The organism is Streptococcus mitis (genome assembly GCF_002860865.1).
GTDB classification, from domain to species: domain Bacteria; phylum Bacillota; class Bacilli; order Lactobacillales; family Streptococcaceae; genus Streptococcus; species Streptococcus mitis_AT.
In genome coordinates this window covers 57,015-104,197 of the sequence record NZ_PKIE01000005.1, presented here as the reverse complement: position 1 = coordinate 104,197, position 47,183 = coordinate 57,015, and the positions used below count along the sequence as shown (strand labels likewise).

Genomic DNA, 47,183 nt, shown 5'->3' with positions numbered 1-47,183 from the left:
AGCCAACCTTTTTCTTGAAAATGAGCCATAAGATTGTAACTTTCATAGCCTCTATCCATGATAACAAGAGCTTTCTCGAAAGGGAGAATCCTCCATCATCTGAATCAGAGCTAAGCGCTCATGTTGTGCATGTTTGTCTTGAATAAAAACATCTCGATACACTCCAGTCGTCAAGTCGTATAGGGCATTTATATGCATGAGATTATAGGATTTAACATCCGTTTGGGTTTGGATAGAGGTTTCTGTATCCATGGGATTTCGAGGAATACAGATATCACTCCCATCTGCAGCGAATATTGGAAAATCAGTATTAAGTGGAATAGGTGCTGTAAATTCTTTAAATAGGGCATAGAACGCTTCAGGTTTTATCTGATAGCGTCTTTGAACAAAGGCTGAATTTGAAACTGTCAGTTTGGCATCTAGTAATTCTTTTGACAAGGATTTTCCTCCCATTCCCAGAATGGTACGAATCATAGTTTCTAGTGATAAACTTCTTTTACGAGTAAAGGCCTGTTCATCTTGTTTGACGAACTCAACTTTTTGACCAATGATACTCTGAATACTATTATTCAAGTGGGCTTTTATTTGTTTTATCATGGAAAATCCCTCCTTAACTATAAGTTTATCACATAAAAAAGAAACCCAAATACAGAATTGTATTTGAATTTCTTAACTTAATGACATTGGCTCATTTCTAAGCTTTCTTTGCAATCATTTTCTCTGCTTCTTGTTCTAAAAATAGTTCCAAGATTTTCTTGGTCAACATAATCGCCGCTGACAAGGCCAGAGAAACGATTAAATAATTGGCTACTAAGCCGTGGTCTCCAACCAATGGCGGTTTTGTCAAAAATCCATAATCTCCACCTGTTACCAAATTGACCACAAAAATCAAGGCATTTAGTGCAAAGGTCATGAGAAAAATTCTTTTCACATCTAGCATTCTCGCATCGTACTGTCTCAAGAGATAAACCAGTGAGTTCCCCAAGAGAGCTAAGTGCCCAAAGATAAAGGACAAAATGGCAATATGTGGGAAAGGATAGGGATCTGGCACTGGATAAACAAAGGCAGCTAATGTCCCAAATGTTCCTAGTAATGCAAAATACTGCCTATATTTAGACTGACCAGGAAGCAAGAGCACCACAAACATAGCCATACGGCAATGGTAAAAGGGTAAACTTTCTGACAGTGGCATATGATTGACCCCATACCAACCATAAAGAAGGATTAACTGAACGGCCTGCAAGATTTGGAAAAATCGTTGGTAAACCTTCTTTTCACGATAACGATAGGCTGTATAGAAGGTCAAGGCCAAGAGTGTAAATATACTGACATACCAATAAAGATCAAACTTGGGTGGCTCTGTTGCTTGGGTCGTAAAGAAAATATCCCATAAATTCATCTAGTCTTCCTCATGATTCAAAATTTTCCTGCATTTTATTATACCATGCTATTTGTCAAAAATGAATTTAGAAATACGATAATCATCTTCTTAATCAAGATATTGCTCCCTCTGACCTTGATAAACCTGCCAAAGAATCTCTATTTGCTCCTTGGTAATGCGTTTTTCAGATAAGGCTGGCAGTTGGTCAATGGCAAAAAATTGAAGGTCAGCAATTTCTTGATTTTTTTGGAATTGTCCATCAAGAAGCTTACATTCAAAAATAAACTTTGCATATTGCTTGCTCTGTAGTTGGAAACGATTTGTATCAAAAACAGCTAGTAGTCTTTCTACTTTAGCTTCAAAACCGGTTTCTTCTTCAATTTCCTTGAGAATATTTTCTGTTGGAGAATAGCCGACTTCACCAAAGCCACCTGGCAAAGCCCAATCATTCTCTCCTTGTCCCCTAACCAGACAAATATTTTCGTCCTCAACAATCCAAGCACGGACGTCCATTAACGGAGTCGCATAAGCAGAAGTTGGCTTCAAGACTTCTGCCACTTCTTCGGAATCAAGGTTTGATGCCTGATTCAACATTTCAGATAAAAGGCCTCGCAAGTCTTCGTAGCGCTCACGGTCGAAAGGATCTTTTGTAAAGGTTAATCCAGTATCTGTAAGGGCAATCATTCTTTGAAGATACTTGGCAAAATCACTAGCATTCATTTTCTAAACTTTCTACCAGCTTAGCTAGATTCATGGAGTTAGAGCCCTTGAGCAAGATTTGATCATTAGCTCCTAGACTTTCCTTGACCTGCTTGACTAGGTCTTCAAATTGGTCTTGGTCTTCTGTTTTCTTGAAGTAGTAAACGTGGCCAATTGGGAACATTTGACTGGCCAATTGGGCCAATTCAGCAATGTCTTCTCCATAGAAAATAACGGTATCCAGCACATCTGGCGAAAGACTCAAAATCATCTGGTTATGAAGTTGAACAGACTGGTCACCAAGTTCCTTCATATCCGCCAAGACAGCGATTTTTTTGCCACCTTCATTGGCTGGAATGGCAGAGAAAGTCTCTAAAATCAGCTTCATAGCAGTTGGATTGGCATTGTAAACATCTGATAAGATATCTGCTCCATTGGCTGCTTTCTTCCATTCGGTACGGTTACGCGTCAATTCAAGATTTTGGAAAGCCTTATGAATTTGCTCCTCTGAAACCCCTTCTTGTAGGGCAACATAAGACGCAATCATAGCATTGGTGGCATTGTACTTACCAGTCACTGGCAAATCAAGGGCTTGCTCCAAGAAATTGGCCTTAAAGGTCAAGCTATCCTTACGCTCAACCAAGTCGGTAATTTCCAACTCTGCTCCTTGGCCAAAACGAACTACCTTTTTATAAGTTGGCAAGTAGTCCTCTACAATTGGGTCAGCTGGCGTCAAGAGCAAGGAATTCGAAGCCATGCCATCTGCAATTTGCATTTTCCCTTTAGCAATTTCAGAACGGTCTTTGAAAAATGCCAAATGGGCCTCTCCAACCAAGGTCACGATGCCTGTTTTTGGATGAGCCAATTTAGACAAGAGATGAATATCTCCCAAGTGATCCTGCCCCATCTCCAAGACCAACTTTTCTGTTCCTTCAGGCATATGGAGAACTGTGTAAGGAAGACCAATCTCATTATTGTAGTTTCCTTGTGTTTTGTAGGTCTTGTAGGTTGTTGATAGCAAGTGCGCTAACATATCCTTGGTCGTTGTCTTGCCATTTGAACCTGTGACAGCAAAGACATCAACATCCATTTTCTCAAGATAGTAGGATGCTAGGGATTGAAAGGCAGCCAAAACGTCATCTACTAGAATGTAGGGATGATTTGCGACCTCTTTCTCAGACAGGGTTGCAGCAGCGCCATTTTCAAAAGCTGTTTCGATAAAGTCATGACCATCACGCGCACCTTTTAGGGGCACAAACAAGTCCCCTGTAGTAATCAAACGACTATCAAACTCTGCCTTTTCTAACTGGGTGTCCTCAAAAATGCTGATATCATTTTTAGCTCCTACAACTTGAGCCACTTCATGAATTGTTAATTTCATTTCTACTCCTTTAAAAAGGGTTGAAATCCGAGAACTAAAATCACCTTGCAGTGATGGTTCTGGCTTCTACCCTCTCTTTCATTTTTATAGCAAATGCGCTTCGCGCTTGTCAAAACTTTCCTTGGCAAGGTCAACCAAACGCTCGATTAGTTCTGGGTAGCTGATTCCCATATTGTCCCAAAGTAGTGGATACATAGACCACTGGGTGAAACCTGGCATGGTGTTGAGCTCGTTTAGGAAAATCTCTCCCTTATCTGTATAGAAGAAATCGCAACGAGATAGACCCAGGCCACCAATGGCACGGAAGGCCGTTTCTGCATTTTGACGCATGACAGCTACCACATCATCACTGATTTTAGCTGGGATATCCATGGTAATCTTGTTGTCAATATACTTGGCATCGTAGTCATAAAAGGCAACATCCTTGACTACTTCTCCTGGTAGCGTACTCTTGACATCGTAGTTGCCCAAGAGACCAACCTCGATTTCACGAGCATTTACCCCTTGCTCTACCAAGACACGGCTGTCATATTGGAAGGCAAGTTTCAAAGCTTGACGGAGTTCCTCTTGATTTTCAGACTTAGAAATACCGACACTTGAACCCATGTTTGATGGTTTTGTGAAGACTGGATAAGTCAATTTTTCTTCAACTTCAGCGATTTTAGCAGTCACATCATCGCCTTCGACAATGGCCACATAAGGAACTTGGGCAATCCCGACAGATTCTAACACACGTTTGGTCGTGATTTTATCCATGGCAAGACTGGATGACAAGATATTACAGCCGACATAAGGCATTTTCAAAACTTCCAAGAATCCTTGAACAGAGCCATCTTCTCCCATCGGCCCGTGAAGAACTGGAAAGACAACTGCCCCTTCTTCGTAGATGGCACTTGGTGCAACTTTCTTATCCCAATCAATGGTTTCATTGGTCATGAGACGGTCTTCTTGCCCTGGAGTCTGGCTAAATTCCTGCGTTTTGATAAAGTCACCTGACTGGCTGATGAAGAAAGTCTTGACTGTGAAACGGTCATAATTGACCGCACGCATGACACTTTCAGCTGAAAGGACAGAGACTTCGCGTTCTGCACTCCGTCCACCGTATAAAAGAATAATCGTTTGTTTCATATTATTTGTCCTAATTCTACTAGAATACTCGCTCTTTAGTATATCATATTTGCTTGGTTTTTTAAAACTTGAACCTGACACTACTCATCACACTATACAAAAAGAGGCCGATAGGAACGATTTTCAGCCTCCTTGATTTTTTATAAATGAATGGAGTTCGTAAATTTGTCTACACTTACAACTCTGTTCGATTTTCAATCGCCCGTAAGAGGGTCACTTCGTCCGCATACTCGATATCTGCTCCCACAGCAAGGCCTCGTGCCAGACGCGTAACCTTGATCCCAGCTGGCTTGAGTAAGCGGGAAAGATACATGGAAGTCGCTTCCCCATCTGCTGTGGCATTAGTTGCTACGATTACTTCTGAAACCTCACTATCCATCAGACGAGTCATGAGACTCTTGAGATTGATATCGTCTGGACTGATACCATTCATGGGGGAAATGAGGCCATGCAGGACATGATAGAGTCCATGGTATTCTTGGATATTTTCCATGGCCGCCACATCCCGACTATCCTCTAGCACCAAAATCGTTGTCTGGTCACGAGTCGGATCGGTACAGATAGAACAAGGATCATCGTCTGTCAAACGTCCACAAATAGAACAGTAGGTCAATTCTCTCTTAGCAGAAAGGAGATTTTTTGCAAATTCATTGACATCATCATCAGACATCCCAATCGTATAAAAGGCCAGACGCGTAGCCGTCTTAATCCCGATACCTGGTAACTTGGAATAACTGTCAATCAGCTTAGCAATAGGTGTTGGATACAGCATAAATTCCTTTCTAATTCATTGGATGGTATTTTTGATACAGATTGATAATGTCACGCGCAATGGAAGGCCCTACACCATTTGTTAGATTGGTATTATGAGGAAAGACCACTGCAACAGCGATTTGGGGATTATCAGATGGGGCATAGGCCACCGCATTGGTATTGGTTGCTTGCTGACCATCTGCCACATAGCTTTCGGCTGTACCCGTTTTTCCGCTAATGGATACCAAGGCACCATTTGAAAAGGCACGTCCAGTTGTCAATCCGCTAGTCCCATGAGCAACCTGATAAAAACCTTGGTGCAAGACACTCATATCGGAGTCGGATATATTGACCTTATTCATCTCTGTCGGTTGCAGTTGCTGAATCAAGTCGCCCAGTCCTCCCTTATCATTATTACCATAAATGCCTTCAACAATACGAGGAGCCACACGAACACCATCATTTGCAATAGTTGCTACATACTGAGCCAACTGCATCGGCGTATAGTTATCAAACTGCCCAAAGGCATTGGTAATGAAATTGGCAAAGTTATACTCTTTGGGAATAAATCCAGTAGATTCATCTGGTAGGTCAATCCCAGTCGCAGACCCCAAGCCATATTCGCCAAAGGTTGAACGCAATTTACCCATAGCAGACTCTAGATTGCTGGTGCCGACAAACATATTTGGTTGATAGGTTTGCCCCATAAGACCTAAGGCTGTTTGGACCATATAAGCATTGGATGAATACTCCAGAGCTTGAACCGCCGTAATCGGCATTGGCACAGAAAAGGCAGTATACCAAGAATTAATTGGAGCTGAACCTTGGAAGACAATCGGTTGGTCTGTCAAGGTCTGGTTCCCTGACAAGACTCCATTTTCCCAACCAGAACTAATAGTTGCCGCTTTTACAACCGAACCTGGGACAAAGACATTGGTTATCGTTCCCAAGGAATCCGATGTTAACTCGTCTGTTTTCAAGTCATGTTTGATCCCTGACATGGATAAAACAGCACCTGTTTTGGGATTAAGGGCGACTGCATACACGCCTTCAGAATACTTGGCCCCACCATTTCCCAACTCTGAATTGAAATAACTTTTCAGCAAGTCATCCACGCTATCTTGGAAAGCTAAATCAATGGTCAGTTTAATATTATTCCCTTTGGTACCATCTTCGATATTTTCGACACTTTCCATGTTTCCGTACTTATCTAGATGAATTTCCTTCACCGAGCGTTTACCTTGCAAGGTTTCCTCGTATTGCTTTTCTAGGTAAGAGGTCCCAACACGGTCATTTAGAGAGTAACCTTTTTTAAGATAAGCATCTGCTTCTTCCGCTGGGAGACCAGCTTTTTCACTCGATACACTACCTACTATAGAAGAAAGGGAAGTCTCTAAAACTTTTCGATCCCACGAAGTTGAGATACTGATGCCGGGTAATTGTTTCGAAGCAGAGGCAATCAGAGCAATCTGGGTATCCGTCAGAGCATCTGTCACAATGGTTCCTGTCGCAAAGTTTCCAACGGCATTTAGCTGACTAAAAAGATAGATTTCTTTCTTTTCATCCTCTGTATAGTTTAGTTGACTCGTTTGGACACTATCGACCGCATTGTTATACAGTTCTGATTCGGATAGGCGATTGCCATCTGAATCCAAGCGTTTCTCACTTGGGAGAGCCTCCACTGTTTTTTTATAGATTTCAGGATCAGCCAAATAGTAATCAGCCAGCTGGCGTTCTGTCAAATTTGGCGAACTGATGCTCACATATCCCAGCAACTGACTAGCGATTTCTTTCAGGTCTTTAGCCGTCATTTTATTACTACGCGTAAAGGAAACAACCTGCTTTAACGTATTTTCTACCAAAGGTTTTCCACTAGCATCATAGATTTCCCCACGGGCAGAACTGGTTGTGACCTTGGTCTGACTAGCTGAGGCTAGCTTTTTTTCGTAAAAATCCTTGTTCAAAACCTGCATATAAAGCAGGCGACCAATAATGGTCATAAAGAGTAAAATGACAATTGAAAACAATAAATTAAGCCGAATCGGAATCGAATGGCTGTTAAATTTTCTCATACAAATCAGTCTCATTTCTAACTTAAAATCTTACTCTTCATTGTACCATAATTTGAGCAGAAAATTATGGAAAAGCAAGAAGCTTTTTTTCGTTTTTACAGTAAGATACGTTTTTATTTATTCATCCCTATATTATATGTTATAATGAATGTAAAAGTTCAATAATCTAGTCTTTTTCCAATACGACTCATTTAAAGGAGCCTTCCCTATGGACAAACCAGATATCGCAACTGTCATTGATTCACATTTTGAAGAAATGACAGACCTAGAGCAAGAAATCGCTCGCTATTTTTTACAAGCAGAAACCATTCAAGATGACCTTTCCTCCCAACAGGTCACTCAAAAATTACATATCTCTCAGGCTGCACTAACTCGCTTTGCTAAAAAGTGTGGCTTTACTGGCTACCGAGAATTCATTTTCCAATACCAACATCAGGCAGAAAATCAAGCCAACCAAGTCTCCAAGCACAGTCCACTGACCAAACGAGTCCTCAGAAGCTATAGCAATATGAGAGAACAAACGCAAGACTTGATTGACGAAGTCCAACTAGAACGAATTGCCCAGTTAATCGAAGATGCTGAGCGTGTCTACTTCTTCGGAACAGGGAGTTCTGGCCTCGTAGCTCGTGAAATGAAATTGCGGTTCATGCGTCTGGGTGTGGTCTGCGAGGCCTTGACTGACCAAGACGGTTTTGCCTGGACAACCAGTATTATGGATGAGAATTGTCTAGTACTCGGTTTCTCACTTTCTGGCACAACTCCCTCTATTTTAGACAGTTTATTAGACGCTAAGGAGATGGGGGCAAAGACTGTACTCTTTTCAAGTGTTCCCAATAAAGATAGTCAGGCCTACACAGAGACTGTTCTTGTAGCCACCCATAGCCAATCCTCCTACATCCAACGAATATCCGCTCAACTTCCTATGCTCTTCTTTATCGATTTGATTTATGCCTATTTTTTGGAAATCAATCGTGAAAGCAAGGAGAAAATCTTTAACAGCTATTGGGAAAATAAAAAACTCAATGGCTATCGTAGACAAAAACGTGTAAGAAAATCCTAGTTTGGCTGAGTCAAACTAGGATTTTTATTCATCACTAAACATACCTCTTCAAGATTATGAATCAGTCGTATCTTGACTTAGTCTTAAATAATTTCATGTAATCACTTTTTGAAGGGAGTAAATAAGCAAGTCTGACGGTATCCTCAACAATTGTATATAATACGATGTAATCCTTACTCAAGGTCAATCCTCGCGTTTGGTAGCGAGGGTCTAATTTCTTACCAAATTTTTCATCGGCATCAAATCCAGCTTGAGGGAAAATTTCTAGACGATTAATATCTTTTCTGATACTCGCCACTTTTCGTCTCGCAGCCTCTACAGAACCGATTTCCTCTGCTATATACTGATATATTTTATCCAGACTATCAATCACTCTAGGAGAATACAAAATCCTATATTTTTTATAATCCATAGCGTGTCACGACATCCTCATCTGTCAAGTAATTTCCAGCCTCAATCTTGGCATAACTTTCTTGAACTTCTGCTTGTAATTGTCTAAACAAATACTCCTTCTCTAATTCCTCTTCATTAAGTAAATCTACTTCATTTGTTACAGCAACATTCTTTAAAAATAATCTAAGTGCCGATGAAAGAGAGAGATTTTTTTCTTTTAACACTTCCATGGCATCATTTACTAATTCTCTATTAGCTTGGAAGGTCACAATTTTACTTGAATTCGCTATAGACATTTTATATAACTCCTTTATATATTTTCTTTATTATCTCACAATTATAAAGAAAGTCAAGGGAACTTGATTAGAAAATCCTAGTTTGGTTAAACCAAACTAGGATTGTTTTGTATTGATACTCTTCGAAAATCTCTTCAAACCACGTCAGATTCGCCTTGCCGTAGATATATGATTACTGACTTCGTCAGTCTTATCTACAACCTCAAAACAATGTTTTGAGCAACCTACGGATAGCTTCCTAGTTTGCTCTTTGATTTTCATTGAGTATAAAATGATAATAAGCACCCAACATACCTGCTGTATTTTGATGATGAGCAAATTCTAATCGTGTTTTTTCAGCTAGACTTGGTACCAAGGCCGCCTTCAAGGCTGTGCGGATCTTTGGTTTGAGGATTGCCTCTTGTCCCATAATACCACCACCGAGAATAACCACTTCTGGATTGGCAACATAGCAAATATTTGCCAGACCTTTCCCAAGATAATCTACCATGCGGTCAATGCCAGCCATACAGATCTTGTTTCCTTCAGTAGCTTCCTTGAAAATGCGTCGGCCATTCCACTGATCAACTGAGTCACTATGAGCTGCTGCCACATATTCTACCAAGGCTGTCGTAGAAGCCAAATCTTGGAAAGCTCCATCCTGCATGTGCATGTAACCGACTTCGCAGGCTGAATTGCTAAATCCATGGAAGACTTTCCCATCCATAATCAAGCAACCACCGATACCTGTTCCAATGGTCAAACAAAGTGTCACACTCGCTCCCTTGCCTGAACCAGATACTGCCTCAGCAAGACCTGCGCAGTTGACATCATTTTCAATTTCGCAAGGAATCGCAAAGCTAGTCTCGATTTCCTTTTTGAACTGGGTTCCTGCGTAGTTAGGAATTTGAGGACCAGCATAGAAGATTTCACCCTTGTCAGGATCCACCATTCCTGCAGAAGAAATAGCAACACCTGCTACTGGACCCTTTTCTAAATAGCTGGCAACGATATCTTTTGTCTTTTGTAAGATATGGGGGCCACCCTTATATGCCTCAGTTGGCATTTCATGCGATTCAACAAGTTGGCCTTCTTGGTCAATCAAACCATATTTGATGTTGGTTCCGCCAATATCAATTGCAACGTAGTGTGTCATAAATACCTCCTTATGGATTAGAGGAAGCGCTCCTTGGTTTCACGAATCAAGGCTGCAGCTGCTTCTACAACTGGGCGATCTTCTTCGGTTACTGGTGTCAATGGTGAACGAACTGAACCAATGTTCAAGCCTTCATTGATCTTCAAGACTTCCTTAATCACACCGTACATATTTCCATGTGCAGCAGTGAGTTTACCAATGATAGCGTTGATAGCATACTGTAATTCACGCGCTGTTTCCAAGTCTTTGTCAGCAATCAACTGATTGAGTTTCAAGAAGAGTTCTGGCATAGCACCATAAGTACCACCGATACCTGCTTTTGCACCCATGAGACGACCACCTAGGAACTGTTCATCTGGACCGTTAAAGACGATGTGGTCTTCGCCACCAAGACTGACAAAGGTTTGGATATCTTGAACTGGCATAGAAGAGTTCTTCACACCGATGACACGTGGATTTTTCAACATTTCTGTGTAAAGGCTTGGAGTCAAAGCAACCCCTGCCAATTGAGGAATATTATAAATTACGTAGTCTGTTTTTGGAGCTGCAGAACTGATATCGTTCCAGTATTTAGCAACTGAGTATTCTGGCAAGCGGAAGTAAATCGGCGGAATCGTTGCAATAGCATCTACACCCAAGCTTTCTGCGTGGCGAGCAAGTTCCATACTGTCTTTGGTATTGTTGCAAGCAACATGGGCAATAATAGTCAACTTACCTTTGGCAACTGCCATGACTTCTTCCAAAATCAACTTACGGTCTTCAACGCTTTGGTAGATACATTCACCAGAAGAACCATTGACATAAAGACCTTGAACACCTTTATCAATGAAATATTGAACCAAAGCACGCGTACGCTCTGGACTTACTTCTCCTTGATCATCATAACATGCGTAGAAGGCTGGAATGACACCTTCATATTTTTTAAAATCTGACATAGATTTTCTCCTAACTTATTTCCGAAACGAGGGGAGAAAATAAATTTTTCATCCCCTTTACATTATGTTTATTTTACAATTTCTGACAATTTTACTTTGCGATCTTCAAACATAGACTGGGTACAAGCATCTGCAGTAGCAATTGCTTCTAGAGCAGCTTCACCTGTCAATAGTTTTGCAAATTCTTCTGATACTGGAGCTCCTTGCATAATCTCATGCAGATAGCGCATTTCTTTATCAATGACAGATGATAGCCATAATGGAGTACGTTTACCTGGTTTACCATAAGCAATTGCTCCGTCCATCTCTGTACTATGATAGATACGAGTACGATCATCATCTTCTTCTTGAGATTCGTGAATCAAGAAATAGCTTTCTTGTCCATCTAGCTTAAGAGTTCCTTTACAGTTGAATAAGTCTAAGCGGATAGCACCTTTCGTTCCTTGAATCAAAACATAATGTTCACCCCAACGATAAGCTGAACCCCATTCTAACAAGGCAAAACGCTTATTAGAAAATTCCATATTGACAAAAATCATATCATCTTCATCACCGAAATTTTCACCTTCATGGGCTACATTTCCACCTGTCATGGTTACAGTTTCAGGCATGCCACCCATAAGGAATTGAACACAATCCAACTCATGGATGTGGTGATACAAGTGACCACCTGATTTTTCACGAATTTTTTTCCATGATACTGACGGTTGTTGTTCTTCCCAACCATTACGAGCTGTGTGACAATATAGAACGTCTCCGATGACTCCTTGATTAATGAGTTCTTTTGCATGATGGACACCATTGAAGAAGTTCATAATATGTCCTGCCATAAAGGTTACATTGTTTTCTTTACATGCATCTACCATCTCGCGACAATCTTGATAAGAAAGCGCAATTGGTTTTTCACAGAAAACATTTTTACCATGTTGTGCGGCCTTGATAACTGGTTCTTTATGAAGATTATTTGGAGTTGCGACAATAACACAATCTACTTCATCGCTAGAAACCAACTCATCTAGGGAACTTGCTACTTTTGCTCCCAACTCTTCTGCAATCGCCTCTGCATTATCTGGGTCATAGAGAAGAGTAATCTCTGCTCCATCATTCTTTTGCATATAACGAGCCAACTCAGCTCCAAAATATCCTGTTCCAACAACACCGTATTTAACCATGTTTTTTCTCCTTTATTTTGTTAAATCATTAATTTCCAAATCTATGTACTGAACTACATTACTTAAATGCAATTCATTTCTCGACCATGAATCATATTTTTCAAATAATACACCTATGTGATGATTTGGCAATTCTGTAATCGCAGAATATGCATAACCATACGAAGGCAAATCAATGTCATAGTGGTACTTCCAATCAATACTATCATCTTCTTTATTGACTAAACCGACAACTAATTGGCCTCCCTTACGGCCATTTTTAGAATTTGGTGTACTCAAAATGACTGCTTCTTTTCCATCAATTAATTGAGAGTATTTAATTGCAGATACTTGTGTACCATATGAAGTTTGTTGAATTCCATCGATATACGAAACTTCTGACCATGTTTCTCCAGAATCTCTACTAGTCATATAGGCAATCTTACCTGTAGTAGTTCTAAAGAATGTTCTAATCACACCATCTCTCATTTCAACCATTTGCGCTTCTGCTGTCGCATTCTTAAACGGAATTGAAGCTGAGGATTTCTTCCATGTTTGACCACTATCATCAGAAATGAGATAAGTTAGTTCGCCACTAGTATATGTTGCAAAAATTAATCTATTACTTGATTTTAATGCTAAACCTTGTCCGGGACATAAGTAAGTTCCATTATGTTTTTCTCCTAAGAACGGAGGCAATAACTTAAATTGTTCCCAACTCTCTCCTCTATTCTGACTAGTTGTCATTGCTATATAATTAGTAGGAGTCACTTTAAATAACGAATCTTTATAGAAAACATTCATAGGAACCTGTTTTCCATTATGCCTTTCTCTTAGAGAGCCACTATCAAAATCAACCGAATATTGTTCGACTGTTAAAGACTTTCCTCCCTCCAAAACTTCATACTTATCATTTATAGTATAATTTGTAGGTTTATTAGTTGTTTCATCATAAACGACACCATTTTCTCTAACTGTATAACGGAAATCGTTATCTCCATTCTTCTTTAGTTTTAAATAATAATGACCATTTATTTCTTTAAAACCTGAGTCGGCTTTATTTGCATTATTATTTCCAATACCCGCAGGCATAACATCAGCTAGTAATATCGTTTTCCCAGATTTTTTATCTTCAACAATGGATGAATCTATGAATGAAGCACTTCCACTAATTTGACTATTCTTTAATTTATTGTCTCGTGGCCAGTAAACTAACTGCTCCTCATAGTCATTAAACTTCATAGCAAAAGTTGGCTCACTCCACGTTTTCCCATTATCATCACTATAAGCAGTGGCGATATTAATCTTACTTTTAGAATCATGAGTCCCACCATAACGTGCATCAATACTTGATAGAACTCTTCCACTACTTAATGTATATAATGTCGGTATTCTAAAGTAGTTAGCTTGAGTAGAATCTCCTGATTGGAAAATTAACTGAAATGGATTTGACAAGGGAATAGTTGAAACTTCCTGATCACTAATTGCTTTATTAAATAGACTGATTTCATCAATACTTCCTTTTGCGAGGTAATGATCCTTGCCTTCACGATTAACAGAACCTAGTGTTGCCTTATCTATACCATTTATATTTGAAATTGGCAAAAATGTATCAACTGTTTCAGAAAACACTTCTATCCCATTAACATACATTGTGTATGTCTTATCTTTAGAATCAGATACAAATACTAGTGTATTTTCAACTGCCTGTCCTTTATGCTTTCCCCATAATGAAGCTGGTCTAGAAAATAAATAATTTATTCCTTTTTGGGCGTCTCTTATTTCTACACCTATCTCACCAGAATCTCTCATGAAAATTGAAAAGTAATTATTTTTAAAGCCTGCTTTACTATTAGATAGGCCAAACAAAGCTTGAAGCGAGTTTGGTTTATCTGCTTTAAATTTCATTACTACTGTCTGACTCTCTCCAGACAATTTATCTAATAACAAAGGGCTGATATCTATACTCTTATTGTTCAGTTGATATGAACTTCCTTGAAAAATAGGAGATATAGACAGTTGACCATAGTTTAATTCATTCGCATGAATCAAAGTGGGTACTCCCATTAAAAGACTAATTCCTACAACAGAAATTCCTAGTTTTGAATAAAGACCTCTCTTATTCATTTTTTCCTTCTTTCGTTTACTTCACAGATCCTTCTGATAATCCACTTGCAATCTTATTTTGGATAATAGAGAAGAAAATAATTGATGGAAGAACCACAATAACAGATGCTGCCATCATATCTCCCCAGTCTAAAATTTCTGAACCGTTAAGAGATCGAAGAGCTACTGCTACTGTCATCTTTCCTGTATTGTTAATCAAAATTAAAGCATACAAGAATTCATTCCAAGCATTGATAAATGTATAAATAGCTGTTGCTACAATACCTGGTGCTACAATCGGTAGCACAACTTTATAAAATGTAACAAATTTATTTGCACCATCAATTCTAGCTGCTTCTTCAATTCCAATTGGAACTGTTTGGAAAAATCCAACTAAGAGCCAAACTGCATATGGAACACTAAAAGATAGATAAACCATCATCAAGCCAAATAAACTATTTGTTAATCCAACTTTAGCAATGGCAATTGAATAGGGAATTGCTAACAAAATTGGTGGGAAAATGTAGGTAATGACAAGTAATCTCGACATGATTGCTCCCAATTTAGGGAAGAATCGAACAATACCATAGGCTGCCATAGCAGAAATAATAATCGCAATAACGGTTGTAGCTAAGGCAATGATTAAACTGTTTCGAATGTTATCAATAAAGTGCAAATCGTTGATAACATGAGTGAAATAATCTAATGTAAATTGTTCAGGCCAAAATCGTGTTGGATACTGAGTTAATTCCCCTTTACCCTTGACAGAAGATATGATAATCCATACCAATGGGAAAATTGCAACGATGGTCGCACCAATCAAGAGTACATGTGAGAGAATATCTAAATAAATACCGGATTTCTTCTTCATTATTTTCTACCCTCCTTTTCCCACTTACTGATGATAGCAAAGTAGATAAAGCAAATTGCCACCAAGAAGATAAAGAGCAATACTGTAACTGCTGAAGCACGACCCAACAATTTAGTTCCCCAACCTAGGTTGTAGGCAAAAATTGGAAGCGTCGTTGTAGCATTGGCTGGTCCACCACCTGTAATTAGGTAGATAATGTCAAAGTTATTAAAGATCCATACAGTTCTCAAAACAACTAGAAGCCCTACAACCACTTTAATATGTGGAAAAACGATAAATTTGAACACTTGCCAACTTGAAGCACCATCTATCTTAGCAGCCTCAAATTGTTCTTCTGGTACTGTTTGCAAAGCTGAAAGCACATTAACCATAATCATCGGCGCTCCAAACCAAATGTTGATAAACACCAAACATAGGAATGCCCATGTACTATCTGTCAAAAATGCAGGCGTATGTTCCATTAAACCTAATTTTACGATTAGATTAGGTAAGTAGCCATAAACCCCGTTTAGAATCCACTGCCAAGAAAAGGCAATAACGATTGTAGGAAATGCCCAAGGAACAATCAATAAGGTCCTATATAATTTCTTGAAGTGGCGTACTCTGTGAAGAGCTAAAGCCAATACAAACCCTACTAAAACTTGACCAACTAATGAGAAAACGGTCCACTTAATTGAATTAAAGAACGCATTAAAGAAGTTGGGATCTGATAGCACAGCTTTATAGTTAGCTAAACCAACAAATTTATAATTAGGCATAATCAAATGCTTATTGGTAAAGCTATAAAAAATACTCGAGAAAAACGGATAAACAAAGAGTAATCCTACGATAATCATAGCTGGCAAAACAAATATCCAGCGAGTTAAATTACGTTCTTTAACCATTCTCCTTCTCCCTTCTTTTACAAGATTGGGCTAGGGCTTTTCAGCTCACTAGCCCACCTATTTTCTAGTCTTTTACATCTACTGAGCAGCCTCAAATAAATCGTTTAATTGTTTTTCTGCTTCTTTTGCTGCTTTCATAGGATCTGTTCCATTTGAAATGATATCTTGGAACATTTGTTCAATAATGTGTTGGTTAGTCAACATACCAGCTTGTACACTTGGTCCATTTTCATAACCAATAGCAGTACCTTTTTTAACAGCTTCAGTAATTACTTCTTCAGCATGTTTAAATTTCTTACGAGTTTCATTTTCTTTATAGGCTGCAGAATCGCTAATCCCCTTAATAGTTGGCAACATACCTACTGGAGTTGAATCAAGGAATTTAACGTAGTCTTCTTCATTATAAAGTGATTCTAAGAATGCTTTAGCAACTTCTGGGTGTTTTGAATTTTTCCAAACAACCATTGGAATGTTTGAGGTTTCAATTCCTTGGTCCTTATCAGATTCTTTGATTTTTGGAATAGGATAAGCATCAATTGAATCAATCAGTTGAGGACTGTTGGCATTAATCCCTCCAATATGGAAGCCAGAGTTAAAGTCAAATGCTGTTTTTCCTTGATAGAACAAGGTAGCTTGTTGAAGGACATTAAAGTTCAAAGAATCTTGAGGTGAAATTTCTTTATACATTTTAACCCAGTATTTAATACCATCTTGAGCAAGTTGACTTGTCAAATCTGCTTTAAGATCTTTTGTTAAGAGACTTCCACCACCACTACGTACGTAGAAGTTCAAGAAACGTGTTGCCATTAAGTCATTTGTTCCAAACGGAACAGACAAGCCATAAACTCCAGCTTCTTTCAATTTTTTAGAAGCTTCATAGAGTTGATCCCAAGTTTTAGGAACCTCAATATTATGTTCTTTTAACAAATCTGTCCTAACCCACATGACTTGTGCATGTGAATAAAGAGGAACAGAGTAGTAATCATCTCCGATTTTTGCCTCATTTAAGGCAGTTTCGTTAAATTTATCCTGTCCAATACGCTTGATAGAATCGTTTAGCGGAACCAAAGCATCTGAGTTTACCATTTCCATTACTTGGTTAGGAAGAGCTGTACTGATATCTGGCACATTCCCATTTGCTAAACCTGTAGTCCATTTAGTATAGAAGTCATTCCAAGAGAATGTTTCAATCTTGATTTTCGTTTTTGGATGCTTTTGCATGAAAGCATCTGCTGATTTTTGAATACTTTCTAAACGTGGTCCTTGAGTAAAGGAGTGCCACATTGTAATCTCACCAGATAATTCTGTCGGTGGTTCAGTACTAGTTGTAGCTTCTTTTTTTCCTGAACAAGCTACCAAGGCAACGGCTGCTAGCGCAACTCCAGCTAGACATAAAAACTTTCTCATTTTTTTCATTGTTCTTCCCTTTCTACATTAAGAAATCGCAACTTTAAAGACAACTTTTTTCACAGGTTCATCATTTATACGAACCTTGGGTTGATGTAAATCTTCTGGAAAAGTGATGAGGCATTCGCCAGCTCTCAAATGAACTAACTGTTCCACTTCCCCTGTGTATAATTCAATATCTTTCTCTTTATCATATTTTTGGGTAACGCTTACATTTTCCGGTGACGTAACAGCCATGGCTTCTTCGTTTTCCAAAACTAAATGAATATCCAAATATTTTTGGTGGGTTTCAAAGAAGGCCCCTGCTTGACCGTCCGCTAGATAAGTAAAGCAATTTCCAAACAATCGATCACAATCGATATCAATCGGACCTTCTGTTAAATTTTCTAGTCCTGTTTTTTCTAGAAAATCTATTAATGTTGCAAAATGTGGATTTACTCCCACATAAGTTTCTAAACGACTAATTTTTGTAATAATCATACTCAATCCCCCTTTCTTTATTTTTTTATTTAAGACCAGCAACGAAGCGTTCTGTAATCTCTTTTGGTCTAGTAATAGCGCCACCGACAACGATGCCTCGCACTCCATATCCCAGGATTTGTTTGGCTTGTTCTGGTGTATGGATTTTCCCTTCTGCAATGACATCTACACCAGCATCACAGAGTTTTTTGATTAATTCAAAATCAGGACCATCCACTTTTGGACTGTAAGATGTGTATCCTGATAAAGTTGTTCCGACAAAGTCAATTCCTGCTTCAACAGCTGCCAATCCTTCCTCAAAAGTACTTGTATCAGCCATCAAGAGCTGGTTAGGATATTTCTCCTTAACCTGACGAATAAAGTCTTGAATCTCCAAACCATCATAGCGTTCACGCTTGGTACAATCCAGAGCAATTACCTCTATATCAAGTTCTGCCAATTCATCAACTTCTTTCATAGTGGCAGTGATAAAAGGTTCTTGAGGTGGATAATCTCGTTTAATTATCCCAATGATTGGAAGGTTGGTAACCTCCTTGATTTCCTTGATATCACGAACACTGTTTGCTCTAATACCAACTGCTCCACCTTGCTCAGCCGCTTTGACCAGCAAGGGAATGACTCCTCCCGCTTCTGTATAAAGCGGTTCGTGAGGAAGGGCCTGACAAGAAACGATGATTCCATCTTTGATTTGTGCAATCAAGGCTTCTTTAGTAATCTGTGGCATCCTCTTTCCTCCTTTTCTTTGTTCTTATGAGGTCATTATATATCATTTATGAAGCGCTTTCAATACTTTGTAGTAGGATAGATTCCAGTTTCAAAAGTATTTTATAGAACAGCTGTTTCTGAAAGTAGTTTCAGAGAATTACGATTCCAATATTCTATAGAAATTTATTGTATCTATTAATCTGTTGAGTAGACCTATCTTTTTAAAAAGTGTATAATAAAAAACAAATATAATGATTGGATGCGACTGCTAATGGACGAACTAAAAAAGGTTATTACAGATTTAATTGGCAAAGATACTCTAAGTTCTTTCCTTCAACAATTTCCTAACTATTTTCCAATTATACAAAATAATCCCTATTTTTCAAATATAACTACAGGATTAATTATCAATACTATTTGGCAAGCTTTTCAATATAAAAATAATGATTTTAAGATTAATGATGTTATTTTAGAGGAAAAACACGTTCAGAAAAAAGACATAAAAGCTTCAATACCTCTAAGAAATTATTCATCACTTTCGAAGGGGAATCATACTTTTCCATATTTCGCTTTCTCAGAAATAGGTAATCTTCAATTTACTATAAATCAAAACACAAAATTGAAAAGTGTGAAATTAATTTATTCAATAGATGACCAACTTGAAAAGATTGATAATATTGAAAATTTGACTAATGTACTTAAATTTGAAAAATTAAAGCAAAAAAGTAGAAAAAATGAAAAAATTTTTCGTTCTGATTGCCCATTAGTATTCTCTTCTGAAAATAAATTTCGATTTAAAAATTTTCTTGTTTGCGTAGACGCAGGAAAAAAAGGTTATGATTGCTTTATCATCCAAACATTCCAAGCTGCACTATTTGAGTATTTCGTATTATGTGAAATCAATTCCAATTTAGAATTTGAAAATTTCAAAATTATTTTTCCTACGTATTCATTAAAAAATAGATTTAAAATGCAACATAGAATTATACGGTTAGATAATTTGGATTCACTAGTAGATGATTTTATCATTGATGGTAATTCATATAAAACTGGTGTACATACGCTTCATTTTAAAAATTTTGTAAAATTTTTTTACGATGCATATAACTTTCAACAATGTGACTAATTTAAAAAGAGGTAAGGTTATTTTATTTCCATTACCTCTTTCTATTTTTACAAAGCCAAATGATTAAAATTATTCTCTCTTTTTCCCCATTGCAAACAATCCAAGGAAGAAACCTATTAGTCCTAGGGAGGTAAGGACTACATTCTCCTTCTCCCCTGTACCAGGAAGTATCTGCTGAGCAAGAGTTACAGGAGAATCTGCTCCCTTATATTCTGCAAATTCATGTACAGCTACATCGGCTACATTCGTACCACCTTTGTACCTAGGGATTTCATGAACTGCTGTCTCCGCACCATTCACGCCACCTCTAAAATCTGGCTTAGCTACTGTAGGGGCTGGAGAATCTCCTAATGTGGATAGAACACCGCTGTACTCTGGAACTTCTGTAACAAGTGAGTCGTCTCCGTTCACTCCGCCTGTAAAGGCATACTGTTCAACTGTTGGAGCCGATTCTTCTCCTGAGCTTGATAATGTATCACCCATATACTCTGGCTTAGCTACGGTAGGAGCTGGAGAATCACCTAATGTAGATATAACACCACTATACTCTGGAACTTCTGTAACAAGTGAGTCGCCTCCATTCACTCCGCCTGTAAAGTCTGAAAGATGATGAATCTCAGCAACCGAACTATTGACCCCGCCTCTAAACTCTGGCTTAGCTACATTAGGAGCTGGAGAATCTCCTAATGTAGATAGAACACCACTATACTCTGGAACTTCTGTAACAAGTGAGTCGCCTCCATTCACTCCGCCTGTGAAGTCTGAAATGTGATGAACCTCAGCATCTGCACCATTGACCCCGCCTCTAAACTCTGGCTTATCTACTGTAGGAGCTGCAAAGTCACCAGATGTACCTAAAATACCAGAATCTTCTTTTCCACTATCTTTTTTTGGATCTAATTTCCCAGCTAAATCCTTATCCGAATCCTTCTTAGAAGGTTCCACTTCTTTATCTTCCACATAGACAGGATCTTTTGGTTGACCCTCAATATAAGAACGAACCCAATCCAGCTGCTCTTTTGATAAAACCAAACCACCACTACGGCTTCCTACAACACCATTTTGGTGAACTCCAATTAAAGCACCTTTATCATTATAAAGACCTCCACCAGACGCTCCAGGTTTCGTACCTCCGTAGCTAATTCCCTCTATTCCAGAACCGAAGTCTGTAGTTCCTACTACTTTGCTATATAAAACTGGACTTAGCTTGTTATCTGGAAAACCATAGACCGAAACTGAATCCCCCTCTGCAACTTTCGAAGATTGTTTTACAACCTCTACAGGAGTTACTCCTTTTACTGCTTCTTTTAACCGAACCAAAGCTAAGTCATTTTTAAATCCAAATACAGAGTCTTTCTTATTCCAATAAACAATATCATCATCTGAAAAATTCACAGACAACCCATTCGGTAAAGTTGCTTTATACACTGTATTGGTGCGACCAGATTTAGTAACTACCTCAGAACCTTTAACTGTTAAGAAATTATGAGCAACTGTTAACACCAAATTGGGTGCAATTAAAGTACCTGACCCCGACCCATCTGGCGTTTGAATGTGCGTTGTAGCATAGAAATTTTCTGAGCCATTCGGAGCTTGTAACACCTCTTTACTAGGTACAGGTAAGTTCGATTTACCACTCAAATCGACTTTACCAACTTCCGTTCTTGCAAAATCCGAAGAAGAGGTAGATGGAGTAGTTACCAAATCTACTACCGCTCTTATAATTGTATCTCCTAAAGCTAACTTACTGACATAGTCATCAGACCAAGTAGTATCACTTGCTAGTTTGTTAATTGGCACTCCGTTATAGGATACAACTTTAGCTGTTGGGGAAGTTGCTATTAACTGTTTGAAATCTGGATTTTGTCTTAAATAAAAATTCAAGCCACTTCCAACAGGACCTTCCTGAACAACCTTATCTGAAATCAAAGGAGTTCCTTTAGTATCTTCCACTCGAAGTAGAACACGACCTTTTTCTTCACCTTTTACTAAAGTAGCTCGACCTTTTTCATCAAAACTATACAAAGCACCGTCAATCTCAGACTCTACATCTTTTAAAGCTATATGATTTTCATCATAGTAGTAACGGCTTGAACCGTCTATATACCAACCCTTTATACCATATTTATCAATCATAGAACGAATCCAAGCTCTGTGCTTGGCCGTAAAAATCGTACCACCCCCAATACGCTCACTCTCAGGGGCGCTTGAAGTATTGGTTCCATGCTGGTGGATACCAACTACCTCTCCCTTATCATTAAACAAAGGAGCGCCTGAAAAACCTCCTAAAGCTGAGGAATGATAAGTGACTGCACCACTCTCTTTATTGATACTGCTCACAGTTGTGGAGACTGAATAAGCCTTACCATCTTTCAATCGAGCTTTATTTTCTTTACTTAAATTAGGAGTAGAAAAATCATTGGGATATCCTACCATAGTGATTTTATCACCAGTAGAAACCTCTTTATCACTCAACTCTCTTGGAGAGTCCTCACCACCTGTCATAGCTTCGACAGGTTTTTTAGTGATAACTACTGCTAAATCGTTGCTATAGTCTTTCCCAAAATTCTTCTCATCATACAAATGAATAGAGTCTTTTTCAAGAGACTCGGATACCCCTGATGTGGGTACTTTGTTACTCTTCTCTGTTTCTGAGTTCATCACAACATAACTACGAGCAGACTCTCCACCACGTAAGACCGCAGACTTATCCTCTTGGTTTTTATCATAGTAGTTATGAGCTACTGTTACCATCACATTCGGCGCTACAAAGACACCGCTACCTGATGCGGTTTGTTTTCCACTCGTTCCACTGTCATAAGTTGTGTAAGTCATAGCAACACCTTCTGCAGATTTACTATGAACGTCCACATCGTGAATATCGCTACCGCCTTGAATGACATCAGCAGAAACAACCCCACCACCAATAACTGGTAACTCTGGTGCAGCTAAGCCAATCACTGCGGATAGTGTCAAACAACCAACCAAACCATAAGCTTTGGATTTACGAAATTTTCCTAAACCTTTTAAACACACAAACATACATTACCTCACTTTAACTTTCAAAGTTAATTTATCCAAGTATATTCTAAAAAATAAAATATTACAGTTTCCATTAGCATAACATTCTCTACTTTGATTCTTACAATAAAAATAGCTATAGATTATTTTGTTCCTTTACAAATGCTATTTAAGTACTGTATCTACAGGAATATCGTTTTTACAAGATATTATCCTAATGAGAAAACCATCTTATACATAAACGTATATATAAATGTTCATTTGTAGCGAAACTGTATATTTTCTTATAAATTATAACATATTTCACAGACACTTTCCAATGTATTGAAATAGCTTATACCCAACTAGATAGAAAATGAATTGTTTGACACCACAGCCCAGAAAAAAACTCATACTCAATAAAAATCAAAGAGCAAACTAGGAAGCTAGCCGCAGGCTATTCAAGACACTGCTTTGAGGTTGCAGATAAAGCTGCCGTGGTTTGAAGAGATTTTCGAAGAGAATGAATTTCAAAGAATATATGAACTAGAATATTTGCTGACTAGACTCTGTACAAAAAGAGAGCTACTAGACTCTCTCATTCCTCACTTCACATACTTAAAAGGGATATCACTACCACAAAGCCAGTTGTAGACTTGGTCGTTGACAAAAACATTCATGGCTTCATGAGCATACTCTGGCATGATACGATAGGCCTTATCGCAGGTCAAACGATTGTAAATCGCAAACTGGGTAATAGGATAGCAAACATCGTCATCCAAGCCAGTAATCATCTTAACTTCACCCTTGATACGATGAGCGAGATTTTTCACATCGATATAGGCAAGGGTAGCCATGATTTCCTCCTCAGTTTCATGGAAGGGATCATGGAACTTGAAATAACGGAACAGTTCGTCGTAAGCCTCGCTAGTATTCCCAATCTCAAGCACTCGTCTAAAGTCTGACAAGAAGGGATAGATGGCAACTGTTTTCTGAATTCGAGGATTGAGCGCTGCTGCAACTAGAGCTAGAGCCCCTCCTTGCGAGGCACCATAACTAGAAAGTCTCTTCTCATCTACCTGTGGCAGACTGGCAATAATCTCAACCAACTGGTAAATATCCAGATAAACATCCTTATAAAAGAGATGATCCCGACCTTCCACAGCACCACGGATGATATGCCCCTTAACGGTATTCCCTAAAGGAGAACGCAAGCCGTCTTGCGAGTAGCCTGACTGGCCCCGCACATCCATGGAGACAACACCGTAACCAGATACGGTATAGGCCAACATGTCGGCCCAGTCCCAGCCACGTCCCATATAACCATGGAAATGGAAGATTAGAGGAACTTTTTCCTCACTCTTTGGAAGAACGACGCGCGCATAGACCTTACCTTCATGGGTTCCTTCAAATGTTAACTCATAGCACTTGACTTGAGGAATGCAGAAATTTCTTTCCTCCAAGTGGTAGGCTGGAAGAGTTGAAACTTTTTTCACTTCCCCATCCCAGAAAGCATCAAAGTCTTCTGGAACCTCATCTCGCCCTCTATAAGTCTTGATTTCTTTTAACAAAGCTGGATTTTTCATAACATGCTCCTTTTTGTAATCGATACCATAACTGTAGCATATCTAAGAAAGCAATGCAAGAAAGAAGGGTAAATAGAAAGTGAATTTAGCTTTTTCCTTCAAGCCTATCGACTGAAAGTCTAATAAATTGAATCTAGAATAGTACCAATCAACTTCTAAAGTATTTTTAGAAATTAATGTGAATGCCACAGTTGATTTGTCTACAGTTTATCTCGATATACTATAGTTTCAATGGAGATTGAATAGAGAATCACACACCAGAAAGCGAGGTAACATCATGAAAGCAATAGGTACGCAAATATTACAGACAAACCGTTTAATCTTGAGAAGATTTGTGGAGAGTGATGCGGAAGCCATGTTTCAAAATCGGGCTTCGTCTGCTGAGAATCTGACCTATGTTACTTGGAATCCCCATCCTGATGTTGAGGTCACTCGAAACTCAATTCGTAATTGGGTTGCTTCCTATGCCAATCCCAACTATTACAAATGAGCCATTTACCTCAAAGAAAACCCAGAGCAAGTGATAGGAGATATCAGCATCATTGAGATGAATGAGGATGATTCCAGTTGTGAAATTGGCTATGTTTTAGGAAAAAACTATTGGAGTCGTGGTCTTATGACAGAGGCCTTAAAAGCTATCTTAGACTTCTGTTTTACTCAAGCAGGTTTTCAAAAAGTCAAAGTACGATATGCCAGTCTCAACCCAGCTTCAGGTCATGTTATGGATAAGACTGGAATGTCCTATCTAAAGACTGTTGCAAATGGGGTAGAGAGAAAAGGCTATATTGCGAACCTTATTTATTATCAGATAAACTGGGAGGACAGATAATCTTAAAATTTATTGCTTGTCCGCTGTTCTTATTTTTTATTTACTATTTCATTTATCCTCTTTTTTCCGAATAAATAGATAGAACCATCGAATCTAGCAAAATTAGATTTTAAAATATGGTATAATAGAAGGAGGGAATGGATGATTCTCAGACATCCGGGCATCAGCCCAACCAATGACTTGGTTGCTAAGAAAATCTTCAGCAATCCAGAAATCACTTGTCAATTTATTCGCGATATGCTGGACTTGCCAGCCAAAAATGTAACCATTTTGGAAGGGAGCAATATTCACGTCTTGCCTTCCCTGCCCTACTCGGCCCAGGATTTCTATACTAGCATAGATGTCTTGGCGGAGTTGGACAACGGCACACAAGTTATCATCGAAATACAAGTCCATCATCAGAATTTTTTCATCAATCGCCTGTGGGCTTACTTATGTAGTCAGATCAATCAGAATCTTGAAAAAATTCGCCAACGTGAAGGTGACACTCACCAGAGTTACAAACATATCGCTCCTGTTTACGCCATTGCAATTGTGGACAGCAACTACTTCCAAGATGACTTGGCTTTTCACAGCTTTAGTATGCGCGAGGACACGACAGGTGAGATCTTAACTATCACAAACAATGGACAGGAACACCATCTAGTCAAGATGGCATTCTTGGAACTCAAAAAATACAGAGAAACCAGCAAAGACGAGGTTCGTAAACCGTGGTTGGAGTTTTTCGGGAATAAACCCTTTACCCAGGAACCCGAGCGAGCCATCAGTCAGGCAGATCAACTGCTAGACTACAAGAGCTGGTCCGAGGAGGACAGGAAAATGTTTAGTCAACTACGTATGCGCGAAGAACAAGCGTTATTGGCGCAGGACTATGCCTTGGAACAAGCTAGGGCGGAAGGTATCGAACAGGGACTGGAGCGTGGGAAAGTTGAAGGGAGTTTGTCGACGCTATTAAATCTAGTCCGTCAAGGTCTTTTGCCTTCTGAAGTTGCCAGTCAACAGTTGAGTATGACTGTCTCTGAGTTTGAAGAACTATTGAAAGAGCATCATAAATAAGAACTAAAAAATATAGAGAAACCAGAAAAGACAAGGTTCGCAAGCCGTGGTTGGAGTTTTTGTAAATCATTTAATCAATGACAGATTTTTCCGTAATAGATGGGAGAATCTGTTTTTTTAGTTATGCTAGATGTGGGCTCTGAAATAGTAAGATATAGTGTATTGAAATAAGATATGAACAAAGAAATTAGGAAAGTCAAATTATAGTTAAATGAAATAAAAACTGAACAAATTGATTGCGGAATTCAAGCTAATTTCTAGCAATGTTTTAGAAAACTCGGTGGACTATTTCGGATTCAATCTACTATAATTTCTAGAAATTTTTTAGAATCCGCAGTGTGCTATTTTAGATTCAATAAATTGTGCTTTTAGAAACAAAAAAAGAGCATTTCCGCCCTTTTCTCCTGTTCAATCTTATTTTGTTGCTTCTTTCTTTTGGAAAGTGGTTTGGTAATTTACTTTAATCGTTACTGTCATGTGAGAGTCCTCGTTTCTTTTTGATGACTCTAGTATAAGGGGCAAACCTGAAAGCTAGCTTAAGTTTTCCTTAGAGAAAGCTTAATCTAAATGTTCTTTCTTCTCCAGATGAAGAGCTATCATGCGCCATTCTGGATCCTCTTGCCAGCCTTCAATAGAACTAATGTAGCTAGCAACCTTTCTGGCTTCTTCTAAAATCGGAAAATCTTCGATAATATCAGCCACTTGGAACTCTGGAAGACCTGACTGTCTGGTTCCAAAAATCTCACCTGAACCACGCATTTTCAAATCTTCCTCAGCAAGAACAAATCCATTGGTCGTTTCTGTCATGATGCGCATGCGGTCTTTCCCAGAATCAGTCTTGGGATTGGCAACGAGAACTGCATAAGACTGCTTATCTCCCCGACCCACACGACCTCTGAGCTGGTGAAGCTGGCTGAGCCCGAAGCGGTCAGCATCCATGATAATCATGACAGTCGCATTGGGAACATTAACCCCGACCTCGATAACTGTCGTCGAAACCAGAATATCCGTTTTTCTCTCTTTGAACTCCTGCATAATCTGGTCTTTTTCGTCACTCTTCATCTTACCATGTAGAAGAGCCACCTCTGCCTTGCCTGCAAAATGAGCCGTCAACTCTTCTGATAAGGCAATGGCATTTTTCAAATCCAGAGCTTCTGATTCTTCAATCAAGGGAGAGATGACATAGGCTTGTGAGCCTTTTTGAATTTCCCCCTCTAACCAAGTCAAGACCTGAGGTAGTTGCTCATGCTTGATCCAGCGTGTCACAATAGACTTCCGTCCTGCTGGCATCTGGTCAATAATGGAAACATCCATATCGCCAAAGGCTGTGATCGCCAAGGTTCTTGGTATGGGAGTCGCTGTCATCATGAGAACATCTGGATTGTCACCTTTTTCTCGTAGGATTCTTCTTTGTCCCACACCAAAACGGTGCTGCTCATCGATGATAATCAAGCCAAGACGAGCATAATCTACCCCATCCTGAATCAGAGCATGGGTTCCAATAATCAAATCAGCCTCACCCTTGGCAATAGTCTCCAAGACTTCTCTCTTTTCTGCAGCTTTCAAGGAACCTGTCAAAAGAGCCAGTTTCAAGTCTGGAAAAAGGTTCTGTAAACTCTCAAAGTGTTGCTCTGCAAGGATTTCTGTTGGCACCATGAGAGCAGCCTGATAACCAGCTGTCACCGCCGCAAACATAGCCAAACCAGCGACTACCGTTTTCCCGCTCCCCACATCTCCTTGCAAGAGACGATTCATGTGGTGATCCGACTTCATGTCAGTTAAAATTTCCTGCAAACTCTTTTCCTGAGCTGGAGTCAGGGCAAAAGGTAGGCTTTCCTTGACTGTTGTCACTTTTTCCTTAGACCAATTCAGAACCAGACCACTTCCCTGAACTCTATTTTCAGACTTGAGCGTCTGCAACTGCATTTGGAAATAAAAGAGCTCCTCAAACTTGATACGGCGAAGAGCCTGCTTATATTCTGCCAAATCCTTTGGAAAATGCATAGCTCGGACTGCCTGACAACGGGACATGAGTTTGTATTTGTCCAGCAAAGACTGGGGAAGATTTTCTTCTATCAAGAGGTCCAGTCCCTGATCAAAAGCCGTTTTGATGACCTTAACCAAACTGGCCTGACTGATTCCCTGAGCCAAGCGATAAACAGGTTGGAGGTCATCTTCCACCTGAGCTAGGACCTTCATCCCAGTCAGACTAGCCTTGGCGCGGTCCCATTTTCCAAAGACAGCAAGGGTTGCTCCCAACTCTATCTTATCAGCTAGATAGGGCTGGTTAAAGAAATTCACCGCAAAAACGACTTCTCCCTGCTTGAGGCTAAAACGCAGGCGATTACGCTTGAAACCATAATACTGGACACTAGCAGGAGTCACGACTTGACCAGATAGGACTGCCTTCTCCCCGTCCTCTAGTTCCAATACTTGCTTGGTTTTGAAGTCTTCATAACGGAAAGGAAAGTAGAGCAAGAGGTCTTGCAAGTTTTCAATTCCTAGTTTGGCGTACTTCTCTGCTGACTTTGGTCCCACACCAGGTAAGACATGCAAGGGTTGATGTAGATTCATGCTCCACTCCTTTCTTTTCTAATAATATTCTCTCGGAATACGGTCGCTGAGAAGACAAACCACCTCATAGTTAATAGTCCCACGGTAGGCAGCTACCTGAGTTGCTGTGATTTCCTTGTCACCGTTGGAGCCAATCAAGGTTACTTTTGTTCCTAGCGGATAAATCTTAGGCAAGCGAATGGTGATTTGGTCCATAGAAACCCGTCCGACGATTGGGCAAGCTTGGCCATCTACCAAGACAGTGAAATTCTGCATATCTCGTGTCCAACCATCCGCATAGCCGATTGGTACCGTCGCGATGACTTGCTCGCTATCCGCTTGATAAGTTGCTCCATAGCCCATGCAAGCTCCAGTTGAAACTGTCTTGACATGAACCAGAGCAGATTCCAAGGTCAAGGCTGGTTTCAAGTCATAGGGTAAATCCAAGACCTCTCCGCTAGGATTCAGGCCATACATGGCATCTCCCATACGAACCGCATTGAAAATAGTCTCTGCATGCCAAAGAGTCGTTGCCGAATTACTGGCATGAACCAAGTCTGGAAGACCTTTCATACTGGCCAAAATAGTTTTAAACCGTTCTAACTGTTCATTAAAGTAGGCATTTGATTCCTCGTCTGCAGTAGCAAAGTGGGTAAAAATCCCTTCAACACGAGCACCGTGTTGTTGGAGCAAGTCGTGAGCCTGATCAGCCTCACAACCCTCTCGAAAACCAATCCGTCCCATTCCTGAATCAATCTTGAGGTGAACTGTCAATCCAGTTAGGTCCGCTTCCTTATCTAAGAGTGCTTTAATCCACTCCAGTCCAGCCACTGTCAAGGTGATGTCGTATTCTTTAGCAAGAGAAACAGCTTCGATTTCAGAAACTCCTAAAATGAGGATTCGCTTGCTGAGTCCAGCCTGTCTGAGTTCAAGAGCCTCATCAATATTGGAAACGCAAAAACCATCAACATCATCTTGAATCGCCGTCGCAACAGCAACAGCCCCATGCCCATAGGCATTAGCCTTGACTACTGCAAATTTGAGCGTTCCTTCAGGGATATGAGCCCCCATTTGCTGAATATTTTGTCGAATAGCTCCCAGATGAATCAGAGCCTTAGTTGGTCTATGCGGACTAGCTTTCATGATTTTCCTCCAAAATGACACTGGCTGTCACAAACTGATCTGTGTGGCTGATAGACAGCCAAATCTTTCCTGAAAATGGTGACTGACTAAAATAAGGAGCCCCGCGTTCATTATTCAAGACTTCCAAATCCTGAAAACCGAGCTTGCCAATACCAGTTCCCATGGCCTTGGAAAAGGCTTCTTTAGCCGACCAGCGACCAGCCAAATATTCTATTTGCCTGCGCCCTTTAAGACTGTTAAACCTTTCCATTTCCTTAGCGGTCAGCACGCGCTTAGCAAAACCTTCATGTCGTGTAACTGCGCTTTCTATCGAAGCCAATTCTTCAATGTCAATTCCGTGTCCAACTATCATTCTCATCAAAAGGAGTTGAGATTCCCCAACTCCATCCTTTTTACTTATTTTGTCAAGGTAGCATAGATTTCTTCTACCAAAGCCTCTGTATTTTCCAAACCTAAGCAAGGGTCGGTAATAGAGCAACCAAAGACCTCTGGTTGGTTTTGACGACCATCTGCTAGGTAAGATTCAATCATAAAGCCTCGAACCGTCTTTTTGATTTTCTCGTTCCAATCACGATTTTGCAAGGTCTGGCGAACAATTCGAATCTGTTCCATATATTGCTTGCCTGAGTTATCATGGTTGGTATCGATGAGGATAAAGGGATTTTCAAGCCCCATTGTCTCATAACGTTCAATGGCATTTAGCAAAGTTTCATAGTAAAAGTTAGGCTCATTTTTCCCATATTCATTAACTGCGCCACGAAGGATGACGTGGGCCAAGGGATTTCCTGAAGTCTCAACTTCTTGACCATGGAAGAGGAAGGTCTGTTTGTTCTGAGCGGCATAGATGCCATTAAACATGACACCCAGATTTCCAGAGGTTGGATTTTTCATACCGACTGGGGCATCAATCCCTGAAGCCACAAAGCGGTGCTCTTGGTCTTCCACAGAACGAGCTCCTACAGCATGGTAGCTGACCAAATCATCCACCAAGACCAGATTTGACGGATAAAGCATCTCATCTGCCGTTGTCAAACCAGTCTCTGTAATCACGCGGTAGTGCAACTGGCGCACAGCCTGCAAGCCGTTAATCAGGCTTGGAGCCTTAGAGGTATCTGGTTGGTGAACCAAGCCTTTATAGCCGTCTCCGTTGGTGCGAGGTTTAGCTGTATAAACACGCATAACCATGAAAATCTTGTCCGCCACCTTCTTCTGCAAGGCAGATAAACGGCGGGCATATTCCAAGACAGCCTCTTCATTATCAGAAGAGCAAGGACCAATTACCAAAAGGATACGGTCATCTTCTCCTGAAATAATGTCTGCCAATTCTCTATCACGACGATCCTTTAATCGCAAGGCTTCCACAGACAATTGAGTTTCTGCCTTGATTGCTTCAATATCGATTTCTTGACCTTTTTCAATAAATGCCATCTTATTCTCCTAACGTTTGGTAGATTTCTCTGACGAGGACTTCCGTATTCTCCCAGCCTAGGCAAGGGTCCGTGATAGACTTGCCAAATACTTCTGGTTCATTTTGACGGCCGTCTTCTAGATAAGACTCAATCATAAAGCCACGAACGTACTGCTTGATTTTTTCATTCCAATCACGATTAATCAAGGTCTGACGGACAATTCGAATCTGGTCCATATATTGCTTACCAGAGTTGTCATGATTGGTATCTACAATGATAAAAGGATTTTCCAAGCCCATTTTCTCATATTGGGCAATGGTATCCATCAAATTATCATAGTAGTAGTTAGGAATATTCTTACCATACTCATTAATTGCTCCACGAAGAATGGCATGCGAAAGCGGGTTCCCAGTTGTTTCCACTTCTTTTCCTAGGAAAAGGAAACTTTGTTTGTTTTGAGCAGCATAAATCCCATTAAACATAACATTGAGATTTCCAGAAGTTGGATTTTTAAAACCAGTCGCAAAATCTGCCCCGCTTGCCACAAAGCGGTGTTGCTGGTCTTCAACTGAACGAGCACCAACTGCCATGTAAGAAATCAAATCATCCACAAGCGGAAGATTTTCAGGATAAAGCATTTCATCAGCAGTCGTCATACCTGTTTCCGTGATGACACGATAGTGAAGATGGCGAACTGCTTTGATTCCGTTGATAAGACTAGGGGCTTCTGCTGTGTTAGGCTGGTGAATCAAGCCCTTATAGCCATCTCCGTTGGTACGGGGTTTGGCAGTGTAAACACGCATAACCATAAAGATACGGTTTGCCACTTCTTCTTGCAAAGCTGCCAAACGCTTAGCGTATTCAAGAACAGCTTCTTCATTGTCAGATGAGCATGGCCCTATTACCAAGAGAATCCGCTGGTCTTCTCCACGTATAATGGCTTCTAGCTCTTGATCGCGCTGAGATTTTCTCTCTAAAGCTTGGCCTTCTAATTTTGATAAAGCACGAACTTCTTCAATATTAATTTTAGGACTTTTTGCTGTAAATACCATAACTCATCTCCTTATAAATCAAACGGATACCAAGTAAAAATTTACTTTTCACAAGGTATCCGCCTCTAAACTATCTCATTTTATTGTCTTTTACCGTGACAGTTTTTAAACTTCTTACCAGAACCACATGGGCAAAGTTCATTCCGTCCAATCTGACTCAAATCCAAATCTTCTGGTATATTTGCTTGGTGTGCAGCGATATTGCGGGTCGCTGTTGTACTGATATGGTGTTCTGCTTGTGGTCTTTCTTGTTCATGAATTTGTGCTTTCATCATCAAGCGTGTCACATCAAACTCAATCGAACCAATCATATCATTAAACATACGGAAACCTTCCGCCTGATACTCAACAACAGGGTTGTTCTGAGCATAGCCACGAAGTCCAACCGCGTTACGCAATTGATCGAGGGCATCGATATGATCTGTCCACTTGTTATCCACCACTCGTAGAATCAAGACTTTTTGGAATTCTTTAACTGCTTCTTCATCGCGTAGTTTTGAAACCTGACTATCGTAAACCTGCAAGGCACGTTGGAAGAGTTCTTCCTTAATGGCCTTATCAGACAAGCCTGACAAATCTTCCATCGTAATAGAATCTTCTGGAAGCAAGTTGTACTTAGCAAAGTTCAAAATTGCCTCTAGTTTTTCATCTTGTTTGGCACGCGCATGACCATCAACGACACGACCAATCGTGCGTTTAATCATAGACTGAATTTCAGGTGCCAAGTCACGATCTGCAGTGATAACGTCGTAACGTTGAGCGTAGATAATCTCACGTTGTTCACGCATGACGTCATCGTATTGAAGGACTTGTTTACGGGTATCGTAGTTATTTCCTTCGACACGTTTTTGAGCTGCTTCAACCTGACGCGTCAACATACGAGATTCAATGGCCTCTTCAGACATGTTCAAGCGTTCAAAGATTCCCTTCAAGCGTTCAGAACCAAAACGTTTCATCAAGTCATCTTCAAGAGATAGGTAGAATTGTGACTCACCTGGGTCTCCTTGACGACCTGAACGTCCACGAAGCTGGTTATCGATACGACGGCTTTCATGACGTTCTGTACCAATAACACAAAGTCCACCCAATTCGCGAACCCCTTCACCAAGCTTGATGTCAGTACCACGACCGGCCATGTTGGTTGCGATAGTAACGGCACCACGTTGACCAGCATTCATGATAATTTGAGCTTCTTTATAGTGGTTCTTAGCATTCAAAACTTCGTGAGGAACGCCAGCTGCGACCAATTTCTTAGATATGTAATCACTGGTTTCAACCGCTACTGTACCAACCAAGACAGGCTGACCTTTTTGGTAACGAGCCTTAACATCTTCGACAACCGCCTTAAACTTAGCCTCGATACTTGCATAAAGAAGGTCTGAGTGGTCAATACGTTGAACAGGACGGTTGGTTGGGATTGGAATAACACGAATGTTGTAAATTTCACGGAATTCTTCTTCCTCAGTCTTACCTGTACCCGTCATACCAGACAATTTCTTGTACATACGGAAAAGGTTTTGGTAAGTGATTGAGGCAGATGTCTTGGTCTCATCCTGGATTGGCACACCTTCTTTAGCTTCAATAGCTTGGTGCAATCCATCAGAATAACGACGACCTTCCATGGTACGACCTGTAAATTGATCGACAATCAAGATTTCTTGCTCTTCGCTCACCACATAGTCAATATCGAGAAGCATGATGTAGTTGGCACGAAGGGCGTTATCAATAAAGTGAGTCAGAGCTACGTTTTCGATGTCATAGAGGTTTTCAAGTTTGAAGTAGCTTTCAGCCTTATCAATCCCTGAATCAGACAAACCAATAGTCTTAGACTGCACATCGATGATGTAGTCGTCTTTGTCCAAAGATTTCACATAGTGGTCTGCCATGTGGTAGAGCTGACTAGTTTCAACCGCATTAGCACCTGATACGATCAAAGGTGTACGCGCCTCATCAATCAAGATTGAGTCAACCTCATCGACCAAGGCATAGTTAAGCGGACGTTGTACCATGTTTTCAGCGCGAACGACCATGTTATCACGAAGGTAGTCAAATCCGATTTCTGAGTTGGTTGAGTAAGTAATATCACACTCATAGGCTTCTTTTTTCTCCATTGGAGATTTGGCAGCCAAGTTAATCCCTACTGACAAGCCAAGCCAAGAATACAATTCACCCATCTCAGTCGCGTCACGTTCTGATAGGTATTCATTGACCGTAACTACGTGAACCCCTTTACCTGAAAGGGCATTGAGGTATACCGGCATGGTCGCAGTCAAGGTTTTTCCTTCCCCTGTACGCATCTCTGGCACGTCACCATGGTGAAGAACGATTCCCCCCATGACCTGAACCTTATATGGGAAGAGACCTAGGACACGTTTAGCACCTTCACGGACAACCGCAAATGCTTCATAAAGCAACGAATCCAGTGATTCTCCATTTTGATAACGTTCTTTAAATTCAACTGTTTTTGCTTTTAGTTGGTCATCTGTCAAAGCAGCCATTTGATCTTCGTATTTGAAAACCTTGTCGGCCATCTTTTCCAGACGACGGATTTCTCCTTTATCATTTTCGATAATTGTTTTTAAAATATTAGCCATGTTTTTCCTTACTTTAAATTCCGAATATTTTAGAATGTTCTTTTAATTTTAGCACAATTACTGATTATTTTCAAGGAAGAATCCCCATTTTGAAAAGGAAAAAGAGGCTAGTTTCCAAGCTAACCTCTCTGACTTTTATGATGCTTTAATTGCCAACAAAAATCGGCAAAATCGCAAATAGGATAAATAGATTTATCCAAAGAGAAAAACAGCAGATCAATCCAAAAACAAAGAGACTGACTTTCTTGGACAGCAAGGCCATCAAAATCGACAGAATTCCAAAAACTAGTAAAACTTTCTGCATGATTAAGAGATTGATAGATATTCCCAGAACTGGTTTATCCCAAGGAACAAAGAAGAAAGCAATCCAGATCAACAGAACTAAACCAATATAGACCTTAGAATAGCGTGTAATAAATGATTTTAGACGTGCCATAAGCTACCTCCTATAAATAAAAACCGATATAAATCAATGCCTTTCGCCTTTAGATTGTCCAAGTTCCCGTCTCAAGCGAAACATGTTTTTGAAAAAGATATAGTCTAACCAGTCACTGCCTAGAGATAAGACTATCAGAAGCAACCAAACACCCCAATCACTAGCATCTGATACATAATCTAGAACAAAAGGGAAAAATAAGAATGAAAAAATTGTCATATCCATGCTAAACAGAGCTAAAAGGGAAATATAAATCCAGTAAAAATAGTATAAGATGGGGAAAATTTTACTGTTTCTGTCAGCATTGTCTATCCAATAGAAAAAACATAAACAAGGAAATAAGAGTATTAAATGAAACCAATTAAACGACAGTTTCATCATCGACACCTCCTCTTTAAAATTGTTTTCTTTAGTTTCGTTCTATTAAATGTTATTACCAATATAAATCAATGCCTTCCACCTTTAGACTTTCCTAGTTCTCGTCTCAAGCGAAGCATTTTTTTGAAAAAGATATAGGTTAACCAAGAACTGGAAAAAGCAATGAGTAGTAATAATAGCCAAATCCCCCAAGACTTGATGTCTGCCACATTTCTCAATAGGATATTGAAAAACAGGACTGAAAAAACTGTCCAAGCAAGGCTAAAAAGAGCATAGAGGGTGATGTAAATCCAGTAAAAATAGTAAAAAATTGGGAAAAATTTACTATCTCTATTGGCCTTTTCAATCCAGCTGAAAAAGTAAAACCAGGGTAATAAGATTAACAATTTAAACAAATGTTTCATCACCAGCCCCTCTTTTTGATAGCGTTTTCTCCAACTTCATTCTATCAAAAAAATCTGGAAATGTCATTCCAGATTCTACTTTTTTATTTACGTTTTCTTGCGATGAGATGGATTGGTGTTCCTTCAAATACAAAGGCCTTGCGGATTTGATTTTCCAAGAAACGCAGGTAAGAAAAGTGCATCAGTTCTTCTTCGTTGACAAAGATAACAAAGGTTGGTGGTTTGGTTGCCACTTGGGTAGCATAGAAAATCTTGAGACGTTTTCCTTTGTCTGTCGGTGTTGGGTTGATGGCAATAGCATCCATAATCACATCGTTCAAGACAGCTGATGGAATACGTGTGTTTTGACTTTCACTGATTTGCTTAATCATCTCAGGAAGTTTGTGGAGACGTTGCTTGGTCAAAGCGGATACAAAGATAATTGGTGCGTAAGGCAGGTATTGGAACTGCTCACGGATATCTTCTTCCCAGTTTTTCATAGTGTGGTTGTCTTTTTCAAGTGTATCCCACTTGTTGACCACGATAATCATCCCTTTACCAGCTTCATGAGCAAATCCTGCGATACGCTTATCGTATTCACGAATACCCTCTTCCGCATTGATGACCATCAAGACCACATCTGAACGATCAATAGCTCGCATAGCGCGCATGACAGAGTATTTCTCGGTATTTTCATAAACCTTACCAGACTTACGCATACCAGCTGTATCAATCATGGTAAACTCTTGACCATCTGTATCTGTAAAGTGGGTATCAATGGCGTCACGAGTTGTTCCAGCAACTGGACTGGCAATGACACGGTCTTCTCCCAAAATAGCGTTAATCAAGCTTGATTTTCCGACGTTAGGACGACCAATCAGGCTAAACTTAATGACATCCGGATTTTCTTCTTCATATTCATTTGGAAGATTTTCTACAATAGCGTCTAGCACATCCCCTGTACCAATCCCATGGACAGATGAGATAGGCAGTGGTTCACCCAAACCGAGGGCATAGAAATCATAGATATCATTTCGCATCTCAGGGTTGTCCACCTTGTTCACTGCGAGGATAACTGGTTTGTGGGTCTTATAAAGCTTACGGGCTACGTATTCGTCCGCATCGGTAATTCCTTCCTTACCAGACACGACAAAGACGATAACATCTGCTTCGTCCATGGCAATTTCTGCCTGGTGCTTGATTTGTTCCATGAAAGGAGCATCGACATCATCGATTCCTCCTGTATCAATCATGCTAAACGAACGATTGAGCCACTCACCCGTTGCATAGATACGGTCACGTGTCACTCCTTCGACATCTTCTACAATGGAGATTCGCTCACCAGCGATCCGATTAAATAGGGTTGATTTCCCAACATTGGGACGTCCTACAATGGCAATAGTTGGTAGGGCCATAATTTCTCACTTTCTACAATAACTTCTTCTGTTCAAGATTTTTTCTAGTTGAGCTTGGTTCAGCTTGTCCAAACTGTTCTGCTAGGCGCTGACTCCAGCTTGTTGTCGCACGCGCCCCAGCATAGTCTGCCTGTACACGGTCATAAGCCTCAATCACATCAACTGTTTGCTCCTCATATTCTTCCTCAAATACCACTTGATGCAATGGCAAGCGAGGTTTGACTTCATGTTCCTCATTTGGCACACCTAGTGCCATCCCAAAGACAGGATAGGTGTAGTCAGGCAGGTTAAAAAGCTCTGCCACTTCTTCTGACTTGTAACGCACCAATCCAATGATGACACCACCGTAGCCCAAACTTTCAGCAGCCAGCAGGGCATTTTGACCAGCAAGAGCTGCATCGACCGAACTAATCAAGAGACCTTCCACACCTTGGGGTTGGAATGTATCGGTATGGAGTCGTGCTCCCTTTTCTGCTCGGTTCAAGTCCCCGACAAAGAGAAGAAAAACAGCTGACTGGCGAATGGCTTCTTGAGGCACCAATTCATACAAGGCATCTTTCTTCTCTTGACTTCGTACCACAATCACAGAGTAGGATTGGAAATTCTTCCAAGACGAGGCCATTTGGGCTGCTGTCAGGATTTCAGTCAAGTCTTCCTGAGGGAGGGCTTGCTCTTTAAATCTTCGAACAGACTTATGAGCTTTCATCAGTTTAATCGTTTCTGTCATCGACGGTTTACTCCTTCTAAACGAGTCTCCTCAGCCAAATAACGGATGCGTTCCATGACGCGTCTGGCTTCCCAGGTTTCGTCATTTCCATGTTTCCCTTTAGCGAAATGCTGCTCCAATTCTTCAAAGTTGAAGTTGGAGGTGAAAAAGGTCGGTAAATTTTCCTGCATCCGATATTGGAGAATGACTTGTAGGATTTCATCCCGCACCCAAGCTGTTGATTGCTCGGCACCAATATCATCTAAAATCAGGACTTCAGAAAGCTTAATCTCATCCACCAAGGTCTTGACATTGCCATCACCGATAGCATTTTTGACATCTATGACAAAGCTAGGATAGTGGAGGAGAGTTGATGAAACACCACGTTTTTCTGATAAATCATGGGCTAAGGCAGCCACCATGAAACTTTTACCCACACCAAAGTCTCCATATAAGTAAAGACCTTTTCGAATAGTTGGATATTGTTCCACGAAGGCTAATAGCTTTTCAAAAACTGGCAAGCGACCCAAATCATCCAAGTCTACTTGAGCCAAACTAGCTTGCTTGAGACTGGCTGGCAGATTGATTAACTTGAGACGGTTCTTAATAGCCGCTTCTTTTTCCGCCGCGATTAGTTCAGGAGTTTCTTCGTAAGAAACATCCGCATAACCATGATTCATAACCAAAATCGGCTTGTAGCCTTTGGCAATATAATCCGTATCACCACGGAGAAATTTGTCACGCTCGGTGATATATTGATTAAACTTGGAGATACTGCGATTTAATTCCTCTGGAGTCAAGGATTCTTGCTGGATAAAGGCCGCAACATCAGGGTCCTTCATGATTTTCTGGACCAAATCTTGATAATGAAAACGGCTAGGCTGACGTTTGAGTACGTCTCCGACACTTTCCATCTAATCTCCTCCTTTTTCTAATCGAGCTAATAGTTCTTGTTTCTTACGTTCTAGTTCCAGACGAGTTTCCTCGCTGGTTTCATTCTTATAATCTGGATTGCTCCACTTGGGTACATTGGACTTGGCAGGACTGGGTTTACTAGCCTTTTGAGCCTGATTCTTCTGCCCTCGCTCACGGATTCGTAAGACTGCCTCTTCTGCCGAATGAATCTTTTGATAGGCATAGTCATTGGCTACCTTCATGGCATATTTCTCGTTGATGTTTGCCGAATCCACCTTATTAAAGGTCAATAAGAGAATGATATTGATGACTTCGTCCAGCAAGCCCAAGCCAGCCATCTGTTGCAAGAGCTCTCTTTCTGTTTGGGTAATGGTCCCCTTGCGTGTTTGCTTGATTTCTGACAAGAACTGCAAGGCCGTTTTACTTTTGGCTTCTTTGATAATGGTTGCTTCCTTAGGACTAAAGTCAGAGGAAATCGGTTTTTGAGCTATTTTTTCCCGCATGCGTTTGGTTGAAATAACCTGGGAAACAGCTGTTGACTTGGCCAATTGATAAGTTTCAAACCAAGTCCATTTCTTCTCCTCGGCGATGGCAAAGAGGTTTAAGACATCGGACTGCTCATCCGCAAAGCGAAGCCCATCTCGAGCCATAAGCTGACGAAAATGGTCCAAGTCAAAATCGTTGGCCACTTTCTTCTTGAGACCAAGGTCTTCTTGACTTCCCAGTTCTGCCAAATCTGGAAAGACTTGATTGAGTGAGACAGTTATTTCTTCACCATCAGCACTCTCAACTTTCAAATCCTCCACAGCTGCATCGCCAATCTTTTTCTCCAAAAGTCTGCGATAAACAGAATGTTCCAAGAAGTCCTGACTAGACAGAGGAGCATGGAGGGCTAGCTGATAAACCTCCCCCTTTTGATAGAGGGTCAAGAGATTGAAAGCAGATAGGATTTTCAAGGATTTTATCAGTCTATCCATCCCAAAGTTGAGATGATTGAGAATACTTGAAAAAAGGTATTCTTTTCTGCCATTGTCCCAAAAACTGATTGTATAAAGATAAAGGCTCAGTGCCTCCTGACCGATAATCGGGAGGTAGCACTGTACCAGAGATGAGGTATCTTGCGACACCCGATTATTCTTTAGATAAGAAAAACGGTCAATTGGCTTCATTTATCTTTCCTTTTTCTTTTTAGAGGACTGGGTGATTTGTTGGAGCAAGCTCTCTAACTCACTGACATCCTTAAAACTACGATAGACACTGGCAAAACGTACATAGGTAATCTCATCTAACTCAGCCAACTCCTCCATGACGAGTGAACCAATGTCCTCACTTTGAATTTCATTTTCATTTCGACCACGGAGTTTCTGTTCGATACGATTGACTACCATGTTGATTTCATCACTTGACACAGGACGTTTCTGGGCTGAGCGGATAATCCCATTAAAGATTTTATCTCTGGAGAATTGTTCCCGTGTGCCATCTTTTTTAACAACCACTAAGGTTCTTTCTTCTACTCGTTCGTAGGTTGTAAAACGGTGCTGGCATTCATCGCACTCACGTCTTCTACGAATAGTGTTCCCTTCTTCTGCTTGGCGACTATCGATAACACTTGACTTGGTAGCCCCACATTTTGGACAACGCATCCTTTCCCTCCTTATCGTTTTCTTTTCATTATACCATTTTTTAAACGATTCCCAAAACAATTCTTCTTTTTGCTTGACAAGTTTTTTGTTTTGTTGTATTATTTAATTAAGACAAAAGGATAAAAGAAAGGAGACCAAGATGTCCTGGACATTTGACAACAAAAAACCCATCTATTTACAGATTATGGAGAAAATCAAGCTTCAGATTGTTTCCCATACACTGGAACCCAATCAACAACTTCCAACCGTAAGAGAGTTAGCTAGCGAGGCGGGTGTCAATCCAAACACCATCCAAAGAGCCTTGTCAGACCTCGAACGAGAAGGATTTGTCTACAGCAAGCGAACAACTGGACGATTTGTGACAGAGGATAAGGAGCTAATCGCCCAATCACGCAAACAATTATCGGAAGAAGAATTGGAACACTTCGTTTCCTCTATGACCCATTTTGGCTATGAAAAAGAAGAACTACCAGGCGTAGTCGGCGATTATATTAAAGGAGTTTAAGCCTATGTCATTACTAGCATTTGAAAATGTATCCAAATCATATGGAGCAACCCCAGCCCTTGAAAATGTTTCCCTTGACATTCCAGCTGGAAAAATTGTCGGTCTCCTTGGGCCAAACGGCTCAGGGAAAACAACGCTGATTAAACTAATCAATGGCCTCTTACAACCAGATCAAGGACGTGTCCTTATCAACGATATGGACCCAAGCCCAGCAACCAAGGCCATCGTGGCTTATTTGCCTGATACGACCTATCTCAATGAACAAATGAAGGTCAAAGAAGCCCTAACCTACTTCAAGACCTTCTATAAAGATTTCAATCTTGAACGCGCCCATCATCTACTTGCAGACCTAGGAATTGATGAAAATAGTCGTCTCAAGAAATTATCAAAAGGGAACAAGGAAAAGGTACAACTGATTTTGGTTATGAGCCGTGATGCTCGTCTCTACGTTCTAGACGAACCTATTGGTGGGGTGGATCCAGCAGCCCGTGAGTATATCCTCAATACCATTATCAACAACTACTCCCCAACTTCTACCGTTTTGATTTCTACCCACTTAATTTCTGATATCGAGCCAATCTTAGATGAAATTGTCTTCCTCAAAGATGGAAAAGTCGTCCGTCAAGGAAATGTAGATGATATTCGCTATGAGTCAGGAGAATCCATTGACCAACTCTTCCGTCAGGAATTTAAGGCCTAAGCAAAGGAGATTATTATGTTTTGGAATTTAGTTCGCTACGAATTTAAAAATGTTAACAAGTGGTATTTAGCCCTCTACGTTGCCGTGCTAGCCCTTTCCGCCCTTATCGGGATACAAGCACAGACCTATAACAATCTGCCTGTCAAAGAAAGCAAACCTGTCCTACTCATTTTTCTAGCTACTGTCTTTGGTGGTTTGATGATTACACTGGGGATTTCAACCATTTTCTTAATCATTAAACGCTTCAAAGGAAGTGTCTATGACCGCCAAGGCTATCTGACTTTGACCTTGCCAGTGTCTGAGCACTATATCATCACAGCTAAACTAGTCGGGGCCTTTATCTGGTCTATTGTCAGTACTGCTATACTAGTAATCAGTGCTTTTATTGTTCTGACTCTAACGGCTCCAGATTGGTTTGCAACTTCTGACTTGATTCCGTTTATAGAAACACATCTCCCTCAGATCTTTCTTACAGGTATATCCTTCCTACTAAATACCATTTCAGGAATCCTCTGCATCTACCTGGCTATTTCCATTGGACAGCTTTTCAATGAATACCGTACAGCACTCGCTGTTGCAGCCTACATTGGTATCCAAATCGTCATTGGATTTATTGAACTTTCCTTCAATCTTAGTTCTAATTTCTATGTCAATTCACTTGTGGGACTTAATGACAATTTCTATATGGGAGCAGGTATAGCCATTGTTGAAGAACTCATTTTCATAGCTATCTTTTACCTCGGAACCTACTATATTTTGAGAAATAAGGTTAATTTGCAATAAGTTTTAAAGTCTAGCGGAAATCACTCGCTAGGCTTTTTTCGTTCTCAGGACTTACATTTTTATATGAAGTATTTAATAAAAAGGAGTATAATGACTTTAAAACTAATTACATGTATATCGATAAGGAGGGCAACTCTTTATGCTGAGAAGATTTGTTACCAAGAAGCACCTTGTACTTTACTTCTTTTCTATTGCCATTACTTGGCTGGAAGCAATTATCACGCCAGCCCTTGTTCAGAATATTGTTGCCAGTTTTACCAATCAAGAACTAGGTCTTCTTTGGAAAGTTTTGATTTTAGGAATCCTTGGTAATCTCATCCTCTTACTAGGTTTGGCTGGAAAACGCTATCACTACGCCCGTTTGATTACTGATTTCAAATATGGAATCAAGAGTGCTATTTTCAAGCGATTTTTAAACAGTTATGAGATTGATGAAAAGGATATTTTGTCTGACCTAGAAAACGACGTCAAACAACTAGAAGAAAGCTATATCGAACCAACGGTTATCATCATTTCTTCTCTGGGTTTTACCACTGTGTCCATTCTCTATGCCCTGTGGACCAATTTTTACCTGGGTTTGATTTTCATCCTCTTCTACTCCTTTCCTGTACTCTGCAGTGCTATCGGATCAAAGCGTTTGGACTCACTTTCTGAAAAGCGGTCCACTGTTAACCAGAGCTACTTAGCAAGCTTGACAAATTTTATTGGCGGTAGCCAACAAATTCGCCATTATCAAGGGCAAGACTACTTTTTTGCTCGCTACCAAAAGCAATTACAAACCAGTCTAGATACCGAAATCAACTATGAAAAACAACGAACTTTAAACAGTCTTTTTATCAATAGCATCGATGCCTTTTGTTCTGTCACACCAATCGTCATCGGTGGCTTTATGACCTACTATAATTATTTAGATGCGGCGAGTTTTGTGGCCATCTATCTGGTTTCTCATAATATCGGCTATCAATTCCAAGAGTTGGCTTACTTTACCAACACCCGAAAAGCGAATCGAACTCTTCTCAATAAATACCAAAAACTTTTAGGCCAGTCTGACTTCATCTCGCCTAGAAGCATAGAAAACATTTTCCCTATCCAGCTTAAGAGCATCTCCCTAGAAAAAGATGGGAATATCCTCTTGTCTCCGATTTCCATGCACATCAAGCAAGGAGAAAAAATTGCCATTATCGGGGAAAGTGGCTCTGGTAAGACAACCCTGCTCAATATCATTCATGGAGAAGAGACACCAACAAGTGGACAGATTAGCTTTGCTGGTCAAAACCTGTCACGTCAAGAAATCACAAGCTTTAGTTCCTATATCCTCCAAGATAGCCATTACTTTGACACGCTATCTCTGGAAGACAATATCCTTCTAGGACTGGATAAAAAGGAGGAACACTTAACTTACATCCTCAAAAAAACAGGATTAGAACATTTGAAAAATCGAACACTCAGCAATGATAGTCTGTCTGGTGGCGAGAAACAACGCCTCGAAATCGCTCGCGCCCTCTACCATGATAGCCAACTCATCTTAGCAGATGAGATTAAGGCCAATCTTGACTCGGAAAATAGCAGAAAAATTAGCGACTTGCTCTTCTCCCTACCACAGACAGTCATAGAAGTCATTCACCACTACACAGAAGAAGACTTAAAACACTACGACCAAGTCATTCACTTAAACAAAGAAAAGTAGTATTCTATAACATACGATTTTAAAAAGCAAGGAACCCAAATTCCTTGCTTTTTAACTCAATATCAAACTGGCTACAATAGGGCTGACAAAGACATAGAGAATACCGGTAACACCGATAGCCAAACCACCCATAGCTCCTGCTACAGAGCCGTATCGGAAGGCTGTTCCCGTTCCAACTGCGTGGCCTGTTCCTCCAAGAGAAAGACCAACAGCTACTGGATCATCTATTTTCAACCACTTCAAAAGTGTTGGGCCGATGACACTGGTTAAAATCCCAGTCGCCACTACAACCACCAAGGTCACAGTCGTCAAACCTTGCAATTTTTCTGTGATTCCCACCGCCATGGCGGTTGTCACTGACTTAGGAAAGAGTGAAATGGCTAGGAAAAAGTCCATTCCAAAAATCTTAGCTACAAGGGCTGTGAAAGAGGTATTGACAACTACCGCTAACAGACTTCCAAAAAGAATACTCCGAGCATGGTGCTTCATCAGGTGAAAGCTCTTATAAAGCGGAATCCCTAGAGCCACGGTCGATGGGACAATCAAGTTGTTCAGATAAACCCCACCTTGGTAGTAATCTTGGTAAGAAATACCCGTCACCTTTAGAAAGATGATAATGAAAACAGCTGACAAAAGCAAGGGCGTTGTCAATGGATGGGGAAAACGTCTGTAAATCAGCATTCCCACTAGATAGGCTAAGATAGACAGGGCCAGCCCAAATAGGGGATTGGAAACAAATTCACTCATTTGGCATCTCCTTTCTCATAATCTCCCTCAAACCGTCTCTTGATGAACTGAACTACCAAGGCTATGAGGATAATATTGATGACTGCTGCAAAAAAGACAATCAAGACAATTGGCAAGAGATAGGGAGCAATCACATCAAACTTCTCCATGATTCCCACTGCTGGCGGCAAAAAGAGAATGGTCATATTGGCCAGCAAGAAATTCCCCACCATGTTAACATGCCTGGTTCTCAACCACTTGAATTGTAGGGCTAGAAAGAGAATAATCAAGCCGATAATACTGCCTGGGATAGGCAAATGAAAGAAACTGGAAATTCCCTCTCCGATTAGAGAAATCACAAAGAGAATCATTAATTGAACATATAATTTCATCCTAAACTCCACGAAATAGACTTCTTGCATACCAGTTTACTCTTTTTTCAGAAAATTTCAAGGAAATACACAAGAGTCATTAAAAATTAGAGAGGAAAGGGGATACAGACAATTAAAGACTAGTGAAAACAGCGTAATTTAGGATAAAAGATGCCTGCGTCCTTCTTGCCAGCTCTTTTGAAAAGTAGTATAATTATTGCATGCGCAATCATCTTGTGATACAGAGACTGTCCGTGAATGGACTTTCTTCTATTTACAACTCTAAAAAGAAAGGAGATACTATGACCTATTTGGAAAAATGGTTTGACTTCAATCGGCGTCAGAAAGAAATTGAAAGTCTCTTGGAAGAGACTATTGCCCAGCAGAGCGAGCAAAGTCTGACCTTGAAAGAGTTCTACCTGCTCTACTATCTGGACTTGGCTCAAGAAAAATCTCTACGCCAGATTGACCTGCCAGATAAACTTCATCTGAGCCCGAGCGCTGTTTCTCGGATGGTGGCTCGCTTGGAAGCCAAAAATTGCGGTCTACTTAGTCGCAGGTGTTGTGATCAAGATAGACGCTCTAGCTTTATCTGCCTGACAAGTGATGGGCAAAAGACACTGGCCACTCTACAAAAGGCTGTCGAAGAAAGCTTGGAAACTGGTTTGGATTTCTTGATTTAAGATGATTTTTTAAAAAAGTTGCGTGCGCAATCATTTTTCTTGACATTCTCTTTTACAAGGAGTAAAATAAAGTCATCATTAAACAAAGGAGTTTTTAAAATGATTGAAATTACCTATCTAGATGCCAGCAAGAACGAAAGAACTGTAACTTTCGAATCTTATGACGACTTTGATCGTTCGCAACAAGCTTGCCTTATCGGCGTCGCAGACTACTACCCTGTCCAAAAATTAACCTACAACGGTCATGATTTGGACTATCATGGGACTTATGGAGATGTCTTCTTCTATCTCATGAAGCAAGATTTAAGCCAATATAACTAAAAAAGGAGAAATACAATGGCAAAAGCAATTACAGATGCAACATTCGAACAAGAAACAAAAGACGGTTTGGTCTTGGTAGACTTCTGGGCAACTTGGTGTGGTCCATGTCGTATGCAAGGTCCAATCTTGGATAAATTGTCTGAAGAACTTTCAGAAGATGTTTTGAAAATCGTTAAAATGGACGTTGATGAAAATCCAAACACAGCTCGTGCTTTTGGAATCATGTCTATCCCAACCCTTCTCTTCAAAAAAGACGGCCAAGTGGTGAAACAAGTTGCTGGTGTTCACACAGCAGAACAAATCAAGGCCATCGTTGCTGAATTGAGCTAATCACACGAGAGACCAA

At 40.2% G+C, this 47,183-nt stretch carries 46 protein-coding genes and 1 pseudogene; 11 read left to right on the top strand and 36 right to left on the bottom strand.

Annotation, left to right across the window (positions count from 1 at the left end; all coding sequences use genetic code 11):
* Positions 1 to 51 precede the first annotated feature (51 nt).
* From CYK18_RS08170 to pbp2b, 7 genes are all read right to left on the bottom strand, one after another.
* Positions 52 to 597, bottom strand: a complete 546-nt coding sequence (locus tag CYK18_RS08170) for a hypothetical protein (protein WP_101786063.1) — start codon at positions 595 to 597, stop codon at positions 52 to 54.
* 97 nt (positions 598 to 694) lie between these two features.
* Entirely contained in the window at positions 695 to 1,399 is a 705-nt protein-coding gene (locus CYK18_RS08165) for a YwaF family protein (RefSeq protein WP_101782315.1), read from the bottom strand.
* 90 nt (positions 1,400 to 1,489) lie between these two features.
* Complete coding sequence (locus CYK18_RS08160) at positions 1,490 to 2,101, bottom strand: NUDIX hydrolase N-terminal domain-containing protein (RefSeq protein ID WP_101782316.1); 612 nt, start codon at positions 2,099 to 2,101, stop codon at positions 1,490 to 1,492.
* The gene (locus CYK18_RS08155) at positions 2,091 to 3,461 is read right to left on the bottom strand and encodes a UDP-N-acetylmuramoyl-tripeptide--D-alanyl-D-alanine ligase (RefSeq protein ID WP_101782317.1); all 1,371 of its coding nucleotides are present in this window, start codon (positions 3,459 to 3,461) and stop codon (positions 2,091 to 2,093) included. The genes CYK18_RS08160 and CYK18_RS08155 overlap by 11 nt, the downstream gene beginning before the upstream one ends.
* A gap of 84 nt (positions 3,462 to 3,545) precedes the next feature.
* Entirely contained in the window at positions 3,546 to 4,589 is a 1,044-nt protein-coding gene (locus CYK18_RS08150) for a D-alanine--D-alanine ligase (RefSeq protein WP_101786061.1), read from the bottom strand.
* A gap of 175 nt (positions 4,590 to 4,764) precedes the next feature.
* Positions 4,765 to 5,361: a recombination mediator RecR gene (gene recR, locus CYK18_RS08145; RefSeq protein WP_000966754.1), complete on the bottom strand. Its 597-nt coding sequence runs from the start codon at positions 5,359 to 5,361 to the stop codon at positions 4,765 to 4,767.
* A gap of 10 nt (positions 5,362 to 5,371) precedes the next feature.
* Complete coding sequence (gene pbp2b / locus CYK18_RS08140; protein ID WP_101786059.1) at positions 5,372 to 7,429, bottom strand: penicillin-binding protein PBP2B; 2,058 nt, start codon at positions 7,427 to 7,429, stop codon at positions 5,372 to 5,374.
* Positions 7,430 to 7,622: 193 nt separating this feature from the next.
* On the opposite strand from pbp2b, the gene CYK18_RS08135 reads away from it, so the two are divergent.
* The gene (locus tag CYK18_RS08135) at positions 7,623 to 8,474 is read left to right on the top strand and encodes a MurR/RpiR family transcriptional regulator (protein ID WP_061645779.1); all 852 of its coding nucleotides are present in this window, start codon (positions 7,623 to 7,625) and stop codon (positions 8,472 to 8,474) included.
* Between the two features lie 61 nt (positions 8,475 to 8,535).
* Here the strand turns inward: CYK18_RS08135 and CYK18_RS08130 are convergent, their stop codons facing one another.
* The 11 genes from CYK18_RS08130 to CYK18_RS08080 form a co-directional block, all read right to left on the bottom strand.
* A complete protein-coding gene (locus tag CYK18_RS08130; protein ID WP_000384864.1) occupies positions 8,536 to 8,886 on the bottom strand; it encodes a type II toxin-antitoxin system RelE/ParE family toxin in 351 nt (116 codons plus the stop codon).
* Positions 8,876 to 9,163, bottom strand: a complete 288-nt coding sequence (gene relB, locus CYK18_RS08125; RefSeq protein WP_101782320.1) for a type II toxin-antitoxin system RelB/ParD family antitoxin — start codon at positions 9,161 to 9,163, stop codon at positions 8,876 to 8,878. Before relB ends, CYK18_RS08130 begins: the two co-directional genes overlap by 11 nt.
* 238 nt (positions 9,164 to 9,401) lie before the next feature.
* Entirely contained in the window at positions 9,402 to 10,298 is an 897-nt protein-coding gene (locus CYK18_RS08120) for an ROK family protein (protein ID WP_101786057.1), read from the bottom strand.
* 17 nt (positions 10,299 to 10,315) lie between these two features.
* Positions 10,316 to 11,233 (bottom strand): dihydrodipicolinate synthase family protein, encoded by a 918-nt coding sequence (locus CYK18_RS08115; protein WP_101786055.1) that lies wholly within the window; start codon positions 11,231 to 11,233, stop codon positions 10,316 to 10,318.
* 68 nt (positions 11,234 to 11,301) lie between these two features.
* Positions 11,302 to 12,405 carry a Gfo/Idh/MocA family protein gene (locus tag CYK18_RS08110; protein ID WP_000241736.1) on the bottom strand — a complete coding sequence of 368 codons (1,104 nt, stop codon included), beginning with the start codon at positions 12,403 to 12,405 and terminating at the stop codon, positions 11,302 to 11,304.
* A 12-nt stretch (positions 12,406 to 12,417) separates the two neighbouring features.
* Positions 12,418 to 14,511 (bottom strand): neuraminidase NanB, encoded by a 2,094-nt coding sequence (gene nanB / locus CYK18_RS08105; protein ID WP_101786053.1) that lies wholly within the window; start codon positions 14,509 to 14,511, stop codon positions 12,418 to 12,420.
* A gap of 16 nt (positions 14,512 to 14,527) precedes the next feature.
* Positions 14,528 to 15,361, bottom strand: coding sequence for a carbohydrate ABC transporter permease (locus CYK18_RS08100; RefSeq protein WP_000730332.1), 834 nt, complete (start codon positions 15,359 to 15,361; stop codon positions 14,528 to 14,530).
* A complete protein-coding gene (locus CYK18_RS08095) occupies positions 15,361 to 16,245 on the bottom strand; it encodes a carbohydrate ABC transporter permease (RefSeq protein WP_000237988.1) in 885 nt (294 codons plus the stop codon). The genes CYK18_RS08100 and CYK18_RS08095 overlap by 1 nt, the downstream gene beginning before the upstream one ends.
* A 78-nt stretch (positions 16,246 to 16,323) precedes the next feature.
* Positions 16,324 to 17,661 carry an ABC transporter substrate-binding protein gene (locus tag CYK18_RS08090; RefSeq protein WP_000738774.1) on the bottom strand — a complete coding sequence of 446 codons (1,338 nt, stop codon included), beginning with the start codon at positions 17,659 to 17,661 and terminating at the stop codon, positions 16,324 to 16,326.
* Positions 17,662 to 17,679: 18 nt separating this feature from the next.
* Positions 17,680 to 18,132, bottom strand: a complete 453-nt coding sequence (locus CYK18_RS08085) for a YhcH/YjgK/YiaL family protein (RefSeq protein WP_101786051.1) — start codon at positions 18,130 to 18,132, stop codon at positions 17,680 to 17,682.
* Positions 18,133 to 18,157: 25 nt separating this feature from the next.
* Positions 18,158 to 18,856, bottom strand: a complete 699-nt coding sequence (locus CYK18_RS08080; RefSeq protein WP_004258578.1) for an N-acetylmannosamine-6-phosphate 2-epimerase — start codon at positions 18,854 to 18,856, stop codon at positions 18,158 to 18,160.
* A gap of 252 nt (positions 18,857 to 19,108) precedes the next feature.
* On the opposite strand from CYK18_RS08080, the gene CYK18_RS08075 reads away from it, so the two are divergent.
* Entirely contained in the window at positions 19,109 to 19,963 is an 855-nt protein-coding gene (locus CYK18_RS08075) for a hypothetical protein (RefSeq protein WP_142374387.1), read from the top strand.
* Between the two features lie 69 nt (positions 19,964 to 20,032).
* On the opposite strand, the gene CYK18_RS08070 is transcribed toward CYK18_RS08075, so the two are convergent.
* Together CYK18_RS08070 and CYK18_RS08065 are read right to left on the bottom strand one after the other, a co-directional pair.
* The gene (locus tag CYK18_RS08070; RefSeq protein WP_257960175.1) at positions 20,033 to 23,005 is read right to left on the bottom strand and encodes an SIALI-17 repeat-containing surface protein; all 2,973 of its coding nucleotides are present in this window, start codon (positions 23,003 to 23,005) and stop codon (positions 20,033 to 20,035) included.
* A 563-nt stretch (positions 23,006 to 23,568) separates the two neighbouring features.
* On the bottom strand, positions 23,569 to 24,549 hold the full coding sequence (locus CYK18_RS08065; RefSeq protein ID WP_101786047.1) for an acetylxylan esterase: 981 nt from the start codon (positions 24,547 to 24,549) through the stop codon (positions 23,569 to 23,571).
* 277 nt (positions 24,550 to 24,826) lie between these two features.
* Here CYK18_RS08065 and CYK18_RS08060 point away from each other — a divergent pair.
* Positions 24,827 to 25,378, top strand: a pseudogene (locus tag CYK18_RS08060) (GNAT family N-acetyltransferase).
* Between the two features lie 141 nt (positions 25,379 to 25,519).
* Entirely contained in the window at positions 25,520 to 26,434 is a 915-nt protein-coding gene (locus CYK18_RS08055; protein WP_101786044.1) for an Rpn family recombination-promoting nuclease/putative transposase, read from the top strand.
* A 558-nt stretch (positions 26,435 to 26,992) separates the two neighbouring features.
* Here CYK18_RS08055 and recG read toward each other — a convergent pair.
* From recG to nrdR, 14 genes are all read right to left on the bottom strand, one after another.
* Positions 26,993 to 29,008: an ATP-dependent DNA helicase RecG gene (gene recG / locus CYK18_RS08045; RefSeq protein ID WP_101786042.1), complete on the bottom strand. Its 2,016-nt coding sequence runs from the start codon at positions 29,006 to 29,008 to the stop codon at positions 26,993 to 26,995.
* 18 nt (positions 29,009 to 29,026) lie between these two features.
* Positions 29,027 to 30,130, bottom strand: coding sequence for an alanine racemase (gene alr / locus CYK18_RS08040; RefSeq protein WP_101786040.1), 1,104 nt, complete (start codon positions 30,128 to 30,130; stop codon positions 29,027 to 29,029).
* Complete coding sequence (gene acpS, locus CYK18_RS08035) at positions 30,120 to 30,482, bottom strand: holo-ACP synthase (protein ID WP_033681488.1); 363 nt, start codon at positions 30,480 to 30,482, stop codon at positions 30,120 to 30,122. Before acpS ends, alr begins: the two co-directional genes overlap by 11 nt.
* Before the next feature lie 44 nt (positions 30,483 to 30,526).
* Positions 30,527 to 31,558 carry a 3-deoxy-7-phosphoheptulonate synthase gene (locus CYK18_RS08030; protein WP_101786038.1) on the bottom strand — a complete coding sequence of 344 codons (1,032 nt, stop codon included), beginning with the start codon at positions 31,556 to 31,558 and terminating at the stop codon, positions 30,527 to 30,529.
* 1 nt (position 31,559) lies between these two features.
* On the bottom strand, positions 31,560 to 32,591 hold the full coding sequence (locus CYK18_RS08025; protein ID WP_101786036.1) for a 3-deoxy-7-phosphoheptulonate synthase: 1,032 nt from the start codon (positions 32,589 to 32,591) through the stop codon (positions 31,560 to 31,562).
* 80 nt (positions 32,592 to 32,671) lie between these two features.
* The gene (secA, locus tag CYK18_RS08020) at positions 32,672 to 35,185 is read right to left on the bottom strand and encodes a preprotein translocase subunit SecA (protein WP_101786034.1); all 2,514 of its coding nucleotides are present in this window, start codon (positions 35,183 to 35,185) and stop codon (positions 32,672 to 32,674) included.
* 145 nt (positions 35,186 to 35,330) lie between these two features.
* Positions 35,331 to 35,621, bottom strand: a complete 291-nt coding sequence (locus CYK18_RS08015; protein WP_180948034.1) for a hypothetical protein — start codon at positions 35,619 to 35,621, stop codon at positions 35,331 to 35,333.
* A gap of 33 nt (positions 35,622 to 35,654) precedes the next feature.
* Entirely contained in the window at positions 35,655 to 36,002 is a 348-nt protein-coding gene (locus tag CYK18_RS11135) for a hypothetical protein (protein ID WP_101786032.1), read from the bottom strand.
* A gap of 65 nt (positions 36,003 to 36,067) precedes the next feature.
* On the bottom strand, positions 36,068 to 36,403 hold the full coding sequence (locus tag CYK18_RS08005) for a hypothetical protein (protein ID WP_101786030.1): 336 nt from the start codon (positions 36,401 to 36,403) through the stop codon (positions 36,068 to 36,070).
* 83 nt (positions 36,404 to 36,486) lie between these two features.
* Entirely contained in the window at positions 36,487 to 37,797 is a 1,311-nt protein-coding gene (gene der / locus CYK18_RS08000) for a ribosome biogenesis GTPase Der (RefSeq protein ID WP_101786028.1), read from the bottom strand.
* A gap of 13 nt (positions 37,798 to 37,810) precedes the next feature.
* The gene (locus tag CYK18_RS07995) at positions 37,811 to 38,524 is read right to left on the bottom strand and encodes an NADPH-dependent oxidoreductase (RefSeq protein WP_101786026.1); all 714 of its coding nucleotides are present in this window, start codon (positions 38,522 to 38,524) and stop codon (positions 37,811 to 37,813) included.
* Entirely contained in the window at positions 38,521 to 39,417 is an 897-nt protein-coding gene (gene dnaI / locus CYK18_RS07990) for a primosomal protein DnaI (RefSeq protein ID WP_101786024.1), read from the bottom strand. The genes CYK18_RS07995 and dnaI overlap by 4 nt, the downstream gene beginning before the upstream one ends.
* On the bottom strand, positions 39,418 to 40,587 hold the full coding sequence (locus CYK18_RS07985) for a DnaD domain protein (protein WP_101786022.1): 1,170 nt from the start codon (positions 40,585 to 40,587) through the stop codon (positions 39,418 to 39,420).
* Positions 40,588 to 41,061 carry a transcriptional regulator NrdR gene (gene nrdR, locus CYK18_RS07980; RefSeq protein ID WP_001203672.1) on the bottom strand — a complete coding sequence of 158 codons (474 nt, stop codon included), beginning with the start codon at positions 41,059 to 41,061 and terminating at the stop codon, positions 40,588 to 40,590. It abuts the gene before it with no gap.
* Between the two features lie 139 nt (positions 41,062 to 41,200).
* On the opposite strand from nrdR, the gene CYK18_RS07975 reads away from it, so the two are divergent.
* From CYK18_RS07975 to gggC, 4 genes are all read left to right on the top strand, one after another.
* Positions 41,201 to 41,566 carry a GntR family transcriptional regulator gene (locus CYK18_RS07975; protein ID WP_000119149.1) on the top strand — a complete coding sequence of 122 codons (366 nt, stop codon included), beginning with the start codon at positions 41,201 to 41,203 and terminating at the stop codon, positions 41,564 to 41,566.
* Positions 41,567 to 41,570: 4 nt separating this feature from the next.
* Entirely contained in the window at positions 41,571 to 42,266 is a 696-nt protein-coding gene (locus CYK18_RS07970; protein WP_000054197.1) for an ABC transporter ATP-binding protein, read from the top strand.
* Between the two features lie 15 nt (positions 42,267 to 42,281).
* A complete protein-coding gene (locus CYK18_RS07965; RefSeq protein ID WP_101782333.1) occupies positions 42,282 to 43,049 on the top strand; it encodes a hypothetical protein in 768 nt (255 codons plus the stop codon).
* Between the two features lie 139 nt (positions 43,050 to 43,188).
* A complete protein-coding gene (gggC, locus tag CYK18_RS07960) occupies positions 43,189 to 44,736 on the top strand; it encodes a streptosactin export ABC transporter GggC (protein ID WP_101782334.1) in 1,548 nt (515 codons plus the stop codon).
* Positions 44,737 to 44,787: 51 nt separating this feature from the next.
* Here the strand turns inward: gggC and CYK18_RS07955 are convergent, their stop codons facing one another.
* Both CYK18_RS07955 and CYK18_RS07950 read right to left on the bottom strand, forming a co-directional pair.
* Complete coding sequence (locus CYK18_RS07955) at positions 44,788 to 45,483, bottom strand: LrgB family protein (RefSeq protein ID WP_001288952.1); 696 nt, start codon at positions 45,481 to 45,483, stop codon at positions 44,788 to 44,790.
* A complete protein-coding gene (locus CYK18_RS07950; protein WP_000781325.1) occupies positions 45,480 to 45,854 on the bottom strand; it encodes a CidA/LrgA family protein in 375 nt (124 codons plus the stop codon). The genes CYK18_RS07955 and CYK18_RS07950 overlap by 4 nt, the downstream gene beginning before the upstream one ends.
* A 281-nt stretch (positions 45,855 to 46,135) precedes the next feature.
* Between CYK18_RS07950 and CYK18_RS07945 the strand changes: the two genes are divergently transcribed.
* The 3 genes from CYK18_RS07945 to trxA all read left to right on the top strand — a co-directional run bounded on the left by CYK18_RS07945 (position 46,136) and on the right by trxA (position 47,167).
* The gene (locus CYK18_RS07945) at positions 46,136 to 46,516 is read left to right on the top strand and encodes a MarR family winged helix-turn-helix transcriptional regulator (RefSeq protein ID WP_000221634.1); all 381 of its coding nucleotides are present in this window, start codon (positions 46,136 to 46,138) and stop codon (positions 46,514 to 46,516) included.
* Between the two features lie 99 nt (positions 46,517 to 46,615).
* Complete coding sequence (locus CYK18_RS07940) at positions 46,616 to 46,837, top strand: DUF4649 family protein (protein WP_000570251.1); 222 nt, start codon at positions 46,616 to 46,618, stop codon at positions 46,835 to 46,837.
* Between the two features lie 15 nt (positions 46,838 to 46,852).
* Positions 46,853 to 47,167 (top strand): thioredoxin, encoded by a 315-nt coding sequence (trxA, locus tag CYK18_RS07935; RefSeq protein ID WP_001029581.1) that lies wholly within the window; start codon positions 46,853 to 46,855, stop codon positions 47,165 to 47,167.
* Positions 47,168 to 47,183 lie beyond the last annotated feature (16 nt).

Excerpts from the sequence above, each read along its gene's own strand:
- CYK18_RS08170 (WP_101786063.1), bottom strand. The coding sequence starts at position 597 with ATGATAAAACAAATAAAAGCCCACTTGAATAATAGTATTCAGAGTATC.
- CYK18_RS08165 (WP_101782315.1), bottom strand. The coding sequence starts at position 1,399 with ATGAATTTATGGGATATTTTCTTTACGACCCAAGCAACAGAGCCACCC.
- CYK18_RS08160 (WP_101782316.1), bottom strand. The coding sequence starts at position 2,101 with ATGAATGCTAGTGATTTTGCCAAGTATCTTCAAAGAATGATTGCCCTT.
- CYK18_RS08155 (WP_101782317.1), bottom strand. The coding sequence starts at position 3,461 with ATGAAATTAACAATTCATGAAGTGGCTCAAGTTGTAGGAGCTAAAAAT.
- CYK18_RS08150 (WP_101786061.1), bottom strand. The coding sequence starts at position 4,589 with ATGAAACAAACGATTATTCTTTTATACGGTGGACGGAGTGCAGAACGC.
- recR (WP_000966754.1), bottom strand. The coding sequence starts at position 5,361 with ATGCTGTATCCAACACCTATTGCTAAGCTGATTGACAGTTATTCCAAG.
- pbp2b (WP_101786059.1), bottom strand. The coding sequence starts at position 7,429 with ATGAGACTGATTTGTATGAGAAAATTTAACAGCCATTCGATTCCGATT.
- CYK18_RS08135 (WP_061645779.1), top strand. The coding sequence starts at position 7,623 with ATGGACAAACCAGATATCGCAACTGTCATTGATTCACATTTTGAAGAA.
- CYK18_RS08130 (WP_000384864.1), bottom strand. The coding sequence starts at position 8,886 with ATGGATTATAAAAAATATAGGATTTTGTATTCTCCTAGAGTGATTGAT.
- relB (WP_101782320.1), bottom strand. The coding sequence starts at position 9,163 with ATGTCTATAGCGAATTCAAGTAAAATTGTGACCTTCCAAGCTAATAGA.
- CYK18_RS08120 (WP_101786057.1), bottom strand. The coding sequence starts at position 10,298 with ATGACACACTACGTTGCAATTGATATTGGCGGAACCAACATCAAATAT.
- CYK18_RS08115 (WP_101786055.1), bottom strand. The coding sequence starts at position 11,233 with ATGTCAGATTTTAAAAAATATGAAGGTGTCATTCCAGCCTTCTACGCA.
- CYK18_RS08110 (WP_000241736.1), bottom strand. The coding sequence starts at position 12,405 with ATGGTTAAATACGGTGTTGTTGGAACAGGATATTTTGGAGCTGAGTTG.
- nanB (WP_101786053.1), bottom strand. The coding sequence starts at position 14,511 with ATGAATAAGAGAGGTCTTTATTCAAAACTAGGAATTTCTGTTGTAGGA.
- CYK18_RS08100 (WP_000730332.1), bottom strand. The coding sequence starts at position 15,361 with ATGAAGAAGAAATCCGGTATTTATTTAGATATTCTCTCACATGTACTC.
- CYK18_RS08095 (WP_000237988.1), bottom strand. The coding sequence starts at position 16,245 with ATGGTTAAAGAACGTAATTTAACTCGCTGGATATTTGTTTTGCCAGCT.
- CYK18_RS08090 (WP_000738774.1), bottom strand. The coding sequence starts at position 17,661 with ATGAAAAAAATGAGAAAGTTTTTATGTCTAGCTGGAGTTGCGCTAGCA.
- CYK18_RS08085 (WP_101786051.1), bottom strand. The coding sequence starts at position 18,132 with ATGATTATTACAAAAATTAGTCGTTTAGAAACTTATGTGGGAGTAAAT.
- CYK18_RS08080 (WP_004258578.1), bottom strand. The coding sequence starts at position 18,856 with ATGCCACAGATTACTAAAGAAGCCTTGATTGCACAAATCAAAGATGGA.
- CYK18_RS08075 (WP_142374387.1), top strand. The coding sequence starts at position 19,109 with ATGGACGAACTAAAAAAGGTTATTACAGATTTAATTGGCAAAGATACT.
- CYK18_RS08070 (WP_257960175.1), bottom strand. The coding sequence starts at position 23,005 with ATGTTTGTGTGTTTAAAAGGTTTAGGAAAATTTCGTAAATCCAAAGCT.
- CYK18_RS08065 (WP_101786047.1), bottom strand. The coding sequence starts at position 24,549 with ATGAAAAATCCAGCTTTGTTAAAAGAAATCAAGACTTATAGAGGGCGA.
- CYK18_RS08055 (WP_101786044.1), top strand. The coding sequence starts at position 25,520 with ATGATTCTCAGACATCCGGGCATCAGCCCAACCAATGACTTGGTTGCT.
- recG (WP_101786042.1), bottom strand. The coding sequence starts at position 29,008 with ATGAATCTACATCAACCCTTGCATGTCTTACCTGGTGTGGGACCAAAG.
- alr (WP_101786040.1), bottom strand. The coding sequence starts at position 30,130 with ATGAAAGCTAGTCCGCATAGACCAACTAAGGCTCTGATTCATCTGGGA.
- acpS (WP_033681488.1), bottom strand. The coding sequence starts at position 30,482 with ATGATAGTTGGACACGGAATTGACATTGAAGAATTGGCTTCGATAGAA.
- CYK18_RS08030 (WP_101786038.1), bottom strand. The coding sequence starts at position 31,558 with ATGGCATTTATTGAAAAAGGTCAAGAAATCGATATTGAAGCAATCAAG.
- CYK18_RS08025 (WP_101786036.1), bottom strand. The coding sequence starts at position 32,591 with ATGGTATTTACAGCAAAAAGTCCTAAAATTAATATTGAAGAAGTTCGT.
- secA (WP_101786034.1), bottom strand. The coding sequence starts at position 35,185 with ATGGCTAATATTTTAAAAACAATTATCGAAAATGATAAAGGAGAAATC.
- CYK18_RS08015 (WP_180948034.1), bottom strand. The coding sequence starts at position 35,621 with ATGGCACGTCTAAAATCATTTATTACACGCTATTCTAAGGTCTATATT.
- CYK18_RS11135 (WP_101786032.1), bottom strand. The coding sequence starts at position 36,002 with ATGATGAAACTGTCGTTTAATTGGTTTCATTTAATACTCTTATTTCCT.
- CYK18_RS08005 (WP_101786030.1), bottom strand. The coding sequence starts at position 36,403 with ATGAAACATTTGTTTAAATTGTTAATCTTATTACCCTGGTTTTACTTT.
- der (WP_101786028.1), bottom strand. The coding sequence starts at position 37,797 with ATGGCCCTACCAACTATTGCCATTGTAGGACGTCCCAATGTTGGGAAA.
- CYK18_RS07995 (WP_101786026.1), bottom strand. The coding sequence starts at position 38,524 with ATGACAGAAACGATTAAACTGATGAAAGCTCATAAGTCTGTTCGAAGA.
- dnaI (WP_101786024.1), bottom strand. The coding sequence starts at position 39,417 with ATGGAAAGTGTCGGAGACGTACTCAAACGTCAGCCTAGCCGTTTTCAT.
- CYK18_RS07985 (WP_101786022.1), bottom strand. The coding sequence starts at position 40,587 with ATGAAGCCAATTGACCGTTTTTCTTATCTAAAGAATAATCGGGTGTCG.
- nrdR (WP_001203672.1), bottom strand. The coding sequence starts at position 41,061 with ATGCGTTGTCCAAAATGTGGGGCTACCAAGTCAAGTGTTATCGATAGT.
- CYK18_RS07975 (WP_000119149.1), top strand. The coding sequence starts at position 41,201 with ATGTCCTGGACATTTGACAACAAAAAACCCATCTATTTACAGATTATG.
- CYK18_RS07970 (WP_000054197.1), top strand. The coding sequence starts at position 41,571 with ATGTCATTACTAGCATTTGAAAATGTATCCAAATCATATGGAGCAACC.
- CYK18_RS07965 (WP_101782333.1), top strand. The coding sequence starts at position 42,282 with ATGTTTTGGAATTTAGTTCGCTACGAATTTAAAAATGTTAACAAGTGG.
- gggC (WP_101782334.1), top strand. The coding sequence starts at position 43,189 with ATGCTGAGAAGATTTGTTACCAAGAAGCACCTTGTACTTTACTTCTTT.
- CYK18_RS07955 (WP_001288952.1), bottom strand. The coding sequence starts at position 45,483 with ATGAGTGAATTTGTTTCCAATCCCCTATTTGGGCTGGCCCTGTCTATC.
- CYK18_RS07950 (WP_000781325.1), bottom strand. The coding sequence starts at position 45,854 with ATGAAATTATATGTTCAATTAATGATTCTCTTTGTGATTTCTCTAATC.
- CYK18_RS07945 (WP_000221634.1), top strand. The coding sequence starts at position 46,136 with ATGACCTATTTGGAAAAATGGTTTGACTTCAATCGGCGTCAGAAAGAA.
- CYK18_RS07940 (WP_000570251.1), top strand. The coding sequence starts at position 46,616 with ATGATTGAAATTACCTATCTAGATGCCAGCAAGAACGAAAGAACTGTA.
- trxA (WP_001029581.1), top strand. The coding sequence starts at position 46,853 with ATGGCAAAAGCAATTACAGATGCAACATTCGAACAAGAAACAAAAGAC.